Origin of the sequence: Burkholderia sp. Se-20373 (genome assembly GCF_017104705.1) — a bacterium.
GTDB lineage: Bacteria > Pseudomonadota > Gammaproteobacteria > Burkholderiales > Burkholderiaceae > Burkholderia.
On the sequence record NZ_JAAGPH010000046.1, the window covers coordinates 1 to 51,198 of the forward strand.

Annotated in this window: 44 protein-coding genes and 1 other RNA gene; 25 read left to right on the forward strand and 20 right to left on the reverse strand. The window is 66.9% G+C overall.

Going from position 1 to position 51,198, the window contains the following annotated elements:
• On the reverse strand, window positions 1-241 hold a 241-nt coding region (locus G3N96_RS17065; protein WP_206137916.1), incomplete at its 3' end, for a hypothetical protein.
• 94 nt (window positions 242-335) lie between these two features.
• On the opposite strand from G3N96_RS17065, the gene leuS reads away from it, so the two are divergent.
• From leuS to G3N96_RS17090, 5 genes are all read left to right on the forward strand, one after another.
• Window positions 336-2,930 carry a leucine--tRNA ligase gene (gene leuS / locus G3N96_RS17070; RefSeq protein WP_206137917.1) on the forward strand — a complete coding sequence of 865 codons (2,595 nt, stop codon included), beginning with the start codon at window positions 336-338 and terminating at the stop codon, window positions 2,928-2,930.
• 38 nt (window positions 2,931-2,968) lie between these two features.
• A complete protein-coding gene (lptE, locus tag G3N96_RS17075; RefSeq protein WP_089494091.1) occupies window positions 2,969-3,523 on the forward strand; it encodes an LPS assembly lipoprotein LptE in 555 nt (184 codons plus the stop codon).
• 18 nt (window positions 3,524-3,541) lie between these two features.
• Window positions 3,542-4,636: a DNA polymerase III subunit delta gene (holA, locus tag G3N96_RS17080; protein WP_206137918.1), complete on the forward strand. Its 1,095-nt coding sequence runs from the start codon at window positions 3,542-3,544 to the stop codon at window positions 4,634-4,636.
• Window positions 4,637-4,774: 138 nt separating this feature from the next.
• Window positions 4,775-6,046 (forward strand): glutamate-5-semialdehyde dehydrogenase, encoded by a 1,272-nt coding sequence (locus G3N96_RS17085; RefSeq protein ID WP_206137919.1) that lies wholly within the window; start codon window positions 4,775-4,777, stop codon window positions 6,044-6,046.
• A gap of 19 nt (window positions 6,047-6,065) precedes the next feature.
• Entirely contained in the window at window positions 6,066-6,488 is a 423-nt protein-coding gene (locus G3N96_RS17090) for a CopD family protein (protein WP_089424484.1), read from the forward strand.
• A 105-nt stretch (window positions 6,489-6,593) separates the two neighbouring features.
• On the opposite strand, the gene G3N96_RS17095 is transcribed toward G3N96_RS17090, so the two are convergent.
• Window positions 6,594-7,442 carry a MurR/RpiR family transcriptional regulator gene (locus tag G3N96_RS17095; protein WP_206137920.1) on the reverse strand — a complete coding sequence of 283 codons (849 nt, stop codon included), beginning with the start codon at window positions 7,440-7,442 and terminating at the stop codon, window positions 6,594-6,596.
• 282 nt (window positions 7,443-7,724) lie between these two features.
• On the opposite strand from G3N96_RS17095, the gene edd reads away from it, so the two are divergent.
• The 4 genes from edd (at window position 7,725) to G3N96_RS17115 (ending at window position 12,325) form a co-directional block, all read left to right on the forward strand.
• Window positions 7,725-9,581, forward strand: coding sequence for a phosphogluconate dehydratase (gene edd / locus G3N96_RS17100; RefSeq protein ID WP_206137921.1), 1,857 nt, complete (start codon window positions 7,725-7,727; stop codon window positions 9,579-9,581).
• 19 nt (window positions 9,582-9,600) lie between these two features.
• Window positions 9,601-10,227: a bifunctional 4-hydroxy-2-oxoglutarate aldolase/2-dehydro-3-deoxy-phosphogluconate aldolase gene (gene eda / locus G3N96_RS17105; RefSeq protein WP_011350938.1), complete on the forward strand. Its 627-nt coding sequence runs from the start codon at window positions 9,601-9,603 to the stop codon at window positions 10,225-10,227.
• A 219-nt stretch (window positions 10,228-10,446) separates the two neighbouring features.
• Window positions 10,447-11,808, forward strand: coding sequence for a GntP family permease (locus G3N96_RS17110; protein ID WP_206137922.1), 1,362 nt, complete (start codon window positions 10,447-10,449; stop codon window positions 11,806-11,808).
• A gap of 13 nt (window positions 11,809-11,821) precedes the next feature.
• Window positions 11,822-12,325: a gluconokinase gene (locus G3N96_RS17115; protein WP_047851621.1), complete on the forward strand. Its 504-nt coding sequence runs from the start codon at window positions 11,822-11,824 to the stop codon at window positions 12,323-12,325.
• A gap of 73 nt (window positions 12,326-12,398) precedes the next feature.
• On the opposite strand, the gene G3N96_RS17120 is transcribed toward G3N96_RS17115, so the two are convergent.
• Complete coding sequence (locus tag G3N96_RS17120; protein ID WP_206137923.1) at window positions 12,399-13,046, reverse strand: TetR/AcrR family transcriptional regulator C-terminal domain-containing protein; 648 nt, start codon at window positions 13,044-13,046, stop codon at window positions 12,399-12,401.
• A 285-nt stretch (window positions 13,047-13,331) separates the two neighbouring features.
• On the opposite strand from G3N96_RS17120, the gene G3N96_RS17125 reads away from it, so the two are divergent.
• Window positions 13,332-14,753, forward strand: coding sequence for an FAD-dependent oxidoreductase (locus tag G3N96_RS17125; protein ID WP_206137924.1), 1,422 nt, complete (start codon window positions 13,332-13,334; stop codon window positions 14,751-14,753).
• Between the two features lie 76 nt (window positions 14,754-14,829).
• Here G3N96_RS17125 and purB read toward each other — a convergent pair whose 3' ends face one another.
• Window positions 14,830-16,218, reverse strand: a complete 1,389-nt coding sequence (gene purB, locus G3N96_RS17130) for an adenylosuccinate lyase (protein ID WP_089439230.1) — start codon at window positions 16,216-16,218, stop codon at window positions 14,830-14,832.
• Window positions 16,219-16,449: 231 nt separating this feature from the next.
• Here purB and G3N96_RS17135 point away from each other — a divergent pair, with 231 nt between their 5' ends.
• The 6 genes from G3N96_RS17135 (at window position 16,450) to G3N96_RS17160 (ending at window position 22,324) form a co-directional block, all read left to right on the forward strand.
• On the forward strand, window positions 16,450-17,403 hold the full coding sequence (locus tag G3N96_RS17135; RefSeq protein WP_124576502.1) for a LysR substrate-binding domain-containing protein: 954 nt from the start codon (window positions 16,450-16,452) through the stop codon (window positions 17,401-17,403).
• Window positions 17,404-17,667: 264 nt separating this feature from the next.
• On the forward strand, window positions 17,668-18,954 hold the full coding sequence (locus G3N96_RS17140) for a Glu/Leu/Phe/Val dehydrogenase (protein ID WP_011350945.1): 1,287 nt from the start codon (window positions 17,668-17,670) through the stop codon (window positions 18,952-18,954).
• A gap of 252 nt (window positions 18,955-19,206) precedes the next feature.
• The gene (locus tag G3N96_RS17145; RefSeq protein ID WP_179243611.1) at window positions 19,207-20,100 is read left to right on the forward strand and encodes a glutamate/aspartate ABC transporter substrate-binding protein; all 894 of its coding nucleotides are present in this window, start codon (window positions 19,207-19,209) and stop codon (window positions 20,098-20,100) included.
• A gap of 84 nt (window positions 20,101-20,184) precedes the next feature.
• A complete protein-coding gene (locus tag G3N96_RS17150) occupies window positions 20,185-20,925 on the forward strand; it encodes an amino acid ABC transporter permease (RefSeq protein WP_089494094.1) in 741 nt (246 codons plus the stop codon).
• Entirely contained in the window at window positions 20,925-21,602 is a 678-nt protein-coding gene (gene gltK, locus G3N96_RS17155) for a glutamate/aspartate ABC transporter permease GltK (RefSeq protein ID WP_089439233.1), read from the forward strand. The genes G3N96_RS17150 and gltK overlap by 1 nt, the downstream gene beginning before the upstream one ends.
• Window positions 21,599-22,324 (forward strand): amino acid ABC transporter ATP-binding protein, encoded by a 726-nt coding sequence (locus G3N96_RS17160; RefSeq protein ID WP_011350949.1) that lies wholly within the window; start codon window positions 21,599-21,601, stop codon window positions 22,322-22,324. The genes gltK and G3N96_RS17160 overlap by 4 nt, the downstream gene beginning before the upstream one ends.
• A gap of 100 nt (window positions 22,325-22,424) precedes the next feature.
• On the opposite strand, the gene G3N96_RS17165 is transcribed toward G3N96_RS17160, so the two are convergent.
• Complete coding sequence (locus G3N96_RS17165) at window positions 22,425-27,686, reverse strand: autotransporter outer membrane beta-barrel domain-containing protein (RefSeq protein WP_206137925.1); 5,262 nt, start codon at window positions 27,684-27,686, stop codon at window positions 22,425-22,427.
• 635 nt (window positions 27,687-28,321) lie between these two features.
• Window positions 28,322-29,233: a class II glutamine amidotransferase gene (locus G3N96_RS17170; RefSeq protein WP_124576505.1), complete on the reverse strand. Its 912-nt coding sequence runs from the start codon at window positions 29,231-29,233 to the stop codon at window positions 28,322-28,324.
• A gap of 205 nt (window positions 29,234-29,438) precedes the next feature.
• On the opposite strand from G3N96_RS17170, the gene pyrC reads away from it, so the two are divergent.
• Together pyrC and rnpB are read left to right on the forward strand one after the other, a co-directional pair.
• Window positions 29,439-30,503, forward strand: coding sequence for a dihydroorotase (gene pyrC / locus G3N96_RS17175; RefSeq protein WP_206137926.1), 1,065 nt, complete (start codon window positions 29,439-29,441; stop codon window positions 30,501-30,503).
• Between the two features lie 68 nt (window positions 30,504-30,571).
• Window positions 30,572-30,983, forward strand: an RNA gene (gene rnpB / locus G3N96_RS17180) — RNase P RNA component class A.
• Between the two features lie 70 nt (window positions 30,984-31,053).
• Here rnpB and G3N96_RS17185 read toward each other — a convergent pair.
• Both G3N96_RS17185 and G3N96_RS17190 read right to left on the reverse strand, forming a co-directional pair.
• Entirely contained in the window at window positions 31,054-31,518 is a 465-nt protein-coding gene (locus G3N96_RS17185; protein WP_172625585.1) for an OsmC family protein, read from the reverse strand.
• Window positions 31,519-31,936: 418 nt separating this feature from the next.
• Window positions 31,937-32,245, reverse strand: coding sequence for a DUF1090 family protein (locus G3N96_RS17190; protein ID WP_206137927.1), 309 nt, complete (start codon window positions 32,243-32,245; stop codon window positions 31,937-31,939).
• Window positions 32,246-32,556: 311 nt separating this feature from the next.
• Between G3N96_RS17190 and rplM the strand changes: the two genes are divergently transcribed.
• The 3 genes from rplM (at window position 32,557) to erpA (ending at window position 33,980) form a co-directional block, all read left to right on the forward strand.
• Window positions 32,557-32,985: a 50S ribosomal protein L13 gene (gene rplM, locus G3N96_RS17195; protein WP_009687896.1), complete on the forward strand. Its 429-nt coding sequence runs from the start codon at window positions 32,557-32,559 to the stop codon at window positions 32,983-32,985.
• An 11-nt stretch (window positions 32,986-32,996) separates the two neighbouring features.
• Complete coding sequence (rpsI, locus tag G3N96_RS17200; protein ID WP_011883283.1) at window positions 32,997-33,389, forward strand: 30S ribosomal protein S9; 393 nt, start codon at window positions 32,997-32,999, stop codon at window positions 33,387-33,389.
• Window positions 33,390-33,608: 219 nt separating this feature from the next.
• Window positions 33,609-33,980 (forward strand): iron-sulfur cluster insertion protein ErpA, encoded by a 372-nt coding sequence (gene erpA, locus G3N96_RS17205; RefSeq protein ID WP_011350956.1) that lies wholly within the window; start codon window positions 33,609-33,611, stop codon window positions 33,978-33,980.
• A 112-nt stretch (window positions 33,981-34,092) separates the two neighbouring features.
• On the opposite strand, the gene G3N96_RS17210 is transcribed toward erpA, so the two are convergent.
• Window positions 34,093-35,241 (reverse strand): anhydro-N-acetylmuramic acid kinase, encoded by a 1,149-nt coding sequence (locus tag G3N96_RS17210; protein WP_206137928.1) that lies wholly within the window; start codon window positions 35,239-35,241, stop codon window positions 34,093-34,095.
• Between the two features lie 142 nt (window positions 35,242-35,383).
• Here G3N96_RS17210 and tyrS point away from each other — a divergent pair, with 142 nt between their 5' ends.
• Genes tyrS through G3N96_RS17225 form a run of 3 tightly spaced genes read left to right on the forward strand, consistent with a single transcriptional unit; the run spans window position 35,384 to window position 37,766 of the window.
• Window positions 35,384-36,625, forward strand: a complete 1,242-nt coding sequence (gene tyrS, locus G3N96_RS17215) for a tyrosine--tRNA ligase (RefSeq protein ID WP_206137929.1) — start codon at window positions 35,384-35,386, stop codon at window positions 36,623-36,625.
• The gene (gene dtd / locus G3N96_RS17220) at window positions 36,622-37,080 is read left to right on the forward strand and encodes a D-aminoacyl-tRNA deacylase (RefSeq protein ID WP_011350959.1); all 459 of its coding nucleotides are present in this window, start codon (window positions 36,622-36,624) and stop codon (window positions 37,078-37,080) included. The genes tyrS and dtd overlap by 4 nt, the downstream gene beginning before the upstream one ends.
• Before the next feature lie 23 nt (window positions 37,081-37,103).
• The gene (locus G3N96_RS17225) at window positions 37,104-37,766 is read left to right on the forward strand and encodes a histidine phosphatase family protein (protein WP_206137930.1); all 663 of its coding nucleotides are present in this window, start codon (window positions 37,104-37,106) and stop codon (window positions 37,764-37,766) included.
• Between the two features lie 60 nt (window positions 37,767-37,826).
• Here the strand turns inward: G3N96_RS17225 and G3N96_RS17230 are convergent, their stop codons facing one another.
• The 10 genes from G3N96_RS17230 to G3N96_RS17275 all read right to left on the reverse strand — a co-directional run bounded on the left by G3N96_RS17230 (window position 37,827) and on the right by G3N96_RS17275 (window position 48,395).
• Complete coding sequence (locus tag G3N96_RS17230) at window positions 37,827-38,954, reverse strand: ParB/Srx family N-terminal domain-containing protein (protein ID WP_206137935.1); 1,128 nt, start codon at window positions 38,952-38,954, stop codon at window positions 37,827-37,829.
• Window positions 38,955-39,106: 152 nt separating this feature from the next.
• Window positions 39,107-40,060 (reverse strand): oxygenase MpaB family protein, encoded by a 954-nt coding sequence (locus G3N96_RS17235; RefSeq protein WP_206137931.1) that lies wholly within the window; start codon window positions 40,058-40,060, stop codon window positions 39,107-39,109.
• Between the two features lie 24 nt (window positions 40,061-40,084).
• A complete protein-coding gene (gene ruvB, locus G3N96_RS17240) occupies window positions 40,085-41,155 on the reverse strand; it encodes a Holliday junction branch migration DNA helicase RuvB (protein WP_089430607.1) in 1,071 nt (356 codons plus the stop codon).
• A gap of 119 nt (window positions 41,156-41,274) precedes the next feature.
• Window positions 41,275-41,856 carry a Holliday junction branch migration protein RuvA gene (gene ruvA, locus G3N96_RS17245; protein WP_014898064.1) on the reverse strand — a complete coding sequence of 194 codons (582 nt, stop codon included), beginning with the start codon at window positions 41,854-41,856 and terminating at the stop codon, window positions 41,275-41,277.
• Window positions 41,857-42,055: 199 nt separating this feature from the next.
• Window positions 42,056-42,598, reverse strand: coding sequence for a crossover junction endodeoxyribonuclease RuvC (ruvC, locus tag G3N96_RS17250; RefSeq protein ID WP_085041738.1), 543 nt, complete (start codon window positions 42,596-42,598; stop codon window positions 42,056-42,058).
• A gap of 151 nt (window positions 42,599-42,749) precedes the next feature.
• Complete coding sequence (purH, locus tag G3N96_RS17255; protein WP_206137932.1) at window positions 42,750-44,315, reverse strand: bifunctional phosphoribosylaminoimidazolecarboxamide formyltransferase/IMP cyclohydrolase; 1,566 nt, start codon at window positions 44,313-44,315, stop codon at window positions 42,750-42,752.
• Window positions 44,316-44,359: 44 nt separating this feature from the next.
• Window positions 44,360-44,593, reverse strand: a complete 234-nt coding sequence (locus tag G3N96_RS17260; protein ID WP_006476892.1) for a Fis family transcriptional regulator — start codon at window positions 44,591-44,593, stop codon at window positions 44,360-44,362.
• Window positions 44,590-45,657, reverse strand: a complete 1,068-nt coding sequence (gene dusB / locus G3N96_RS17265; RefSeq protein ID WP_006497523.1) for a tRNA dihydrouridine synthase DusB — start codon at window positions 45,655-45,657, stop codon at window positions 44,590-44,592. Before dusB ends, G3N96_RS17260 begins: the two co-directional genes overlap by 4 nt.
• 124 nt (window positions 45,658-45,781) lie before the next feature.
• The gene (locus G3N96_RS17270; protein WP_206137933.1) at window positions 45,782-46,969 is read right to left on the reverse strand and encodes a UbiH/UbiF/VisC/COQ6 family ubiquinone biosynthesis hydroxylase; all 1,188 of its coding nucleotides are present in this window, start codon (window positions 46,967-46,969) and stop codon (window positions 45,782-45,784) included.
• A gap of 40 nt (window positions 46,970-47,009) precedes the next feature.
• Window positions 47,010-48,395 (reverse strand): aminopeptidase P N-terminal domain-containing protein, encoded by a 1,386-nt coding sequence (locus G3N96_RS17275; protein ID WP_206137934.1) that lies wholly within the window; start codon window positions 48,393-48,395, stop codon window positions 47,010-47,012.
• 184 nt (window positions 48,396-48,579) lie between these two features.
• Here G3N96_RS17275 and G3N96_RS17280 point away from each other — a divergent pair, with 184 nt between their 5' ends.
• Window positions 48,580-49,194: a glutathione S-transferase N-terminal domain-containing protein gene (locus tag G3N96_RS17280; RefSeq protein WP_089455593.1), complete on the forward strand. Its 615-nt coding sequence runs from the start codon at window positions 48,580-48,582 to the stop codon at window positions 49,192-49,194.
• A 112-nt stretch (window positions 49,195-49,306) separates the two neighbouring features.
• Here G3N96_RS17280 and G3N96_RS17285 read toward each other — a convergent pair whose 3' ends face one another.
• Entirely contained in the window at window positions 49,307-50,926 is a 1,620-nt protein-coding gene (locus G3N96_RS17285; protein WP_089494105.1) for an FMN-binding glutamate synthase family protein, read from the reverse strand.
• Window positions 50,927-51,198 lie beyond the last annotated feature (272 nt).

Consider the following 51,198-nt stretch of genomic DNA (forward strand, 5'->3'; position numbering starts at 1 on the left):
GGGCGGTTCCGCGGCGGCGCCCGCCGTGCCGGCCAACCGCTGAGCGGAGCCGGCGCGCCTGTCCCCGCCGCGGGATCGGGCCGCACGCGGCAAGACCGGTCGAATGGGCCTGCGCGGGCGGTATAATCAACGTTTTTCCCGGTTGGCAGGCTTGTTTCAGGTAACCCGGAATTTTCCAGGCTACCCGGGCATGCTGCGGGTTACCCGGAAAATGCCCGGAAACCGCGAACAGGTCCGGCAACAGCGAACCTGCAGGTCCGCCGGGCAAGCACGATTTTCGATCCACTCCTGCGCGCGCGCCGTCGCGTCGCTTAAAGCCTAGTCCGAACCACACCATGCACGAGAGATACGTACCCGCCGACGTCGAAGCCGCCGCCCAGGGCGACTGGCGCGCAGCCGATGCCTACAAGACGAAGGAAGATTCGCAGAAGCCGAAGTTCTACTGCGTGTCGATGCTGCCGTACCCGTCCGGCAAGCTGCACATGGGTCACGTGCGCAACTACACGATCAACGACGTGATGTACCGCTATCTGCGGATGAACGGCTACAACACGCTGATGCCGATGGGCTGGGATGCGTTCGGGATGCCGGCCGAGAACGCCGCGATGGCGAACGGCGTGCCGCCCGCGAAGTGGACCTACGACAACATCGACTACATGAAGCGCCAGATGCAGTCGATGGGCCTCGCGATCGACTGGTCGCGCGAAATCGCGACGTGCAAGCCCGACTACTACAAGTGGAACCAGTGGCTGTTCCTGAAGATGCTCGAGAAGGGCATCGCGTACAAGAAGACGGGCACCGTGAACTGGGACCCGGTCGACCAGACCGTGCTCGCGAACGAGCAGGTGATCGATGGCCGCGGCTGGCGGTCGGGGGCGCTCGTCGAGAAGCGCGAGATCCCGATGTACTACCTGCGCATCACGCAGTACGCGGATGAGCTGCTGAACGACCTCGACGGCCTCGGCTGGCCCGAGCGCGTGAAGATCATGCAGCAGAACTGGATCGGCAAGAGCTTCGGCGTGAACTTCGGCTTCCCGTACGAACTCGACGGCGAGAAGAAGCTGCTGCGCGTGTTCACGACGCGTGCCGACACGATCATGGGCGTCACCTTCTGCGCGATCGCGGCCGAGCATCCGCTCGCCACGCGCCTCGCGCAGGACAAGCCCGAGCTGCTCGCGTTCATCGACGAATGCAAGCGCGGCGGCGTCGCCGAGGCTGACGTCGCAACGATGGAGAAGAAGGGCGTCGCGACGGGCTTCTCGGTCACGCACCCGCTGACCGGCGAGCCGGTCGAGGTGTGGATCGGCAACTACGTGCTGATGAGCTATGGCGAAGGCGCGGTGATGGGCGTGCCGGGCCACGACGAGCGCGATTTCGCATTCGCGAAGAAATACGACCTGCCGATCAAGCAGGTGATCTCTGCCGAAGGCCAGCAGTACTCGCTCGACGCCTGGCAGGAGTGGTACGGCGACAAGGACACCGCGGTCTGCGTGAACAGCGGCAAGTACGACGGCCTGCCCTATGCGCAAGCCGTCGACGCGGTCGCGGCCGACCTGAACGCCGGCGGCTTCGGCGACAAGCAGGTCACGTGGCGCCTGCGCGACTGGGGCGTGTCGCGCCAGCGCTACTGGGGCACGCCGATCCCGATCATCCACTGCCCGTCGTGCGGCGACGTGCCGGTGCCCGAGCAGGATCTGCCCGTCGTGCTGCCGGAAGACCTCGTACCGGACGGCTCGGGCAACCCGCTCGCGAAATCGGAAGCGTTCCTGAACTGCACGTGCCCGAAGTGCGGCGCGGCGGCCAAGCGCGAGACCGACACGATGGACACCTTCGTCGATTCGTCGTGGTACTTCTCGCGCTACACGGCGCCGGACGCCGAGACGATGGTCGACGCGCGCACCGACTACTGGATGCCGATGGACCAGTACATCGGCGGCATCGAGCACGCGATCCTGCACCTGCTGTATTCGCGTTTCTGGACCAAGGTGATGCGCGACCTCGGCCTCGTGAAGTTCGGCGAGCCGGCGAAGAACCTGCTCACGCAGGGCATGGTGCTGAACGAGACGTACTACCGCGAGGACGCATCGGGCAAGAAGACGTGGTACAACCCGCTCGACGTGACGGTCACGCACGACGACAAGGGCCGCCCGGTCGGCGCGACGCTGAACGCGGACGGCCAGCCGGTCGTGCTCGGCGGCATCGAGAAGATGTCGAAGTCGAAGAACAACGGTGTCGATCCGCAGCTGTTGATCGACCAGTACGGCGCGGATACCGCGCGCCTGTTCACGATGTTCGCCGCGCCGCCCGAGCAGCAGCTCGAGTGGTCGGGTGCGGGCGTCGAAGGCGCGAGCCGCTTCCTGCGCCGCGTGTGGAGCTTCGGCGCGACGAACCGCGAAGTGCTCGCTGCGCGCGCGGGCTTCGATGCGGCCGCGCTCGGCGACGCCGACAAGGCGCTGCGCCGCGAGATCTACAGCGTGCTGAAGCAGGCCGATTTCGACTACCAGCGCCTGCAGTACAACACGGTCGTGTCGGCTGCGATGAAGATGCTGAACGCGATCGACGGTGCGAAGGGCGCGACGCCCGGCGTGCTGCGTGAAACGTACGGCGTGCTGCTGCGCGTGCTGTACCCGGTCGTGCCGCACGTCACGTTCGAGCTGTGGAAGGCGCTCGGCTACGCGGACGAATTCGGCCCGCTGCTCGACGCACCGTGGCCGAAGGTCGACGAGGCCGCGCTCGAGCAGGCCGAGATCGAACTCGTGCTGCAGGTGAACGGCAAGGTGCGCGGCGCGCTGAAGGTGGCGAAGGACGCGAGCCGCGAGGCGATCGAAGCCGCGGCAGTGGCCGACGACGCGTTCGCGAAGTTCAGCGACGGCAAGCCGGCGAAGAAGATCGTCGTCGTGCCGGGCCGCCTCGTGAACATCGTCGTCTGACGGCCGCCGGCCATCGGACGTACCCAGAAGGAGCGAAGGTGATCCGCAGATCGTTTTTGATGCTCGCTGTCGGCAGCGCGGTTGCGCTGTCGGCATGCGGCTTCCAGTTGCGCGGCCAGCAGGACTACGCGTTCAAGCACCTGCTGATCGCCGGCGCGCCGGCGCCGGTCGAGGCGCGCCTTGTGCGCCTCGTCGAGGCCGGCAGCGACACGAAGATCGTCAAGTCGGCGGACGACGCCGACGCCGTGCTGACCATGTGGGAATCGCGTGGCCAGAACACGCTGACGCTCAACAAGTACGGTTCGGCGCAGGAATACGCGCTCTTCTATACGTTGCGTTATCAGTTGACGAGCAAGGACGGCACCGTGCTGATCCCGCCGAGCGTGATCGCGCTGAACCGCGCGATGACGTACAGCGATCAGTACACGAACGCGAAGGCGCAGGAAGCGGACCTCCTGTACGCCGACATGCAGAGCGACGCGGTCGACCAGCTGATGCGGCGTCTCGCGATCGTCCATTCGCTGACGCCGGCACCGGAAGACGTGGTACCGGGCGTCGCACCGCGCGCGCCGCTGCCGCCGCCGCCGCTCTGATCGACGGCGCACGTATCGATGCAACTGCGACTTGATGCGCTGGAGCCGCACCTCGCGAAGGGGTTGGCCGGGCTCTATACCGTCTACGGCGACGAGCCGCTGCTCGCGCAGGAAGCGTGCGACCGCATTCGTGCGGCCGCGCGCGCGGCCGGCTTCACCGAGCGTTCGGTGCATACGGTCGAGCGCGGCTTCGACTGGAGCGTGCTGCTCGGCGCGACCCAGGCGATGTCGCTGTTCGGCGAGCGCCAGCTGATCGAGCTGCGCATTCCGTCGGGCAAGCCCGGCAAGGAAGGCGCCGATGCGCTGAAGACGCTCGCGGCCACGCCGAACCCCGACGCGCTGATGCTCGTCACGCTGCCGCGTCTCGACGCGGCCACGCAGAAATCCGCGTGGTTCACCGCGCTGCAGAACGGCGGCGTCGCGCTGAAGATCGATCCGGTCGACCGCGCGCAGCTGCCGAACTGGATCGGCCAGCGCCTCGCGCTGCAGGGCCAGCGCGCCGCGCCCGGCGAGGACGGGCGGCGCGCGCTGCAGTTCATCGCCGAGCGCGTCGAAGGCAACCTGCTCGCCGCGCACCAGGAAATCCAGAAGCTCGGGCTGCTGTATCCGCAGGGTGCGCTGTCGTTCGAGCAGGTGCACGACGCGGTGCTGAACGTCGCGCGTTACGACGTCTTCAAGCTGAACGAAGCCATGCTCGCCGGCGACGCCGCGCGGCTCGCGCGGATGATCGACGGGTTGAAGGGCGAGGGCGAGGCGATCGTGCTCGTGATGTGGGCCGTCGTCGAGGAATTGCGCACGCTGTTGCGGATCAAGCGCGGCACGACGGCCGGCAAGCCGCTGGCAACGCTGCTGCGCGAGAACCGCGTATGGGGGCCGCGTGAGCGGCTGATCGGCCCCGCGCTGAATCGCGTGTCCGAAGCCGTGCTTGAGAAGGCGCTCGCGTTTGCCGCGAAGCTCGACCGTCAGGTCAAGGGGCTCACGGCCATCGCGCCGGGCCGCCGTACGCAGGACGAACCGCCTCCCGATCCGTGGGACGGGCTTTTCCAGCTCGCGATGACGGTGGCCGGTGCCCGCGGCGAGCGACCGCCGACCGCGGGGCGCGTGCGACGCTAAGTCCCGTTCGGGCCTTCAGCGCGCGCTGCGCAACCCGCTTACAATGTTTCGATAGTTGGCGCGGCCTTCCGGCCGCCGCCGCTCACGCTTCCCCACGAATTCATGCCGCCCCGCGCGGCGCGCTTCTCGAGTCACACGATGGATATCGATCAGTACATGACCGACCTGGGCCGTCGCGCCCGGCACGCTTCCCGCGCGATGGCGCGCGCCAGCACGGCGGCGAAGAACGCGGCGCTCGACGCCGTGGCGCGCGCGATCGAACGCGACGCACAGGTGCTGAAGGACGCGAATGCCCGCGATGTCGCCCGTGCCCGTGAAAAGGGGCTGGATGCCGCGTTCGTCGACCGCCTGACGCTGTCGGACAAGGCGCTGAAGACGATGGTCGAAGGCTTGCGCCAGGTGGCGTCGCTGGCCGATCCGATCGGCGAGATCGGCAACCTCAAGTACCGCCCGAGCGGCATCCAGGTCGGCCAGATGCGTGTGCCGCTCGGCGTGATCGGCATCATCTACGAATCGCGCCCGAACGTGACGATCGACGCGGCCGCGCTGTGCCTGAAGTCGGGCAACGCGACGATCCTGCGCGGCGGCTCCGAAGCGCTCGAATCGAACGCCGCGCTCGCGAAGCTGATCGGCGAAGGGCTCGAAGCCGCCGGCCTGCCGCAGGACGCGGTGCAGGTCGTCGCGACGGCCGATCGCGCGGCGGTCGGCAAGCTGATCACGATGACCGAATACGTCGACGTGATCGTGCCGCGCGGCGGCAAGAGCCTGATCGAGCGCCTGATCAACGAGGCGCGCGTGCCGATGATCAAGCACCTCGACGGCATCTGCCACGTGTACGTCGACGATCGTGCCGATCTCGCCAAGGCGCTGACCGTCTGCGACAACGCGAAGACACACCGCTACGGCACCTGCAACACGATGGAGACGCTGCTCGTCGCGAGCGGTGTCGCGGCGACGCTGCTGCCGCCGCTCGGCAAGCTGTATCGCGACAAGCAGGTCGAGCTGCGCGTCGATGCGGCCGCGCGCGCGGTGCTCGCCGATGCGGGCGTCGGCCCGCTCGTCGACGCCACCGAGGAAGATTGGCACACCGAGTATCTCGCGCCTGTGCTCGCGATCAAGGTCGTCGACGGCCTCGACGCCGCGGTCGAGCACATCAACCATTACGGCTCGCACCACACCGATGCGATCGTCACCGAGGATCACGACCGCGCGATGCGGTTCCTGCGCGAGGTCGATTCGGCGAGCGTGATGGTCAACGCATCGACACGCTTCGCGGACGGCTTCGAATTCGGCCTCGGCGCGGAAATCGGCATCTCGAACGACAAGCTGCACGCACGCGGCCCCGTCGGCCTGGAAGGGCTGACGTCGCTGAAGTACGTCGTGCTCGGACACGGCGAAGGCCGCCAGTAAACAGCGAGGCACACAATCGATGGCGATGCTCTGGGTCAAGACGTTCCATATCGTTCTGATCGCCGCGTGGTTTGCAGGGTTGTTCTACCTGCCGCGCATCTACGTGAACCTGGCCATGGAAACCGATCCGGCCGCCGTACGTCGCCTGCTGCTGATGGCGCGCAAGCTGTTCCGCTTCATGACGATGATCGCGGTGCCGGCGCTGGCCTGCGGGCTGTGGCTCTGGCTGTCGATCGGCATCGGGCAGGGGCAGGGCTGGATTCACGCGAAGGTGACGGTCGTGCTGCTGCTGATCGTCTATCACGCGTATTGCGGGTACCTGCTGCGAGTGTTCGAGCGTGGCGAGAACCGCCGCACCGACAAGTGGTATCGCGTGTTCAACGAGCTGCCGGTGCTCGGCATGCTCGCGGCGGTCGCGCTGGTCGTGATCAAGCCGTTTTGAGCGGCATGGCCGGCGAGGTTGCCGGCGCTGCCTGACGCGCAACGGCGCCCCGCGGGGCGCCGTTCGTCGTTTACGGTTTGTGCGCGCGGTCGGCGCGGCGTCTGCTCAATCCTTCGTGCCGTCGTCGATCCGGCGGCGCGTGATCGCCTCCTTCGCACGGCCGACCCGCTCCATCAGTGCGGGGCCGCGCGACAGCGCGACGCCGACCGCGAGGATGTCGCCGATCGCGAGATGCGACATCCGCGACGTCATCGGCGAGAACACGTCCGTTTCCTCCGCCACGTTCGACGCGAGACTCACCGTCGCGAGCTTCGCGAGCGGCGAATGGCTCTGCGTGATAGCGACGACTTTCGCGCCGCATGCGAGCGCGGAGCGTGCGGCGTCGACGATGTCACGCGTGCGGCCGGTGTTCGAGATCGCGACCACGACATCGTGCGCGCCGAGCAGCGCCGACGACATCGAGAACGTGTGCGGATCCGAATACGCGACGCTCGGCACGCCGAGCCGGAAGAACTTGTGCTGGATGTCCTGCGCGGCGATACCCGAGCCGCCGGCGCCGTAGAACTCGATCCGCGACGCGTTCGACAACAATCCGATCGCCTCGGCGACGCTGCCGGCGGACAGGCTGTTGCGCACTTCGATCAGTGCGCCGATCGTGCGGTCGAACACCTTGCCGATGATGCCGGGCGCCGGTTCGTCGGGCTCGACGTCGCGATAGACCGACGACACGCCCGGCGCGACGCTCTGCGCGAGCCGGATCTTGAATTCGCGAAAGCCGCTGCAGCCGAGCGCCTGGCAGAAGCGGGCGATCGTCGGCTGACTGACGCCCGCGCGCGTCGACAGCTCGGTCATCGCGAGGTCGAGCACCTCGCGCGGCGCGGCGAGGATGTAGTCGGCGAGCTTGCGCTCGGACGGGCGCAACTCGGTGCGGATCGCTTCGATGCGGGGCAGCATGGGACGGCAGGCAGAAATCGGGTTCGGATGAGCGAGTGTATCGCAATCGAATTGTAGAAAATCTACAAGAAAATACTAGCACTGGTGTAATGCTTTAGATGGAGATGATTAGGGTTTTCACTAGGTTTGGCCTTGCTGGTAGCGGGAATGGGGGTTGCGGGTCGATGAATTCGCATTGCGTGCTTGTAGTTTTTCTACTAGACTGGCTTCGTTCTGTCGACGCGTTCGACCGTCCCCACGATTCCAACCGCCGGTGTCGGCCGGCATACAGGAGCGCCCAGCATGACGTCGCTGCACCCCACTCTGGCGAAGGTCACCGAACGCGTGATCGCCCGCAGCCAATCGACCCGTTCCGCCTATCTGCAGCGCATCGACGGCGCGCAGGGCAAGTTCCCGGCACGCGGCGCGCTGTCGTGCGCGAACCTCGCGCACGGCTTCGCCGGCCTCGAGGGTAACGACAAGTTCTCGATCAAGGCGATCCGCGAGCCGAACATCGGCATCGTGTCCTCGTACAACGAGATGCTGTCCGCGCACGCGCCGTACAGGGATTTCCCCGAGATCATCAAGGCGGCCGCGCGCGAGAACGGCGGGGTCGCGCAGTTCGCGGGCGGCGTGCCGGCGATGTGCGACGGCGTCACGCAGGGCAACCCGGGGATGGAGCTGTCGCTGTTCTCGCGCGAGGCGATCGCGATGGGCACGGCGATCGCGCTCACGCACAACATGTTCGACGCGGCGCTCTGCCTTGGCATCTGCGACAAGATCGTGCCGGGCCTGCTGATCGGCGCGCTGCAGTTCGGCCACCTGCCGACGATCTTCGTGCCGGCCGGCCCGATGACGAGCGGCCTGTCGAACGACGACAAGGCGAAGATCCGCCAGCAGTTCGCGACCGGCCAGGTCGGCCGCGACGCGCTGCTCGAAGCGGAATCGGCCGCGTATCACGGCCACGGCACCTGCACGTTCTACGGCACCGCGAACAGCAACCAGATGCTGATGGAGCTGATGGGCCTGCACCTGCCGGGCTCGGCTTTCGTCCACCCGCACACACCGCTGCGCACCGCGCTGACGGCCGAGGCCGCGCGCCGCGTGCTCGACCTGACCGTCGAGCGCGGCCACTACACGCCGATCGGCCACGTGATCGACGAGAAGGCGATCGTCAACGGGATCGTCGCGCTGCTCGCGACGGGCGGCTCGACCAACCACACGCTGCACCTCGTCGCGATCGCGCGCGCGGCCGGCATCCTGATCGACTGGAACGATTTCGACGAACTGTCGGCGGTCGTGCCGCTGCTCGCGAAGATCTACCCGAACGGCAAGGCCGACGTCAACCATTTCCACGCGGCGGGCGGCGTGGCCTTCCTGGTCCGCAACCTGCTCGAAGGCGGGCTGCTGCACGAGGACGTGACGACGGTCGCCGGCAAGGGTCTCGCGCACTACACGAAGGAGCCGAAGCTGATCGACGGCAAGCTCGCTTGGGTCGACGGCGCGGCCGAGAGCCACGACACGAAGGTGCTGCGCGGCATCCGCGACCCGTTCCAGCCGGACGGCGGCCTGCGTCTGATGCAGGGCCGCCTCGGCCGCGGCGTGATCAAGATTTCGGCGGTCGCGCCCGAGCACCGCAAGGTGACGGCGCCCGCGATCGTGTTCGATTCGCAGGAAGCCGTGCAGGAAGCATTCGATCGCGGCGAGCTGAAGCGAGATTTCGTCGCGGTGGTGCGCTTCCAGGGCGCGCGCGCGAACGGGATGCCCGAGCTGCACCGTTTGACGCCGCTGCTCGGCGTGCTGCAGGATCAGGGCTTCCACGTCGCGCTGGTCACCGACGGCCGCATGTCGGGCGCGTCGGGCAAGGTGCCGGCCGTGATCCACGTGTCGCCGGAAGCGCTGCTCGCCGGCCCGCTCGGCAAGGTGAAGACGGGCGATACGCTCGTGATCGACGCGGAAGCCGGCGTGCTCGACATCGAGGTCGACGCCGCCGAGTGGCAGGCGCGCCCGGTCGCGCAGCCGCTGCACCAGGCCGAGAACGAAGTCGGTTTCGGGCGTGAACTGTTCGGCGTGTTCCGCGCGGCCGCCGCGCCGGCCGAGCAGGGCGCATCGGTTTTCGGCGCGCTGGTCGGCGAAACCGCCACCCACGTCGCCGCATGAATTTCAAGGAGCCAATTCAATGAAGACGATTGCTGAAATCGTGAAGCTGGGCCCGGTCATTCCGGTGCTCGCATTCGACTCGGTCGAGCAGGGCGAACACGTGTCGCGTGCACTGCACGCAGGCGGCGTGAAGGTGCTCGAGATCACGCTGCGCACGCCGGCCGGCCTGGAAGCGATCCAGCGCGCCAGCCAGCTCGCGGACGACATCGTCGTCGGCGTCGGCACGATCACGAAGCCCGAGCATTGCGAGCAGGCGAAGCGCGCGGGCGCGAAGTTCGGCGTGTCGCCGGGCCTGACGAAGGAGCTGCACCTCGCGTCCCTTGACGCGGGCCTGCCGCTGCTGCCGGGCGTGATGACGCCGAGCGACATCATCCAGGCGCTCGAATTCGGCTACGAGATCGTGAAGTTCTTCCCCGCGCAGCAGGCGGGCGGCGTGCCGATGCTGCAGGCGTTCCACGGCCCGTTCCCGGCGCTGAAGTTCTGCCCGACCGGCGGCATCACCGTCGAAACCGCGCCGAATTTCCTGAAACTGCCGAACGTCGTGTGCGTCGGCGGCTCGTGGCTCACGCCGAAAGCCGCGCTCGCCGCGCAGGACTGGGCCGAAGTCACGCGCCTCGCGCAAGCCGCGAGCCAGCTTCCCCGTTAAGACTTGTACGAGATGACGGTTCAGCCCTCGGAAAGCGAGCCTTAGTGCTTGTTTTACCGAGGGTTTTTGCTGATGGAACCGGTTCTATCCGTGGGCCGTAAAGATAAGTAAAATTCAGCGTCCTGACGGGGTGGGTACCCCCCGTGTTTCGGAGACCTGCATAGCCGGGCATACTCGCAACAACTCGCCCGGTTCGAACAATTCTAGGAGGAGTGCCACATGGGGGCTGTCCAAGGCAGCATGCTGCTCGTATTCACGCTGATCGCGATTGCCGCGCTGATCCTGATGATCGCGCGCTACAAGATCTACCCGTTCCTGGTGCTGATCATCGTTTCGCTCGGCCTCGGCCTGGTCGTCGGCATGCCGATGGACAAGATCGTCAAGTCGTTCGAGACGGGCACCGGCGGTACGCTTGGCCACATCGCGATCGTCGTCGGCCTCGGCACGATGCTCGGCAAGATGATGGCCGAATCGGGCGGCGCCGAACGGATCGCGACCACGCTGATCGACTGGTTCGGTGAAAAGAACATCCACTGGGCGATGATGTTCGTCGCGATCATCGTCGGCCTGCCGGTGTTCTTCGAAGTCGGCTTCGTGCTGCTGATCCCGATCGCGTTCAACGTCGCGAAGCGCACCGGCAAGTCGCTGCTCGTCGTCGGCCTGCCGATGGTGGCCGGCCTGTCCGTCGTGCACGGGCTGATCCCGCCGCACCCGGCCGCGCTGCTGGCCGTTCAGCAATACGGCGCCGATATCGGCAAGACGATCGCGTTCGGCCTGATCGTCGGCGTGCCGACCGCGATCATCGCGGGCCCGCTGTTCGCGCTGACGATCTCGAAGTTCGTGAAGCTGCCGGAAAACAACCCGCTCGCCGCGCAGTTCGTCGACTCGCGCGCGAACGGTGAAAAGCGCGAACTGCCGAGCTTCGGCATCACGCTGTTCACGATCCTGCTGCCCGTCGTGCTGATGCTCGTCGGCAGCTGGGCCGACCTGGTGTTCACGCCGAAGTCGCTGCCGAACAACCTGCTGCGCTTCGCCGGTAACTCGGACGTCGCGCTGCTGATCGCCGTGCTCGTGAGCTTCTTCACGTTCGGCAAGCTGCAGGGCTTCAACCGCGACCAGATCCAGAAATTCTGCGGCGAGTGCCTGGCACCGATCGCGGGCATCACGCTGATCGTCGGCGCGGGTGGCGGCTTCGGCGGCGTCCTGCGCGACAGCGGGATTTCGCAGCAGATCGTCGAAACGGCGAAGCACGCGCACCTGTCGCCGCTGCTGCTTGGCTGGTTCGTCGCCGCGCTGATGCGTCTCGCGACGGGTTCGGCGACGGTCGCGATGACGACGGCCTGCGGCATCGTCGCGCCGATCGCGGCGGCGGCCGGCACGACGGTCAGCCCGGAACTGCTGGTGCTCGCCACGGGCTCGGGCTCGCTGATCTTCTCGCACGTGAACGACGGCGGCTTCTGGCTGATCAAGGAATACTTCGGGATGACGGTCGGTCAGACGTTCAAGACCTGGTCGTTGCTCGAAACGATCATCTCGGTGCTCGGCCTCGGCTTTACACTGCTGCTGAGCATGGTTCTGTAACAAGGGGTAGTCAATGATTCTGATCGCAATGGGCGTGTCGGGCGCCGGCAAGTCGCTGATCGGCGAAATGCTGGCGGAACGCCTGTCGTGCAGCTATACCGATGGCGACGCGTTTCACAGCGCGGCGAACAAGGAAAAGATGCACAACGGCATTCCGCTGACCGATGACGACCGCTGGCCGTGGCTGCGCACGATCCGCGCGGCCATCGAGGAAAAGCAGCGTGCCGGTGAGACGGCCGTGTTCACGTGCTCGTCGCTGAAGCGGTCGTACCGCGACGTGCTGCGTGGCACCGACACCGACGTGCGGTTCGTGTATCTGAAGGGTTCGTTCGAGGTGTTGCACGAGCGTCTGAAGAGCCGCACCGGCCATTTCTTCGATCCGTCGCTGCTGAAGAGCCAGCTCGACACGCTCGAGGAGCCGGGCCCGGACGAAGCGATCGAGGTCAGCATCGAGCTGACGCCCGAGCAGATCGTCGATCAGGTCATGCTGAAGATCGGCATCGCGCAGCAGCACTGAGCGCGGTTCGCGGCAATCGTCATGAAAAAGGCGCCTTCGGGCGCCTTTTTCGTTGGCGGCGCGCAGGCCGGCGTCAGGCCGCGTGCGCCTGCTTCGCGATGCCGTCGAGCAGCACGTCGAGCATCGTGTCGTGCACGGCTGCCGGATCGAGCTGCGCATAGAGCGGGGCGGCGGCCTTGACGAGCGGATGCGCGGCGTCGGACAGCGCTTCCATTTCCGCGAGCTCGACATCGTTCGCGGCGCGCGTGAGGCCGCCGGCTTCCGCAGCGGCCAGGCCGATCACGCTCGCATACCAGCCGACGCACACCGACGGCAGCGCCGCGCGCGGGATGCCGGCATCGGCCAGCGCGCGATGCACGGCCTCGATGTGCGCGAGATCGGCCGGCCCGGTACTCATGTGCCGCTGCAGCAGCGCGAACGCGGCCGGGTAGCGCAGCGCGAGCGCGCGGTACTGGCGTGCGAGGTCGCGTAGCCGTTCGCGCCACGGCAGCGCAGTGTCGACCGGCACGAGCGAGCGCGACAGCGCGTTCGCGATCGCGCGGCTCAGGCCTTCCTTCGACTTGAAGTGATACAGCACGCTCATCGGGTCGCAGCCAACCGACTGCGCGAGCTTGCGCACGCTGAACGCGGCTTCGCCGACGTCTTCGAGCAGCGCGAGTGCGGCCGCGACGATCGCATCCTTGTCGAGGCCGCGCGGGCCTTGGGCGGGTTTGTGTTTCATCGATGCGGGCTGGCGGGCCGGTGCGGCACCGGCTGTAAACTTGACGAAAGCTTATTCTACACTGCAGAATTATTTCTGCGGTGTAGAAATTGGGTGTCCCGGCACCTTTCAATACGTGCTTTCGCACAGTCCGGGATCCAGGCAGACGCGAGCGTGTCTGCCGTCAACACGGGCCAGCGCGCCCTTTATCTCGTTGACACCCAAGTGGAACCGGCTGCCCCACCCGCGACGCCCCGATGCAACGGGGCGCATCGACAGGCGGCTCAAGACCATGCAAGTGCAATCATGACTTTCAACAATCCATCCCTGATCCAGGGCGAATCGCGTTTCGAACCAACGCAACTGAACATCGAAAAAGACAACTGGAACTGGTGCGACCCGGCCCGCTACGACGGCGAGCACCCGGCGAACTGGTACGAGGCGTCGCTGTCGCGCCACGCGAACAGCGCGTCGCTCGCGCACGATGCCGTCTGCGACGTGCTCGTGATCGGCGCGGGCCTGCTCGGCGCGTCGGCCGCGCTGCATCTCGCGGAAGCGGGTGTCGACACGATCCTCGTCGACAAGCACCACGTCGGCTCGGCCGCATCGGGCCGCAACGGCGGGCAACTGACGCCCGGCCTCGCGCGCTGGGAAGCCGCCGACATGATCGACTACCTGTCGCACGACGACGCGAAGCGGCTGTGGCGCTTCGCATCGGCCGAATCGATGGACCTGATCGATGCGATCGGCGCACGTTACGCGCTCGAGTTCGACCGCAAGCGCGGCCACATTACGGCGGCGGTGCACCCGGGCCACATGAGCGCGCTGCTGGACGGCGCGGATGCGCGCCGTCATCTCGGCGACGCGGGCGTGACGCTCGTCGGCCGCCATCAGCTGGATGACGAATACGTGCGCTCGGGGCTGTATCACGGCGCGGCGATCGACGCGATCGGCGGGCAGATTCATCCGCTCGCGCTGGTGCGCGGCCTCGTGCACGGCTTCCGGCTGAACGGCGGCGCGCTGTTCGAGGGCACCGAGGTGCTCGAGCTCGACGAGACGCCGGAAGGCGTCGTCGCGACGACGCCGGGCGGCACGATCACCGCGCGCCGCGGCGTGGTGCTCGCGCTGCACAACACGACGTTCCGGCTGCTCGACGACGGCGCGGCGACCACGGTGCCGTTCTTTACCTACGTGAGCGTGACGGCGCCGCTCGACGTCGACGTCGCGACGCTGATGCCGGCCGGCATGCCGGTGTACGACACGCAGTTCCAGATCGACTATTACCGGCCGATCCGCGGCAACCGCCTGCTGTTCGGCGGGCAGGGCACCGGCACGTGCTGGGCGCAGCCCGACGTGAACGCGTACCTGCTGACGCGGCTGAACACGGTGTTCCCGCAGCATGACGGCCGGTTCGCGCTCGACTACTGCTGGAGCGGCGTCAGCGACTTCACGCTGAACGGCGCGACCGACAGCCGCAAGACCGACGGCCGTGTGCCGATGTACATGGTGCAGGGCTGGAGCGGCCACGGCGTCGCGCAGACGGTGCGGATCGGCAAGGCGATCTGTGACGATTTCGTCGGCCGTAACGACGATTTCTCGATGCTGACCGGCATCGACCATCGCGCGATTCCGCTCGGCCGCCAGTTGTCGCCGATCGCGATTCCCGCGGCGAAGGCCGCGATGAGCGTGATGAGCGCGCTCAATCCGGGGCGGATGATCTCGTTCTGATGCTGCCGCGCAGGCAACGAAAAAGCCCGATGCGATTGCTCGCATCGGGCTTTTTTACGTGCGCAGACGGCGGCGCTTACGCGATCCGCTTCGCGAGTTCGACGGCCTTGCCGATGTACGATGCCGGCGTCATCGCGAGCAGGAGATCCTTCGCCTCTTGCGGAATCGCGAGCGTGCCGACGAACTCCTGCAGCGCTTCGCGCGTGATGCCCTTGCCGCGCGTCAGTTCCTTCAGCTGCTCGTACGGGTTCTCGATGCCGTAGCGGCGCATCACCGTCTGCACCGGCTCGGCGAGCACTTCCCAGCAGTTGTCGAGGTCTTCGTTCAGGCGCTGCGGGTTCACTTCGAGCTTGTCGAGGCCGCGGATCAGCGAGTCGTACGCGAGCAGCGAGTAGCCGAGCGCGACGCCCATGTTGCGCAGCACCGTCGAGTCGGTCAGGTCGCGCTGCCAGCGCGACACCGGCAGCTTGTCGGCGAGGTGGCGCAGCGTCGCGTTCGCGAGGCCGAGGTTACCTTCCGAGTTCTCGAAGTCGATCGGGTTGACCTTGTGCGGCATCGTCGACGAGCCGATTTCACCGGCTTTCGTCTTCTGCTTGAAGTAACCGACCGAGATGTAGCCCCACACGTCGCGGTCGAGGTCGAGCAGGATCGTGTTCGCGCGCGCCACGGCGTCGAACAGCTCGGCCATGTAGTCGTGCGGCTCGATCTGGATCGTGTACGGGTTGAACGTGAGCTTCAGGCGGTTCTCGATCACGTCGCGCGAAAACGCTTCCCAGTCGAATTCCGGATACGCCGACAGGTGCGCGTTGAAGTTGCCGACCGCGCCGTTCATCTTGCCGAGGATCTCGACCTTCTCGATGCGCGTGATCGCACGGGCGAGGCGGGCCGCGACGTTCGCGAGTTCCTTGCCGAGCGTCGTCGGGCTGGCCGGCTGGCCGTGCGTGCGCGACAGCATCGGCTGCTCGGCGTGCGCGTGCGCGAGTGCGACGAGGCGCTGGTAGACCGTGCGCAGCGCCGGCAGGATCACGTGTTCGCGCGCGCCGGCGAGCATCATGCCGTGCGACGTGTTGTTGATGTCTTCCGACGTGCACGCGAAGTGGATGAATTCGCTGGCCTTTTCGAGTTCTTCCTGGCCCTTCACCGATTCCTTCAGCCAGTATTCGACGGCCTTCACGTCGTGGTTCGTCACGCGCTCGATGTCCTTGATGCGGGCGGCGTCGTGCGCGGTGAAGCGCTCGGCGAGCTGCAGCAGGAACTGTTCCGACGCATCGGAGAAGCGCGGGACTTCCGCGAAGCCGGCGCGCGACAGCGCGATCAGCCAGTGCACCTCGACGGTGACGCGGTGGCGCATGAAGGCGGCTTCGGAGAGCCAGTCGCGCAGCGCTTCGGTCTTGCTGGCGTAGCGGCCGTCGATGGGCGAAAGCGCGGTGAGGGCGAAAAGCGTATCGGGACGAGTGTCGGACATGATCGGGCGGGCCTTGGGGCCGGGTCGAGCGAGGGGAGGGAGAATCGGGCATTTTACCATTGGCGCGGGACGATCCCGGCTGAGCGCGGCCGGCGGGCGCTGCCGCGTACCGATACCGCGCCGGCGCCCGTTCGCGGCGGGGCGCCGGGCCGCTTGACGTACCGCCGGCCGGGCCCGCCCGCCGGTAGAATGCAGGCTTCTTCCCGACCGCCGCCCGCCGCGCCCGCCTGCATGGAACTGAAATGGCTCGAAGACTTCGTTTCGCTCGCGGAAACGCGCAGCTTTAGCCGGTCCGCCGAGCTGCGGCACGTGTCGCAGCCGGCGTTTTCGCGGCGCATCCAGGCGCTCGAGGCATGGCTCGCGACCGAACTGATCGATCGTTCGGTCTATCCGACGCGGCTCACGCAGGCCGGGCAGATCTTCTACGAACAGGCGCTGACGATGCTGTCGCAGGCGCACGAGGCGCGCACGCTGCTGCGCGGCCACGTCGGCGCGCTGGTGCCGACGATCGAGTTCGCGGTGCCGCATACGCTGTCGCTCACGTATTTCCCGCGCTGGCTGCAGCGGATCGAGGCGAAGATGGGCCAGGTCCACACGCGGCTGCGCGCGCTGAACGTGCACGACGCGGTGCTGTCGCTCGTCGAGGGCGGCTGCGATCTCGTGATGGGCTACCACCACCCGAGCCATCCGGTCGCGCTCGACCCGGCGCGCTACGACATGCTGATCCTCGGCAGCGAGCCGATCAGCCCGTTCTCGGCGCCGGGCCGCGCGGGACGGCCGCGCTATACGCTGCCCGGCACCGCCGACGCGCGCGTGCCGTACCTGTCCTATACACCGAACGCGTATCTCGGCCGGATGACGGAAGTCATCGTCGCGAATGCGACGACACCGCTGTTCCTCGATCGCGTCTACGAGACCGACATGGCCGAAGGGCTGAAGGCGATGGCGCTCGCGGGCCACGGGGTCGCGTTCCTGCCGCACAGCGCGGTCGAGGATGCGGTCGCGGGCGGCCGCCTGATCCGGCTCGACCGGTCGGTGCGCGGCGGCGCGTTCCCGTTCACCCTGACCATGGAGATCCGGCTGTACTGCGACAAGCTCGCGCTGCAGGGCGACGATCCGCGGCAGAGGCTCGTGCGTGCGCTGTGGGACGTCGTGCGCGACGAACTGCGCGAAACCGCGGGCTAACCGTGGGCGGTTAACCGCCGGCCTCCTGTCGTCGAGCTTGCGATGCCTGTCGGGCGGCTGTTCGGCGGCCGTCCCGCCTCCAGGAAACACGATTTTTCGTGCACGCGATGCACGTTCGATCGCGGGCGTTCTTGCGCAAATCGACCGCGGATTTGCGAAAAATCGCGATCATGCAAGAAACGCATAATCGAATAAGCAAACGGCATTGGATAAAAAAAACGGGTTTTTCGACAATGTGCGCACCTGTTGACCGTTGGAGCATCCATGTCTTCGCAATTGCAGTCCATCCCGTCCTACCTGCACGCCGACGATCTCGGCCCGTGGGGCAACTACCTTCAGCAAGTCGATCGCGTCGCGCCGTACCTCGGCTCGCTGTCGCGCTGGCTCGAAACGCTGAAGCGCCCGAAGCGCATCCTGATCGTCGACTGCCCGATCGAGCTCGATAACGGTACCGTCGCGCACTTCGAAGGCTATCGCGTGCAGCACAACGTGTCGCGCGGCCCGGGCAAGGGCGGCGTGCGTTACCACCAGGACGTGACGCTGTCGGAAGTGATGGCACTGTCCGCATGGATGTCGGTCAAGAACGCGGCCGTGAACGTGCCGTACGGCGGCGCGAAGGGCGGTATCCGCGTCGACCCGCGCAAGCTGTCGCGTGGTGAGCTCGAGCGCGTGACGCGCCGCTACACCAGCGAAATCGGCATCATCATCGGCCCGAACACCGACATTCCGGCGCCGGACGTCAACACCAACGAACAGGTGATGGCGTGGATGATGGACACGTACTCGATGAACCAGGGCCAGACGTCGACCGGCGTCGTGACCGGCAAGCCGATCGCACTCGGCGGTTCGCTCGGCCGCAAGGAAGCAACGGGCCGCGGCGTGTTCGTCGTCGGCAGCGAAGCGGCGAAGAAGAAGGGCCTCGAGATCGAAGGCGCACGCATCGCGGTGCAGGGCTTCGGCAACGTCGGCGGCATCGCGGCGAAGCTGTTCCAGGAAGCGGGTGCAAAGGTGATCGCGGTGCAGGATCACACGGGCACGATCTACCAGCCGGCCGGTCTGGATTCGAACAAGCTGCTCGACCACGTCGCACGCACGGGCGGCGTCGCGGGCTTCGAAGGCGCGGAGCCGATGCCGAATGACGAGTTCTGGACCGTCGAAACCGACATCCTGATCCCGGCGGCACTGGAAAACCAGATCACCGAGAAGAACGCAGGGAAGATCCGCACGAAGATCATCGTCGAAGGCGCGAACGGCCCGACGACGACGGCGGCGGACGACATCCTGACCGCGAACGGCGTGCTGGTGATCCCGGACGTGATCGCGAACGCGGGCGGCGTGACCGTGTCGTACTTCGAATGGGTGCAGGATTTCTCGAGCTTCTTCTGGACGGAAGACGAGATCAACCACCGTCTCGAACGCGTGATGCGCGAAGCGTTCTCCGGCGTGTGGGCGGTCGCGGAAGAGCACAAGGTGTCGGTGCGCACCGCGGCGTTCATCGTTGCGTGCAAGCGCATCCTGATGGCGCGCGAAATGCGCGGCCTCTACCCCTGATCCGCGGTTGCCGATTTCGGATCGGTTGACTACGATCAATCCATGACGCAATCCATCCGGTTGCGTGCATGAACCCTCGCGGGCGGTGCCGAATCCGGCATCGCCCGCGCGCGCATTCAGGCGCCGGAAGGGGCGCCCGAAGCCGGGAGGAAGGCTTCGCGCAGCGCGATTCGTAGTGCGGTAAACAACCAGTACTTTCAAAAATATTACTTTGATACACTGGCGCGGGTTTTAGCCAAGGAGATGACCAAAATGAAATACCAAAAGGCAGTCCTGATGTTCGCGGCGCTTTGCGCGTTCGCAAGTGGCGCGCATGCTCAGGAGACGGGCACGCTGAAGAAGATCAAGGACACGGGCGTGATCGCGCTGGGGCATCGCGAATCGTCGATTCCGTTCTCCTACTACGACCAGAACCAGCAAGTGGTCGGCTATTCGCGCGAATTCCAGCTGAAGGTGGTCGACGCGGTGAAGAAGAAGCTGAACCTGCCGAACCTGCAGGTGAAGAACATTCCGGTCACGTCGCAGAACCGCATCCCGCTCGTGCAGAACGGCACGGTCGACATCGAGTGCGGCTCGACCACCAACAACGTCGAGCGCCAGCAACAGGCTGCGTTCTCCGACACGATCTTCGTGATCGGCACGCGCCTGATGACGAAGAAGGATTCGGGCGTCAAGGATTTCGCCGACCTGAAGGGCAAGACGGTCGTGACCACCGCCGGCACGACGTCGGAGCGCCTGCTGCGCAAGATGAACAACGACAAGCAGCTCGGCATGAACATCATCAGCGCGAAGGATCACGGCGATTCGTTCAATACGCTGGAATCGGGCCGCGCGGTGGCGTTCATGATGGATGACGCGCTGCTCGCGGGCGAACGCGCGAAGGCGAAGCAGCCGGGCGAGTGGGTGATCGTCGGCACGCCGCAATCGGAAGAAGCGTACGGCTGCATGATGCGCAAGGGCGATGCAGACTTCAAGAAGGTCGTCGACGACGCGATCTCGCAAGTCGAGAAGTCGGGCGAAGCCGCGAAGATCTACGCGAAGTGGTTCGAGAACCCGATCCCGCCGAAGGGGCTGAACCTGAACTTCCCGCTGTCCGATTCGATGAAGAAGCTGTACGCGAACCCGAACGACAAGGCGCTCGACTGACCGCACGGCCGTTGATGCAGAAATGACGCTAATGAGACGGAAGAGGCCCCGCTTCTTCCGTCTCTTTTTGCTGGAGTCTTGCCCATGTCTTACCACTGGAACTGGGGCATCTTCCTGAGCCCCGTATCGACCGGCGAGCCGACGACTTATTTCGGATGGCTGATGTCCGGCTTCTGGGTGACCATCGAAGTGTCGCTCGTCGCCTGGGTCATCGCGCTGATCGTCGGTTCGCTGTTCGGCGTGCTGCGCACCGTGCCGAACAAATGGCTGTCCGCGATCGGCACCCTGTACGTGTCGATCTTCCGGAACATTCCGCTGATCGTGCAGTTCTTCGTCTGGTATCTCGTGATACCGGAGCTGCTGCCCGCATCGATCGGCACCTGGATCAAGCAGTTGCCGCCCGCCACGCAGTTCTTTACCGCGTCGATCATCTGTCTCGGCCTGTTCACGGGCGCGCGCGTGTGCGAACAGGTGCGCTCGGGGATCAACGCGCTGCCGAAGGGCCAGCGCGCCGCCGGCCTCGCGATGGGTTTCACGCAATGGCAGACGTACCGCTACGTGCTGCTGCCCGTTGCGTACCGGATCATCGTGCCGCCGCTCACGTCGGAATTCCTGAACATCTTCAAGAACTCCGCCGTCGCGTCGACGATCGGCCTGCTCGACCTGTCCGCGCAGGCGCGCCAGCTCGTCGACTACACCGCGCAGACGTATGAGTCGTTCATCGCGGTGACGCTCGCCTACGTGATCATCAACCTCGTCGTGATGGCGTTCATGCGCTGGATCGAAGGCCGTACGCGGCTGCCCGGCTATATCGGAGGCAAGTGATGCATCAGTTCGACTGGAGTAGTATTCCCGGCGCGCTGCCGACGCTGTGGACGGGGGCGGTCGTCACGTTCCAGATCACGCTGATCGCGATCGTGGTCGGGATCGTCTGGGGCACGCTGCTGGCGCTGATGCGGCTGTCGGGCGTGACGCCGCTCGCGTGGTTCGCGAAAGCGTACGTGACGGTGTTCCGCTCGATCCCGCTCGTGATGGTGCTGCTGTGGTTCTTCCTGATCGTGCCGCAGCTGCTGCAGGGCGTGCTCGGGTTGTCGCCGACGATCGACATCCGTCTCGCCTCGGCGATGGTCGCGTTCTCGCTGTTCGAAGCCGCGTATTATTCCGAGATCATCCGCGCCGGCATCCAGGCGGTGCCGCGCGGGCAGGTGAACGCCGCGTTCGCGCTCGGCATGAACTACGCGCAGGCGATGCGCCTCGTGATCCTGCCGCAGGCGTTCCGCGCGATGGTGCCGCTGCTGCTCACGCAGGCGATCGTCCTGTTCCAGGATACGTCGCTCGTGTACGTGATCAGTCTCGCGGACTTCTTCCGCACGGCGGCCAACATCGGCGATCGCGACGGCACGACCGTCGAGATGGTCCTGTTCGCCGGCGCATGCTATTTCGTGATTTGCTCGTTGGCGTCTGCACTCGTCAAGGGTCTCCAGAAAAAGGTCACAAGATGATTTCCATCAAGAACGTTTCGAAGTGGTACGGCCAGTTTCAGGTTCTCACCGACTGCACGACCGAGGTCAAGAAAGGCGAAGTGGTCGTCGTGTGCGGCCCGTCGGGTTCGGGTAAATCCACGCTGATCAAGACCGTGAACGGCCTCGAGCCGTTCCAGCAGGGCGAGATCCTCGTGAACGGCCAGTCGGTCGGCGACAAGAAGACGAACCTGTCGAAGCTGCGCTCGAAGGTCGGGATGGTGTTCCAGCATTTCGAGCTGTTCCCGCACCTGTCGATCACCGAGAACCTGACGCTCGCGCAGGTCAAGGTGCTCGGCCGCGGCAAGGACGAGGCGAACGAGAAGGGCATGAAGCTGCTCGATCGCGTCGGCCTGAAGGCGCATGCGCACAAGTTCCCGGGCCAGCTGTCGGGCGGCCAGCAGCAGCGTGTCGCGATCGCGCGTGCGTTGTCGATGGATCCGATCGCGATGCTGTTCGACGAGCCGACGTCCGCGCTCGACCCGGAGATGATCAACGAAGTGCTCGACGTGATGGTCGAACTCGCGCAGGAAGGGATGACGATGATGGTCGTCACGCACGAGATGGGCTTCGCGAAGAAGGTCGCCCATCGCGTGATCTTCATGGACAAGGGCGCGATCGTCGAGGACGACCGCAAGGACGATTTCTTCTCGAATCCGAAATCGGAGCGCGCGAAGGACTTCCTCGCGAAGATCCTGCACTGAGCGTTCGCGCGCGTCGGCGCTGCCGATGCGCCGATACGAAAACCGCCCTGCCGAGCGCCGGGCGGTTTTTTTTCGTCCGCCGTGACGCGGGTGAGCGCCGTTACCAGCTGTAGCGGTAGCCGACCTGCCCGACGATGCCGCGCCGGTAGTCGCCGCCGATGTTGCGCGCGATCTTCGCGTTCGCGTACAGCTCGCCCGACTTGCCGAAGCCCGCGGTCACGCCGACGCCGAGTTCGTACCACGTGCGGCCGAGATGCGTCGCGAACGGCGTACCGCCGACGACGGTCTGGCCGGGCGACAGGAAGTCGTGCAGCACGTCGGCCGTGAAGTACGGCGTGGCGGCGCCGCCGCCCGAATCCGACTGGAGGTTCGGCCGGAAGATGCGCACGCCGACGCGGCCGCGCAGCGCGTTCGTCGTCGTACCCGATACCGCCGAGACGTTGTCGTTGAACCCGTTCAGCTTCAGGTACTGGTACATCAGCTGCGCCTGCGGCTCGACCGCGACCGGCAGCGCGCCGATCGCGAACGGCTTGCCGACTTCCTGCGACAGCGCGATGCCGAAGCCGTTCTGCGACGCCTCGTTGCCATAGCTGTCGCGGTAGCGGTTGCCGTAGTGCGTGACCTGCCCGACGCTGTCGAAGTACGTGCCGTCGGACAGGTACTTCGTCCAGTAGCCGCCGATGCTCTGCGCATGCATCTCGACCGAACCCGTCGACGTCGACAGGTTGGCCGTATCGGCGCGCGCCATGTCGCTGAAGCTTGCGTTCGACACGCCGATGCTGGCCGTCACGCCCGCATGCGTGCTGTCGCCGCCGTTCGGTGCCTGGTCGAGCGTCCAGTCCTTGCCGAACTGCGCGAAGAACGTCCGCTCGTCGGCCGCGAAGCGCCCCGCGTTCGCGTCGAGGCTCTGGCCGCCGATGCGCCCCCACACGCCGTCACGATTGCCCGGCTGCTGCTTTTCGAGGTTGTAGATGTCGCCGACACGCTCGTGCAGTTTGCCGAGCGTGGAGAAGCCGTAGTCGGCGTTGAGCAGCGGCGTGAGGGCATAGCCCGAGACCCCGGGGCGATACGCGAGCGTGCCGCCGTTGCCATTCCCGTTGTTGCCGCCGTCACCGCCGCCGGACGGGTGGATCGGGTCACCGGGGTCCGACGGATCGAGTTGCGACCGCAGGTACCAGCCGTTCGCGTCGGCTTGCCCGCCGCGATAGAGCCGGTATTCGTACGCACCCGCCTGCACGGGGCCCGCGAGCTGGAACGCCGATGCGGTGGTCGTGCCGCCGTTGGCCGTGACGACCACCGGAATCCCGTCGCCCTTTGTCTGCGCGCCGGTGCCGGCCGTGTTGGCGATCTTCAGGCCCGTCGTGCCGCTCGCGGCGCCGCCGTTCACGATCACCCGATCGGTCGGCGACGCGTCGGCGCCGAGGAACGTATTGAGCGCGATCGTGCCGCCGTTGCCGACGTAGCTGCCGGTCGTCAGCGTCTTGTAGCTGCCTGCGAGCGTCGGCGAACCGGTCGGTGCGGCGAATGCGACGAGGCCCGCGTTGTTCAGGCTGCTCAGCACCGAGCTGCCCGTCATGCGCCACGTGCTGGTGTTGTCGACGGTCAGTGCGACCGGATCGATCTTGCCGGTCAGCGTCGTGCCGTTCGCGAGGAACACGTTGCCGGTGCTCGAAGCGTCGGAGACGATGTCGCCGGCCAGAGTCACGGCCGAAGCGGTGAAGGTGGCGTGGCTGCCGGTCGACAGGTCGAGCAGCGTGCCGTTGCCGGCCGTCACGACCGTGCCGTTGCGCACGGCGATGTCGGCCGTGCCGCCGCGCACGGCGAAGGCCGGCCCGGTGGCGGACGTGACGCTGCCGCCATCGACGAGCACCGAACTCGTCGCGCCGTTTGCGAGCGTATCGGACGTCAGCACGCCGGCCGCCGCACCCTTGAGCGTCGTGCCGGTCAGCGCGAGGACGCCGCCGCTGTCGGCGGTGGCGCCGTTGCCGGCGGCGCTGGCGATCGTCGAGCCTGTATCGCCGATGCGGCCGCCGTTTTGCGCGACGAGGCCGTCGGACGTCGCGCCCGATGTGGTGATCTTCGCGCCCGACAGCAGCGCGGTCGCGCCGCCGGTCGTCACGATCGCGGCCGAACCCGCGCCGGTCGTCGCGACGGTCGTACCGTTGGCCGCCAGCGTCGAATCCGCCCCCGACACGAAGAAGCCGCGTGCGTTGTCGCCGCTGGTCCGGACGACGGTCGCCGCATCGGTCGCGATGCGCGCGCCGGCCCCCGTCGACGACAGGCCGTCGGCGCCACTGCCGGTCGTGCCGATCTGCGTGCCGGCCAGCGCGAGCGTCGCGTTCGTCCCCTGGTTGTCGATCCCCTTGCCCGAGCCGCCGACCGCGATCGATGTCGCGCCGGCCGCGAGCCCGCCGCTGGTGACGGTCGAGTCGATCAGCACGCCGTCGGCGCTGCCGTTCGAGATCACGGTGCCGGCGCCCGACAGCGCGACCGATGCGCCGGTGCCCGTCAGGTGGACGCCCGCGATGCCGTCGTCGGCTTCGATCGAACCGGCGTTGGCGAGCGTCGCCGACGCACCCTGCACGAGCGCGCCGGTGCCATTGGATACGCGGATCGTCGACGCGTTGTTCACCGTGCCGAGCGCGCCGATCACGACGCCGGTCGAGCCGGCGCCCGTCAGCAGCACCGTGTCGCGGTTCTCGAGCGTGCCGAGGTTCTGCGCGACGAAGCCGGTCACGCCGGCCGTCGATGACGTGACAGCGGCGTGGTTGGTGAGCGTCGTCGCGACCGGTGCGCCGGCATTGGCGCCGGCGAGATCGTGCGCCTGGCCGTCGACCACGCCGGCGATCGCACCGGCCGCGTTCAGGTTGATCGTCGCGCCCGCGTCGATCGTGCCTTGCGCGCCGCCTTCGACCGCGATCGCGATGCCGTTCGCGCCGTTGACGTTGTAGATCGCGTTGCCGGTCGACAGCACGGTGCCGGCGTCGGTCGCGAGCACGCCGTGCGCGCGCTGGCCGTTGACGTCGGTCGTCAGCGCGCCGGCCGTCGACGTGCCCGTATAGGCCGCGCCGCCCGCGACGCGGAACAGTGTCGAATCGTCGGTGTCGACGCTCAGGTGCTGCGCGGCGACGTTGATCTTCGAGCCCGCGCCATACGCGTAGAAACCGATCTGGCTGGTGCCCGACATGAAGGCCGGCACGGCATTGGCGCCGACGTTGATCGTCGCGCCCGAGCGTGCATGCACGCCGATCGCGCCGGTGCCCGTCAGGTTGAGCGCGCCGTCGAGCGTGGCCGTGGCGCGCGGCCCTTCGGCCCACACGCCGTAGTTGCGCGTGCCGGAGGCCGGATCGAGGCCGCCGGCGACGTTGATCGTGCCGCTCGACAGCGCGGACGTTGCCTGTGCACCGGTGCCGACGACCATGATGCCGATGCCGTTCACGCCATTCAGCGTGATGGTGCCGGTGTTGGTCACGGTCGCGGCCGTGTTGGCCGCGAGCATGCCGACGTTGGCGAGCGGCGTGCCGGACGCCGCGCCGTTGACGACGATCGCGCCCGCATTGGTCAGCGTGCCGGACGCCGAACCGATGCTCGCCAGCGCGGCGCCGTTCTGCGTCTGCGAGCCGATCACGATCGTGCCGAGGTTGCTAGCGGTGCCGGAATCGCCGAGCAGGATGCCGTATGCGTGCGCGGCGAGCGCGACGTCGCTTGCCGTTCCGCCGGGCGCGTACTGCGCCGAGCGGCCGAGGGTGATCGTGCCGCCCGCTTCGTTGGTGAAGCTGCCGCCATCGACGAGGCCGCCGATCACCTGGCTGTCGAGCGTCGTCGCATTGACGCCGACATTGATCGTGCCGGCGTTCGACGCGGTCGCGCCGCCTGTCACGGCGACCGCGTAGTTCTGCAGGTCCGGCTGGTTGCCGTCGAGCGTCCACGCGCCGACGTTCATCACGCCGTGGTTGACGAACGACGTGCCCGCGCCGTTCGCAAACACGCCGTTGCCTTCGGTGTACGCGTGGTAGCCGAAGTTGTTCGGCGGCGTGCTGCCGCTCGTGTCGAAGTCGTCGCCGGACGCGTACCCGGACGAGATCACGCCGTTGTTGACGCCGCTTGCCCCACTCAGCAGGCGCACCAGCGTGAAGTCGCCCGACAGGCGCCCGTCGTTGATGAAGTGCGCGCCGTTTTCCGCGAGGACGGCCGAGCTCGAGTCGATCGTGTTGACGCCGCGGAAGTCGATCTGGCCGTCCTTGCCGATCTGCAGTGTCGCGTTCGCGCCCGTGCCGTGCATCGCCGACAGGAAACCGATCGGCAGCGTGTTCTTGTCGCCCGGGGACACGTTGTTCTGATACTGGAAGGATTGCTGCGAGAACGTGACGGCCTGGCCGAGCGCGCTGTCGTAGGCGGCCTGCGAGCCGAGCGCGCCGCTTTGCACCGAGCGCACGAGAAAGTCGTTGTACGCGGCGAGCGATGCGGCGTCGGTGACCTTCCACGTGCTGCCGTCGAATGCGGTGAAGGTGCCCGCGTAGGCCGGCACGTCGAGCTGACGGCTGCCGATGGCGCCGCCGTCCGCAAGGTAGTCGCCGGTGGTGAACCGGACCTGGTTGCGCGAGTTCCAGGTGACGGTGCTTTTCGCGGCGCCCGTGCCGTCCGCGAAGGTCAGGTCGGTCTGCTTCGCGGCCATCTCGATCGCGTTGCCGGCTGCATCGGGCGCGTTCGCCGCATTGCCGATCGACACGTTGAGCGTGCCGCCGGTGGCGGCGACGGTGCCGATGCGCGTGTTCACGTACTGATCGCCGTTCACGTCGTGGTAGACGGGCACCGCGGTCGCGCCGGCCGTCGACGCGGAGAACGCGGACGAGTCGTAGGTCGCGACCGACGTGCGCGTGCCGGTGATCGAGTCAGGGGTGCTGACGCTGTGGGTCTTGCCGCCGAGCGACAGCAGCGGCTGGTTCGGGTTGCCCGACACGATGGTCGTGCTGCCGATCGGCGTGAGCGTGTAGCCGGGGTCGCCGCCGGCGCCGGTCCACGCGCCCGACACACCGATGGTGTCGCCGCCCGAGACGGTGGCGGAGCCTGCCAGGTTGTCGTTGACGGTTGGGCCGAAACTGCCGGGCGCGCAGGTGCCGCCGTTCGCGACGGCCGTGCCGCCGCCGCACGTCGATGCGTACGCGGAACCGGCCGACAGCGCGGCCAGCGCAACGCCGGCTACCGCGATGCGAAGCGAGGTCCGGCATGTTGCCGCGTATGCGGCGCGGCGGCTCGCGCAAGAAGCGCTGCCCGAACGCTTGCCGCGCGCCCGTGCCGTTTCCGCAACCGCGACCCAGCAGCCGGTGGTCTCGCTCCATATCGATCGAAATGAATGATTCACGACAAGCCCCTCTCTCTTCTTTTGATGTGGTTTTCACCGCGGCGCAGTGAAATCGCAATCCGCGGTGGAGAATGGCGTGAATGGGTGTGCGGCGGCCGTGGCCGTTTCTCCGCGAATCGCAATTCGTTACACCGAGGATGGGCGGAGTCTATTGATCGGGCGTGTGATCGATTGTCGGGAAGATAACAAAAGCGGAAATCATGTCGATTTCATCCGGTATTTCTGGATTGTGTGATGAATCGAACTGAAGGCCTTGTCGGGTAAGGGTCAGGCGGATTCTGGTGATGTGAGTTGGCGATTGCCTGCTCGGTGAGGTGGCGCACGTTTTACGCCAGATCGGTGCGTTAAAATGCCGCCGCCCGGATTATATGCTTTTCGACCGTATATTATTTTTCGCCGTTTAATTGCTTTCGTTTGAAATAAATTAAATCAAGCGAATATTGTGTGACGGCGCTTCGATATACCGGACTTTAGTCCGGATGAAGGGAGATCGGTGCGGGGATGGCCATTTACGCCGATAGCGAACGTCGCTGAATCGCCTGCGTACCACGCCACCGCTCCGATCGGATGCGGCGCGCTACCGACTTGCCGCACAGCGGCGAAAACGTGATGGGAAGAGGGCGTGGGCGCTGGGCTCAGAAGTCGATCGCGTCGTCGGAATCGACTTCGGCGGCGGTGGCGAGCACCTCGCGCGTGTCGCGCGGCGCCGATGCCGACGCGTCGAGCGATGGATTGCGCAGCTTCTCGAGCACGCGTTCCGGCACCGGGATCCGCATCCGCGCGGCGACGTCGCCGCACTGGAACATGATCAGCTCGCCCGGCTCGAACGCAGTCCAGACTTCATTGTCGGTGAGCGGCTGCGTCGCGATCACCGCGACGCGATCCTCGGGCGTCGTGTATTTCGCGAAGTCGATCGACAGGTCTTCGTCGACGAGGTGCGCGGTCGAGAACGGCCAGCGCCGCACGAGGTAGTGCAGCCGCGTCGAGCAATGCGCGATCAGCGCCTGGCCGTTCGACATCAGGAAGTTGAACACGCCGTGATCGGTGATGCCGCGCGTCAGCTCGCCGACGCGCTCGAACAGTTCGGGCAACGGCGGCTGCGCGCCGGGGAACGCTTCACGCAGCCCCTGCATCAGCACGCAGAACGCCTGTTCGCTGTCGGTCGTGCCGACCGGATGGTAGACGCTGCCGTCCATGTCCGGTGCGTAGTCCTGCAGGTCGCCGTTGTGCGCGAAGATCCAGTGCCGGCCCCACAGCTCTCGCATGAACGGATGGCTGTTCTCGAGCAGGATGTGGCCTTGCGTCGCCTTGCGGATGTGCGCGATCGTGTTCTTGGACTTGATCGGGTAGCGCTTCACCATTTCTGCGATCGGCGACGTGGCCGAGGCCTGGTGATCGATGAACAGGCGGCAGGCCTTATCTTCGAAGAACGCGATGCCCCAGCCGTCGGCATGGTGATCGGTGAGCCCGCCCCGGGCCGCGAAACCTGTGAAGGAGAATGTGACGTCCGTCGGCGCGGCGCAGTTCATTCCTAAGAGTTGGCACATTTTACTTGGGGCGGCAGGCTCAGGCGGGGGGTAACGAACCGGGCGAACCCCGGTACAATGCGGCTTCTAGCATATCACCGAGCCATGAGCGGTAAAAAGCGGATTCCGCCGGCCGAAGGCCCCGTGTTGCGGTTTGCCGTCAGTCGGCCCGCGCACGCGCGTTCCGGCCCCGCCGATGGCCAGCCCGTTCCTCACGACGCCTCCTATGACTGCCTCGAACGCTTCCTCCCCGGCGACGCTCTCGCTCGCCCGTCCCGACGACTGGCACTTGCACCTGCGAGACGGCGACATGCTGGCCGCCGTGCTGCCGCACACCGCGCGCCAGTTCGGCCGCGCCATCGTCATGCCGAACCTGAAGCCGCCGGTGACGACCACCGCGCAGGCGCAGGCCTATCGCGAGCGTATCCTCGCCGCGCTGCCGGCCGGAATGACGTTCGAACCGCTGATGACGCTGTACCTGACCGACAACACGCCGCACGACGAAATCCGCCGCGCGCGCGAAAGCGGCTTCGTGCACGGGGTGAAGCTGTATCCGGCGGGCGCGACGACGAATTCCGACCATGGCGTCACCGATCTCGCGAAATGCGCGAAGACGCTCGAGGCGATGCAGGAAACCGGCATGCCGCTGCTCGTGCACGGCGAGGTGACCGATGCGTCGATCGACCTGTTCGACCGCGAGAAGGTCTTCATCGACCGCGTGATGACGCCGCTGCGCCGCGATTTCCCGGGCCTGAAGGTCGTGTTCGAGCACATCACGACGAAGGACGCGGCCGACTACGTGCGCGACGCCGACGCGGCGCCCGGCCTGCTCGGCGCGACGATCACCGCGCATCACCTGCTGTACAACCGCAATGCGCTGTTCGTCGGCGGGATTCGCCCGCATTACTACTGCCTGCCGGTGCTGAAGCGCGAGACGCATCGCGTCGCGCTGGTCGAGGCCGCGACATCGGGCAATCCGCGCTTCTTCCTCGGTACCGACAGCGCGCCGCACGCGCGCGACGCGAAGGAAACCGCGTGCGGCTGCGCGGGCTGCTACACGGCGCTGCACGCGCTCGAACTGTATGCGGAAGCGTTCGACGCGGCCGGTGCGCTCGACAAGCTGGAAGGCTTCGCGAGCTTCTTCGGCGCCGATTTCTACGGGCTGCCGCGCAGCGCCGAGACGGTCACGCTGCGTCGCGAGGCGTGGGAACTGCCGCGCGAGATCTTCGCGGGCGATACGCCCGTCGTGCCGCTGCGCGGCGGCGAGACGATCGGCTGGAAGCTGGCGTAAGCCGCCGCGCCGTCGCACGAACCCGGCCCCATGCGGCCCGCGGCGCGCAGTGCTAGAATGCGCGTCGCAAAGCAGGCCAGGCAGTCGCGGCCTCGCCGCCTTCGGGCGCGCGGGGGCGAGGAAAGTCCGGACTCCACAGGGCAGGGTGATGGCTAACGGCCATCCGTGGCGACACGCGGAACAGGGCAACAGAAAGCAAACCGCCGATGGCCCGGCGCAAGCCGGGATCAGGTAAGGGTGAAACGGTGCGGTAAGAGCGCACCGCGGCGACGGCGACGTTCGCCGGCACGGTAACCTCCACCCGGAGCAATTCCAAGTAGGCAGGCGCGCATTTTCGGATGCAGGACGGGGCCCCCGTCTCGTCTGCGGGTAGGAAGCTTGAGCGCGTCAGCAATGGCGCGCCTAGAGGAATGGCTGCCACGCGTTGCGCGCTTCGGCGCGCAGCGTGCACAGAATCCGGCTTATCGGCCTGCTTTGCGGTTCGAATGCGAAAGGGCCGGCGTCTCCCCTCGGAGCGCCGGCCCTTTTTTCATGCGCGCTCGCCGTGCATTCAGCCGGCGACGATGTCGAACGAATGCGTGAGTTCGGCCGTCTTCGCGATCATGATCGACGCGGAGCAATACTTGTCGTGCGACAGGTTGATCGCGCGTTCGACCGTGGACGGGTTCAGGTTGCGCCCGGTGACGGTGAAGTGGAAGTGCACCTTCGTGAACACTTTCGGATCTTCACTCGCGCGCTCGGCCTTCAGCGTGACCGAGCAGCCGCTGACTTCCTGGCGGCTCTTCTTCAGGATCAGCACGACGTCATAGGCCGTGCAGCCGCCGGTGCCGAGCAGCACCATTTCCATCGGGCGCGGCGCGAGGTTGTGGCCGCCGCCTTCGGGCGCGCCATCCATCGTGACGAGGTGGCCGCTGCCGGTCTCGGCGGAAAACGCCATGCCGTCCTGACCCATCCAGCTTACTTTGCATTCCATGCTTGCACTCCAGCGTTGCCTGATTCGGATTCGATCCGGCATTGTAGCCCGCTGCGCAACGGACGGCTGATGCGCTGCACGACGCGCAATGCCGAAGGCGCGCGACCGACGCGCCGGACGGCCAATTCCCGCTCGGATTTAGGGGTTTTGCTCTAGAAGAAGGTATTTTCGATCCTGTTCGACGGGATCAGGTGATTGATTTCAAAGGGGAAAATGGAATTTTCAAACGCGACGCGAAATATTCCGCATTATGGTGTTTGATTTCGTAATGCAAATTTTCTTGTGAAGTCGCCGACGCGTTCGTATAATGAGCCTCATTGGTTGTCGCGCTGCGGCAACCTCCGAATGTCTCCTCCACCCTCCTCCTATGGTGGATTAAGCCCGAACCAGCCGTTCGGGCTTTTTTTCGTCCCATGCAAACATCGGCGCGCGGCTTGCGCGGCCCGGCATTCCGGCATCGTTACGCAGGTTGCTTTGCGTCCGACTGTGGCGTCGCGCCACCGGACGGCGTGCCGGGTGAGCGTGCATCAGGTGCCGGCACGTGGACGGCCGACGCGTGGCCGTGCCCGCGCGCGCAGAAGTGCCGGACGCGTTCGCGCACCGCGCGCAGGCGCGCGACGCGATCCTCGGCATGGGCGGCACGGGCTTCGGCAATGCGTGTATCGAGTGCGTCGAGCTTGGCTTCGCAGTCGGCCTGGGCGGCAACGGCGGGCGCTGCGGCGGCCAGCAGGCTCGCCGCAAGGAAGGGCGTAAGTCGTTGATTCATCATGCTTGTTTGTTGTTTTCCAGATTCGGCCGGTCTGGCGCGGGAGGGTCATGTGCCGCGCGTCGATGGGTGCCTCCTTGGGCGCTCGGTTCGCCTGGCTTGTCGGGGCACGAGAGGATTTTGGCCCATTTCGGCCGCCGTGGACACGGGAAGTGGATTCCCTTTGACCGCCTTGCCGTATTTCCTTTATAATTCAGGGCTTTTCCGCATTCGTGCCCACGGAAAAAGAACAGGGAGAGCCTGCACCGCGCCTCGAAGCGCACACAGACAAGCAGGAAGAACACATCGGGCAAAGCAATTTTTTTGGATCGATCATGAAGACGTTTTCCGCAAAAGCCCATGAGGTGACGCGCGAATGGTACGTGATTGACGCGACGGATAAGGTTCTCGGCCGTGTTGCCAGCGAAGTGGCACGCCGTCTGCGCGGCAAGCACAAGCCTGAGTTCACCCCGCACGTCGACACTGGTGATTTCATCATCATCATCAACGCAAGCAAGTTGAAGGTCACGGGCAACAAGACTCTGGACAAGAAGTACTACCGTCACTCGGGCTACCCGGGCGGTATCTATGAAACGACGTTCGGCAAGATGCAAGAACGCTTCCCGGGCCGCGCGCTCGAGAAAGCGGTCAAGGGCATGCTGCCGAAGGGCCCGCTCGGCTACGCGATGATCAAGAAGCTGAAGGTCTACGCTGAAGCTACGCATCCGCATTCGGCGCAACAGCCGAAGGCGCTCGAGATCTAAGGGGAGCCCACATGATCGGTAACTGGAACTACGGTACGGGCCGCCGCAAGAGCGCAGTCGCACGTGTCTTCATCAAGGCTGGCAAGGGCGACATCATCGTCAACGGCAAGCCCATCGCTGACTACTTCTCGCGCGAAACGTCGCTGATGATCGTGCGTCAACCGCTGGAACTCACGAACCACGGCCAGACGTTCGACATCAAGGTCAACGTCAACGGCGGCGGCGAAACGGGTCAGGCAGGTGCAGTGCGCCACGGCATCACCCGTGCACTGATCGACTACGATGCGACGCTGAAGCCGTCGCTGTCGAACGCAGGCTTCGTCACGCGCGATGCACGTGAAGTCGAGCGTAAGAAGGTTGGTCTGCGCAAGGCACGTCGCGCAAAGCAGTTCTCGAAGCGTTAATTCCGCTTCATGGCTTCGCCGCTCCCGGGCGGCGTCTGCCCGAAAAACCGCCAGCTTTTGCGCTGGCGGTTTTTTTTATGTCTGCTTCCAGGCGCGTGCTGCCGCGGCCCGCGCGGGCGTGTTTGATGAAATCGACAAGAACCTATTGATTTCATGGACTTCAGCACGATCTTCTGATCGGCCCTACAATAGCGGCTAAAGCTTTTTGGAGAGTTCGCAATGAACGCTGTTACCGAATCCGCAGCAACGACGGCCGAAATGCCGGTTCCGTTCGTCTTCACCGACGCCGCAGCCGACAAGGTCAAGCAACTGATCGACGAAGAGGGCAATCCCGACCTGAAGCTGCGCGTGTTCGTGCAGGGCGGCGGCTGCTCCGGCTTCCAGTATGGCTTCACGTTCGACGAGGAAGTCAACGAGGACGACACCGTGATGAACAAGAACGGCGTCCAGCTCCTGATCGACTCGATGAGCTACCAGTACCTGGTCGGCGCCGAGATCGACTACAAGGACGACCTCAACGGCGCCCAGTTCGTGATCAAGAACCCGAACGCGAGCACCACCTGCGGGTGCGGCTCGTCGTTCTCGGTCTGAGCACACGGCAGATCCGACCCGGTTCGCCGGAATGAAAAACGGGGCTTCATGCCCCGTTTTTCATTCCCGTTCGCGTTGGCGATGCGGCGCCCGCCGTGCGGCAGGCGCAGCGTCAGCGCGGATAGAGCGCGCCCAGCACACGATTGCCGGCTGCGCCCGTGACCGTCGCGAGATTGCCGGGCTGGCGTGCGGTGAAGCGGTACGCGAGCCACGCGAATGCGAGCGCCTCGACCTGCTGCGGCGGCACGCCGAGCGCGGCCGTCGTATCGACCGTGGCCGGCACGCCGGCCTCGCGCAGTGCGTCCCGGAGTGCGTCGAGCAGCACCGGATTGCGTGCGCCGCCGCCGCAGACGAACACGGCCTTGCAGCCCGCTGCGTGCTGCGCGATCTCGCGTGCGACCGACACGGCCGTGAGCGCGGTAAGGGTCGCCTGCACGTCCTCCGGCGCGACCTGCGCGAACGCGGCGAGCTTCGCGTCGAGCCATGCGGGATTGAACAGGTCGCGCCCGGTGCTTTTCGGCGGCGGTGCGGCGAAATACGGCTCGTCGAGCAGCGCATCGAGCAGCCGCGCGTGGACGGTGCCGCGCGCGGCGAACTTGCCGCCGTCGTCGTACGGCTTGCCGAGATGGCGGGTCGCCCATTCGTCGAGCAGCGCGTTCGCGGGGCCGCAGTCGAAGCCGCGCACGTCGCCGCCTTCGCCGGGCAGGATCGTGATGTTGCTGATCCCGCCGAGATTGCAGACGACACGCGTTTCGCCCGGCGCGCCGAACACCGTCGCATGGAAGGCCGGCGCGAGCGGCGCACCATGGCCGCCCGCGGCGACGTCGCGGCTGCGGAAATCGGCGATCACGTCGAGCTGGGTCAGCTCGGCGAGCAGCGCCGGGTTGTTGATCTGCCGCGTATAGCCGCGCTCGGGGCGATGGCGCACGGTCTGGCCGTGCACGCCGATCGCGCGGATCTCGTCGCGCGACAGCCCGGCCGTGCGCTGCAATTCGTGGCAGCACACCGCATAGCGCGCGACCAGCGCATTCGCCGCGAGCGATTCGCGGTCGATTTCATCGTGGCCGGGCTGCTGCAGCGCGAACAGTGCGTCGCGCAGCGATTGCGCGAAGCCGACGAACGCTTCCGCGAGCACGACCGGCGCACGGCCGGCCTCGAAGCGCACGGCGACGCCATCGACGCCGTCCATGCTGGTTCCCGACATCAGCCCGAAGTAGATGCCGTCGGCCGGATGGGCATGTTGCGGCTGTCGTTGCGGCACGTTGGGTTCTCCTGGATCGTGCGGCGCGGGCCGGTGCCGCGCGCCTTGCGCCCGATTATCCGCGCAACGTGACGTGCCGTTAAGCGATGGGCGCGCAAGTTATGGGAAAATCCCTGTTTTTGCGACATTCTTCCTGGCACCGATGAGCACCGAACCCAGTTCCAAGCCTGTTTTCCCGATCACCGACGAAGTCCGGCATGCGCTCGCCGTCACGAAGCGCGGCGTCGACGAGCTGCTGGTCGAGGAAGAGTTCGCGCAGAAGCTCGCACGCAGCGCGGCGACGGGCACGCCGCTTCGCATCAAGCTCGGCCTCGACCCGACCGCGCCCGACATCCACATCGGCCATACGGTCGTGCTGAACAAGATGCGTCAGCTGCAGGATCTCGGCCACACGGTCATCTTCCTGATCGGCGATTTCACGTCGCTGATCGGCGACCCGTCGGGCCGCAACGCGACGCGCCCGCCGCTCACGCGCGAGCAGATCGAGTCGAACGCGAAGACCTACTTCGAGCAGGCCGCGCTCGTGCTCGACCGCGACAAGACCGAAATCCGCTACAACAGCGAATGGTCGATGCCGCTCGGCGCGGACGGGATGATCAAGCTCGCGTCGCGCTACACGGTCGCGCGGATCCTCGAGCGCGAGGATTTCACGAAGCGCTTCCAGGGCGGCGTGCCGATCTCGATCCACGAATTCTTGTACCCGCTGATGCAGGGCTACGACTCGGTCGCGCTGAACGCGGACCTCGAGCTCGGCGGCACCGACCAGAAGTTCAACCTGCTGGTCGGCCGCGAACTGCAGAAGCAGTATGGCCAGGAACAGCAGTGCATTCTCACGATGCCGCTGCTCGAAGGCCTCGACGGCGTCGAGAAGATGTCGAAGTCGAAGGGCAACTACGTCGGCATCAGCGAGCAGCCGAACGACATGTTCGGCAAGCTGATGAGCATCTCGGACACGCTGATGTGGCGTTACTTCGAGCTGCTGTCGTTCCGTGCGATGGACGAGATCGACGGCTTCAAGCGCGAGATCGAAGGCGGCCGCAACCCGCGCGACTTCAAGGTGCTGCTCGCGCAGGAAATCGTCGCGCGCTTCCACTCGCAGGCCGACGCCGAGCGTGCGCTCGAGGACTTCAACCACCGTGCGAAGGGCGGCGTGCCGGACGACATTCCGTCGGTCACGCTCGCGGGCGCGCCGCTCGCGATCGGCCAATTGCTGAAGCAGGCCGGCCTCGTGCCGTCGACGAGCGAGGCGCTGCGCAACATCGAGCAGGGCGGCGTGAAGATCGATGGCGCGACCGTGTCGGACAAGGGCCTGAAGGTCGAAGCCGGCGAGTTCGTCGTGCAGGTCGGCAAGCGCCGCTTCGCACGCGTCACGCTGACCGCATGATCGCGCTGATCCAGCGCGTGAAGCGCGCCGACGTGCGCGTCGGCGATCGCACGACGGGCGAGATCGGCGCGGGCCTGCTCGCGCTGGTCTGCGCGGAGCGCGGCGACACCGACGCAGCGGCCGACAAGCTGCTCGCGAAGATGCTCGGCTACCGCGTGTTCAGCGACGCCGCCGGCAAGATGAACCTGCCGGTGTCGAATATCGACGGCGAAGGCCGGGCGGGCGGCCTGCTGCTCGTGTCGCAGTTCACGCTGGCGGCCGATACCAACAGCGGGCTGCGTCCGAGCTTCACCCCGGCCGCGCCGCCCGACGAAGGCGCGCGGCTGTTCGACTATTTCGTGGCGGCCGCGCGGGCGCGCCATCCGGTCGTCGAGACGGGCGAGTTCGGCGCCGACATGCAGGTGTCGCTCGTCAACGACGGCCCCGTGACGTTCTGGCTGCAAGTGCGGCCCTGATTCTTCCCCGGAGACGCGCCGCGATGGCCACCACGCAGATTCTTTTCATCCGCCATGGCGAGACGGCCTGGAATCGCATCAAGCGCATCCAGGGTCATATCGACATCCCGCTGGCCGAAACGGGCCTCGAGCAGGCGCAAAAGCTGGCCGTACGGCTCGCGCGCGACGCGCGTGACGGTGCACGGCTCGACGCGATCTATTCGAGCGACTTGTTGCGTGCGCAGCAGACCGCGCAGCCGTTCGCCGACGCGCTCGGGCTTACGCCGCGGCTGCGGGAAGGGCTGCGCGAGCGCTCGTACGGCCAGTTTCAGGGGCACGACAGCGGCGAGATCGAGACGCTGTTCCCCGACGCCTACGCGGCCTGGCAGACGCGCGACCCCGGCTTCGCGCCGGAGGGTGGCGAGTCGCAGCGCGCGTTCTACCACCGCGTGCTGCATGCGCTCGAACCGATCGTCGCCGAGCATCCGGGTGGCCGGATCGCGTGCGTCGCGCATGGCGGCGTGCTCGACTGCGTCTATCGTTTCGCGAACGGCATCGAGCTGTCGGCGCCGCGCAATTATCAGCTGCTCAACACGAGCATCAACGTCGTCGATTACGTCGATGGCCGCGCGCAGGTCGTGCAGTGGGCCGACGTGTCGCACCTGGACGCCACGAGCGACGACGACGGGTACCGCAAGGTGCTTTGAGCCTGCAGGCCCCGTCCGGCATTGCCGGCCGGGAGTTCCTTCCTGCGTGGTGCAGGCTGCTTACTGCGGCAGCGCGTGACGCGTCTTGTAGTCGAGCGCGTACGCGATCTTGCCGGGCTTGTCCGCCGTGATCGGCTGGCGCAGCTTGTCGAATTCCCCCTTGTTGTATTTCTTCCCGCCGTTGATCGCGTCCGCGCGCCCGAGGTCGGCGCCCGTCTTGCCGTCGATGACCGGGTCCGTGGCCGCGACCATGCGCGTCGACGCATTCCAGACCGCGTTCAGGTAGCCGGTGTCGGCCTTGGCCGGATCCGGGTCGGTCGTGCCGGCGCGCGTCAGGTCATAGCCGGCGAGCGCGAACGTGCCCGGTTGCGCGCGCAGCCAGTCGGCCCAGTAGAACTCGAGATAGTCGGTGGCTTGTGCGGGCTTGCTGTAGCCGATGTCGCGCGTGAAATAGACGAGCGAGCGGTAGCGGTCGTTCGTCATCCCGAGTTTCAGGCCGAGCCCGGTCGGCAATTGCGCGGTCGTGATCGGCTTGCCATCGCCATTCTTTAAGCGCAGATAGCCGCGGCTCTGCATCTGCTGCCAGAACGCGTCGCCCGAGTAGTCGCTGAGGTTGTCCTTGACGACGACATGCACGTGCAGCGCGGGGCCGCCGTCGGGCGTCTCGTAGTAGGTCGACAGGCCGTGGTGGCCGTCGGTCAGGTACAGCGCATCGCCGTTCGGGCCGATCACGACCGGGTTCAGCACCGAGCGGTCGCGGGCGTTCGCGTCGGTCGTCGTGCATGTGTAGCTCGCGGGTTCGCGCAGCACCGACTTGGCCGTGTAGCCGCTCGACGCGACGCCGCCGAGGCCTTCGTCCGCGCAGAAGTCGTCGAATTTCTTGTCGGGCTGCAGTTCGTAGCGGCCGAGCTTGTAATAGATCTGGTCGTAGCCGATTGCGCCTTGCGTCGGATGGAGGTCGCCGAGCGTCACGTCGATCAGGTCGCCCGCGCGCGCGGCCTTCCACTTGCCCGGTTGCGGCGTGACGGTGGCGGGCGGCGTAGGGGCAGGCGTGGTCGGGGTGCCGCCGGACGGCGTTTGCGCGTCCGAACGCGCGACGGCGGTGACATCGTCGCCTCCGCAGGCGGTGAGGGCGAAGACGGTGGACAGGCTGGTGGCAAGGGCGAATCGGATCGGCAGGCGTGGCATCGCGGGCATCGGGTGTCGGTCGGGTGGGGGGGGCACCGCGCGAGTGACGGACAGGCGGCGCGTATGGCCCGTGCAACCGTGCGCGGGTGCAAGCCCGTCAGCTTGTCACAGGTATTTGACAGTAAATTGAAATGATACGAGGAAGCGAATCGTCAGGCGGGCGGGGTGCCGTCGGGCGGTGTCGCAGTGGCGCGGCGGCGCGCACGTTTTGACGCGCCATTCACGAGCGCCCAGCGCAGCACGGGTGCGACGACCCGGATGCCGGGCCGGACCACCGCGCGGCGCAGCGGCGCGAACGCCGACACGCCGAGCATGCGTTGCGCCCACGGCGGCAGCAGGTCGATGCCCGCATGCATCACCAGCGACGCGGCCGGTCGCAGCGCGGGCTTCGCGACCGGCACGTTCAGCAGGATGGACATCACGTCGAACGTGCGCGGCCCCGCCTCGAGTTCGGGCTGCATGCGCGCGAGATAGGCAGCCACCTCGGCACGTGAACGCGGCACCTCCTGTGCGCCAAGCAGCTCGGCGATCAATGCCGTTTCGGCGTAGTAGCGGTCCTGCAACTCGCCCGGCAGCGCGGGATTCACATAGCGCAGGTGCGCGGCGAGGAAACTCGACACTTCCGCGACATGCACCCAGGTCAGCAACGCCGGATCGTCGGCGCGGTACGGGCGGCCGTCCGGCGCGGTGCCCGAGATGCGCGCGTGGATCGATTTCACGCGCTCGATCAGCGCAAGTGCGTCCGCGCGACTGCCGAACGTCGTACCGGTGATGAACGTGGCGGTACGTCGCAAGCGGCCGAGGATGTCGGTGCGGAACGACGAGTGATCCCAGACACCCGCGAGCGCGAGCGGGTGGAGCGCCTGCAGCAGCAGCGCCGCGATGCCGCCCGTCATCATCGACGTGAAGTCGGCATGCACACGCCAGCAGACGGCCTCGGGACCGAACAGCCCGGGGTCTCCCGGCGGTGAAGAGAGGTCGAGGGACGGGCCGCCGCCGCCCACTGTCAGGTGCGTGACGCCGGCCACGAGCCGCTTGCGGATCGGCTCGGCCCAGCGCGGGCCCGGTGCGGGTGCGGCGGGGCGGGAGCTGGGTGGCGTCGTCATGGCGGGTGCGGCTCGGGCGACGGGTTACTTCCCGTCGGGGGTATCCCACTCGCCGCGTTCGGTGCGGCCGGTGTCGGGCACGGAAAGCCCGAAGTGGCGATACGTGAGCAGCGTCGCGACGCGCCCGCGCGGCGTGCGCTGCAGGAAGCCCTGCTGGATCAGGTACGGCTCGAGTACGTCCTCGATCGTGTCGCGCTCTTCGCCGATCGCCGCCGCGAGGTTGTCGATACCGACCGGGCCGCCGTCGAACTTGTACAGGATCGCCTCGAGCAGCTTGCGGTCCATCAGGTCGAAGCCGACCGGATCGACGTCGAGCATCGCGAGCGCGGCATCGGCGACGGCCGCGGTGATCTGGCCGTCGGCCTTCACTTCCGCGAAGTCACGCACGCGGCGCAGCAGCCGGTTCGCGATCCGCGGCGTGCCGCGCGAACGCTTCGCGATTTCGAGCGCGCCGTTCGGATCGATCTGCGCGTTCAGCAGCGACGCCGAGCGCCGCACGATGCGCGACAGTTGATCGGCATCGTAGAACTCGAGGCGCGCGACGATCCCGAAACGATCGCGCAGCGGGTTGGTCAGCATCCCGGCGCGGGTGGTGGCGCCGACCAGCGTGAACGGCTGCAGGTCGAGCTTCACGCTGCGCGCGGCCGGGCCTTCGCCGATCATGATGTCGATCTGGTAATCCTCGAGTGCCGGATACAGGATTTCCTCGACGACCGGCGACAGCCGGTGGATCTCGTCGATGAACAGCACGTCGTTCGCCTCGAGGTTCGTCAGCAGCGCGGCGAGATCGCCCGCGCGCTCGAGCACGGGGCCCGACGTCTGGCGCAGGTTCACGCCCATCTCCCGCGCGATGATGTGCGCGAGCGTCGTCTTGCCGAGGCCCGGCGGCCCGAACAGCAGCACGTGGTCGAGCGGCTCGGAGCGGCGCTTGGCGGCTTCGATGAAGATCTCGAGCTGGCCGCGCACCTTTTCCTGGCCGACGTAGTCGTCGAGCTGGCGCGGCCGCAGCGCACGTTCGAACACCTCCTCGTGCGACGAGGCGGGCGTGGCGGCGATGATCCGCTGCTCGGTGGCGAGTTTGTCGGTTTCAATCATGCGGCCATTGTACCGCGCGCCGCAGTCCCGCCCACCCGGCCGAACGGCCGACTGGCGAGCGTCGTGCAGCTGCGCGACACTGGCTTCAACGCACCGCTCGGCGGCGCGTCACGCGGGCGTTAGACCTTCGACAGCGCCTTCAACGCGAGCTTGATGCCCTCGGATACGCCGGTGCCGGCCGGCACGTTCTTGATCGCGGCGAGGCCTTCCTTTTCGGAATAGCCGAGCGCGAGCAGCGCGTTGAGGATGTCGGTCGCGTGGTCGGACGGCGAGGCGGCGCCGGCGAGCGCGCCGAGATCGGCGCCGAGCTTGCCCTTCAGTTCGAGCAGCAGGCGTTCGGCCGTCTTCTTGCCGATACCGGGCAGGCGCGTGAGGCGCGCGGCGTCCTGCATCGTCACGGCCTGCGCGAGCTCCTGCACGCTCATGCCGGACAGCACGGCGAGCGCCATGCGCGCGCCGATTCCGGTGATCTTCAGCAGCTCGCGGAAGGTCGTGCGCTCCTGCGGCGTCAGGAAGCCGTACAGCAGGTGCGCGTCCTCGCGGACGATCTGCTGCGTGAGCAGCACGACGCGCTCGCCCGTTTGCGGCAGGTTGTAGAAGGTGCTCATCGGCACGTCGATTTCGTAGCCGACGCCGTTGCAGTCGACGAGCAGGTGGGGCGGGTTCTTTTCGAGCAGGATGCCGGCGATGCGACCGATCATGGATGGCTTGATGCGAGGAAGAAAGCGCGAGTGTAGCGCACGTGCGGCACGATGCCGATGGGCGCGGCCGTCAGGCCGAAGGGGCGCATGTCGCGGGCGCGCCGCGTGCGAGTAAAACGGTCAGGGGCGGCCGACGCAGCCAAAGGGGGCAACGCGGTCGAGCCGACGTGCCGGGCCGCGATGCGCGTCAGCGCCAGCGTCAGCCGACCAGCCGCCCGCGCCGCACGCGCAGCCCTTTCTTCGCGAGCGCCGGCGCGAGGCCGCCGAGCGTGCTGAGCGTGTTGCCGCCGTGTGCGTGGCAGATCGCCATGCCGAGCGCGTCGGCCGCGTCGGAGCCCGGTTGGCCGGAGAGGTTGAGCAGCCGGGTGACCATTTCCTGCATCTGCGTCTTGGTCGCGCGGCCGTAGCCGACCACGGCCTGCTTGAGCTGCAGCGCCGTATATTCGGCGACCGGCAGGCCGCCCGCGACGAGGCCGCAGATCGCGGCACCGCGCGCCTGGCCGAGCAGCAGCGTCGACTGCGGGTTCACGTTGACGAACACCTTTTCGATCGCGGCCTGGTCGGGGGCGTGCTCGCGCACGATGGTCGAGACGCCCTGGAAGATCGTGCCGAGCCGGGTGGCCAGGTCGGCGGTCGGCGTGCGGATCACGCCGCTCGCAACATACGCGAGCCGGTGGCCGCTGACGTCGATGATGCCGAAGCCGGTGACGCGCAGGCCGGGGTCGATGCCGAGAATTCGCATGAGTGAGGAGAATGGCGTGATGCAGCGATACTACAACGATTGGTGCGGCAGGCCGGTCGCCCGGTCGTGCGCGGAGGCGCCGCGCAATAAAAAACCCGGCGGGTGCGATGCCGCCGGGTTGTCGTGCAGCGGCCGCGCGGGCCGCATGCGATCAGTGACGGAAGTGGCGTACGCCCGTCAGGACCATCGCGATGCCGTGCTCGTCGGCGGCCGCGATCACTTCGTCGTCGCGCATCGAGCCGCCCGGCTGGATCACGCAGGTCGCGCCGGCTGCCACGACGACGTCGAGGCCGTCGCGGAACGGGAAGAACGCATCCGATGCCACGGCCGAACCGGCCAGCGTCAGGCCGGCGTTCTGTGCCTTGATGCTCGCGATGCGCGCGGAATCGACGCGGCTCATCTGGCCTGCGCCGACGCCGAGCGTCATGCCGTTGCCGCAGAACACGATCGCGTTCGACTTCACGTACTTCGCGACGCGCCATGCGAACAGCAGGTCGTCCATTTCCTTCGCGGTCGGCTGGCGCTTCGTGACGACGCGCAGCTCGCTCGGTTGCACGTTGCGCGAATCGAGCGACTGCACGAGCAGGCCGCCGCCCACGCGCTTCAGGTCGAATGCGTTATGGCCTTCGCCGAGCGCGATTTCGAGCAGGCGCACGTTCTGCTTCGCGGCGAACACCTGTTTCGCGGCGTCGGAGAACGACGGTGCGATCAGCACTTCGACGAACTGCTTCGCGACAGCCTGGGCAGCTGCTTCGTCGACTTCGCGGTTGAACGCGATGATGCCGCCGAATGCCGACGTCGGGTCGGTCTGGAATGCCTTCGCGTATGCGTCGGCCGAATCGTTGCCGACTGCGACGCCGCACGGGTTCGCGTGCTTGATGATCACGCAGGCCGGTGCGTCGAACGTCTTCACGCATTCCCACGCTGCGTCGGAATCGGCGATGTTGTTGTACGACAGTTCCTTGCCCTGCAGCTGGCGGTAGTTCGCCAGCGCGCCGGCCGGCGTCGCGAGGTCGCGGTAGAACGCGGCGCTCTGGTGCGGGTTCTCGCCGTAGCGCAGGTCCTGCACCTTGTCGAACGCCAGGTTCAGCGTGGCCGGGTACGCGTTGCGCGACGCGTGCTTCAGCTCGTCGGTCAGGCTCGTCAGGTAGTTCGTGATCGCGCCGTCGTATTGCGCGGTGTGCGCGAACACCTTCGTCGCGAGGCGGAAGTTGGTCGGGTAGCCGACCGCATTGCCGTTCGCCTTCATTTCATCGAGCACGACCGCGTAGTCGGCCGGATCGACGACGACCGTCACGTCGCGGTGGTTCTTCGCGGCCGAGCGCAGCATCGTCGGGCCGCCGATGTCGATGTTCTCGATCGCGTCGGCGAGCGTGCAGTCGTCCTTCGCGATCGTCGCGACGAACGGGTACAGGTTCACGACGAGCAGGTCGATCGTCGGGATGCCGTGCTGCTCCAGCGCCTGCATGTGCTCGGGCAGGTCGCGGCGGGCGAGGATGCCGCCGTGCACCTTCGGGTGGAGCGTCTTCACGCGCCCATCGAGCATTTCCGGGAAGCCCGTGTAATCGGCCACTTCGGTCACGGGCAGGCCGGCGTCGGCGAGGAGTTTCGCGGTGCCGCCCGTCGACAGCAGCTTGACGCCGAGGTCGGACAGCGACTTCGCGAAGTCGACGATGCCGGTCTTGTCGGAAACGGAAATGAGCGCTTGCTTGATCATGATGGAACCACCAATAGCCAGGGAAACGGGGACGGGACGGCCGCCTACAGCAGGCCGTGCTGCTGCAGCTTCTTGCGCAGCGTATTGCGATTGATGCCGAGGTACTCGGCGGCGAGCGACTGGTTGCCGCCTGCCTGTACGAGCACGACCTCGAGCATCGGCTTTTCGACGCAGGACATCACCATTTCATAGACGTCGTGCGGATTGGAGCCGTCTAGATCCCGGAAATACACGTCCAGGCTCTCGCGGACACATTGTTCGATGTTGTGCTTGCTCATGCTGCTAACTGGTTATGGTCGTCCGACTCGCCCTGGCCGTTTTCCTCTTCGTCATCGACGTAGACGAGGTGGTCCGACAGCGCCTTTTGCGCCTCGAAGAAGGCATTGACGGCGGCGAGCTGCTCGCGGGTGGAATCGAGCGTGTTCATCCTGTGCCGGAACCCGTTGGCACCGGAAAGGCCGCGAGTGTACCAGCCGATGTGCTTGCGCGCAGTACGGACGCCCGTGAATTCACCATAGAAAGCGTAGTGGTCTTCCAGGTGTTCGTTCATCACGTGCTGGATCTCGTCGATCCGCGGCGGCGGCAGCAGCTCGCCGGTTTGCAGGAAATGATCGATTTCGCGGAACAGCCACGGCCGACCTTGCGCGGCACGACCGATCATCAGGGCGTCGGCGCCGGTGGCGTCGAGCACGGCCTTTGCCTTCGCGGGCGACGTGATGTCGCCGTTCGCGACCACCGGAATCCGCACGGCTGCCTTCACGGCGGCAATGGTGTCGTATTCGGCGTCGCCGCGGTACAGGTCGGCGCGCGTGCGGCCGTGCACGGTGAGCATCGAGATGCCGGCGGCTTCGGCCAGGCGCGCGACCGTGATCGCGTTCTTGTGCTCGCGATCCCAGCCGGTGCGGATCTTCAGCGTGACGGGCACCGCATCGGGCCCCGTGCCGACCGCCGCGACGACGGCCTCGACGATGCGCTGAACGAGCGGCTCGTTCTGCAGCAGCGCGGAGCCGGCCGCGACGTTGCAGACCTTCTTCGCCGGGCAGCCCATGTTGATGTCGATGATCTGCGCGCCGTTGTCGACGTTGTAGCGGGCCGCTTCGGCCATCATCGCGGGATCGGCGCCGGCGATCTGGACCGCAATCGGTTCCACCTCGCCTTCGTGGTTCGCGCGCCGCATCGTCTTCGCGCTTTTCCACAGCTGCGCGTTGGACGCGACCATCTCGGACACGGCGTAACCGGCTCCCAGCCGCTTGCAGAGCTGGCGGAACGGACGATCCGTCACGCCGGCCATCGGGGCGACGAACAGGTTGTTACGCAATACGTGAGGGCCGATAACGGGCATCGCAATGGCACCGCCCGCGGCGGGCGCGGGCAGGGAAAGGGCAGACGGAAACGCGCATTTTACCGTATTCCCATGCCCCGCCGATTTGACCCGGTTTGAGCGGCGCGACTGGGCGCGCCGCGGGTCAGTTGCGCTGGCCGAACATCATCTGGCGCGCGATCACCTTCTTGAGCGACGGGACGAACTCGAGCGCGGTGAGCGCCGCGCCGCGCAGCAGCGGGAGCGGGCCCGAGTCGATCGTGAACAGGCGTGCCAGCGTGTCGGTCGCGCCGATCGTGAAGCGCCGGTCGAGTGCGCGGCGCGCGTTGAAGGTGGCGAGCGCGGTGGCTTCGAAGCCTTGCGCGGACAGCGTATCGACGAGCGTATGCGCATCGCGCAGCCCGAGGTTGAGCCCCTGGCCCGCGACGGGGTGCAGGGTCTGCGCGGCATTGCCGACGATCGCGACGCGGCCGTTGACGAGCGTCTGCGCGGCGGTCAGGCCGAGCGGGAACGATGCGCGGCCCGCGATCGCGACGAAGGCGCCCATGCGTTCGCCGAATGCGCTGCCGAGCTCGCGCAGGAACGCATCGTCGGGCAGCGCGGCGCGCCGCACCGCTTCGTCGGGCGTGCAGCACCAGACGAGCGCGTACTCGGCCTGGCGCGGCCCGCCGAGCGGCAGCAGCGCGAGCGGGCCTTCGTGCGTGAAGCGTTCCCATGCGACGTTCGGGCGCGGCGCCGATACCGTGACCGTGCCGACGAGCGCGGTCTGCCCGTAGTCGCGGCGATGTCTTCCGGCATCGGCCTGCTGTTCGTGGAACAGCCCGCCTTCGGCATTGATGACGACGCGCGCGCGCAGCGTGCGCTCGCCCTGCGGGCCGTCGAGCGTCAGCGTGACGCCGTCGGCATCCTGCTGCGGCGTGCGCGCGGTGGTCGACGTCAGCCAGTCGACGCGCGTGCCGCGCACGGCGCCCGCGAGCGCCTGCACGAGCGAGCCGTAACGCACGACGTAGCCGAGCGCGGCGACGTCGTGCTCGTCGCGGTCGATCAGCGTGCGGCCGAAATGGCCGCGCTGCGACACGTGGATATGTTCGATCGGCGTCGCGTCGGCGGGCCACGCGAGCGTGTCGAGCAGCACGCGGCTGCCGTGCGACACGGCGATCGCGCGCGGATCGTTCGCGCTGGCGGCCGGTTCGCGTGCATCGATCAGCGCGATCGATGCGTGCTGCGTGGCGCTGCGGCGCGCGAGCCAGCCGGCGAGCGCGAGCCCGACGGGGCCCGCGCCGACGATGGCGAGATCGTAGTCCGGCGTGGCCGGTGAGGAGGCGGTCGTCATCTTGATTCGTGAAACGGAGGTAACGGTCGGCGGCAGCCGGTCATGCGCCCGCGCGCATCAGCGCTTCGATCTCGTCCGCCGCGACGGGCACGCCGCGCGTGATCAGCTCGCAGCCGTGCTCGCGCACGATCGCGTCGTCCTCGATACGGATGCCGATGTTCCAGTACTCGGGCGGCACGTCGTCGGCGGCGCGCACGTACAGGCCGGGCTCGATCGTCAGCGTCATGCCGGCTTTCAGCGTGCGCCACGGCAGCGCGCCGTTGCCGTCACGCTCGGCGAGCCGCTCGCGGTAGTCGCCGCAATCGTGCACGTCCATGCCGATCCAGTGGCCGGTGCGATGCATGTAGAAGCGTGCGTAGGCGCGCTCGGCGATCACGTCGTCGACGGTCGAGAAGCGCGTTTTCGGGAGGATGCCGGTATCGAGCAGCCCTTGCGCGAGCACGCGCACGGCGGCGTCGTGCGGCGCCTCGAACGGCACGCCGGCGCGCGTCGCGTCGACCGCGGCCTGCTGCGCGGCGAGCACGATGTCGTACAGCGTGCGCTGCGGGGGCGAGAAGCGCCCGTTGGCCGGGAACGTGCGCGTGATGTCCGACGCGTAGCCGTCGAGTTCGCACGCGGCGTCGATCAGGATCAGGTCGCCATCTTGCGCGGCCGCGTTGCCGGCCGGGTAGTGCAGCACGCATGCGTTCGCGCCGGCCGCGACGATCGAGCCGTACGCGGGCGACTGCGCGCCGTGCTTGCGGAACACATACAGCAGCTCGGCCTCGAGTTCGTATTCGCGGATGCCGGGGCGGCACGCCTGCATCGCGCGGCGGTGCGCGAGCGCGGAGATGTGCGCGGCGCGCATCATGATCGCGAGCTCGTGTTCGTCCTTCACGAGCCGCATGTCGTCGAGCAGCGGCGTGAGGTCGAGCATCGCGTCCGGTGCAGCGACACCCGTGCGCGCCAGCGCGCGCACCGCGTCGAGCCAGCCCGCGAGCCGGCGCTCGAAGTCGGCCGATGCGCCGAACCGGTAGTGCACGGTGCCCGCGTCGGCGAGCAGGCGCGGCATCTCGGTATCGATCATGTCGACCGCGAACGCCGCGTCGAAGCCGAACGCATCACGCGCGGCTTCGGGCCCGTAATGGAAGCCTTCCCAGATTTCGCGGTCGGCATTCTTGCCGCGGCAGAACAGGATCGACTCCGGCGCGCCGTGCGGCGCGGCCGCGTTCAGCACGAGCACGGCATCCGGCTCGCTGAAGCCCGTCAGGTAGTGGAAGTAGCTGTCGAACCGGTACGGATAGTCCGTATCGCGGTTGCGCGGCACTTCCGGCGCGGTGGGGACGATGGCGACGCCGCCGCCGGCGGCACGCAGTGCGGCAAGCACGCGTTCACGGCGCTGGCGGTAGACGTCGACGGCGATGGCGGTATCGAGGGGCGCGTTCATTCGTGCGATTGTAGCGCCGCGGGACGCCGTGCGTGAGAGAGGGGGCGGGAAGCCGCCCCGGAAGGCCCGCGCGGCGGTTGTTGCAAACCATCCACAGGCCGTCCGGGCGATTTTCTGTCGCGCGACGCTGGCCGGTTATGATCGGCGACAACGTATACTCTCGGCGGTTCCCTTAAAAAGGCAGATGATGAAATTAATCGGTTCGCTCAGCAGCCCGTACGTCCGCAAGGCGCGGATCGTGCTGGCTGAAAAGAAGATCGACTACAAGCTGGAGCTCGAGAACGTGTGGGCGCCGGAGACGGATATTCATGCCTCGAATCCGCTCGGCAAGGTCCCGTGCCTCGTGATGGAAGATGGTGCCGCGGTGTTCGATTCCCGCGTGATCTGCGAATACGTCGATACGCTGTCGCCGGTCGGCAAGCTGATTCCGCCGTCGGGCCGCGAGCGCCTCGAGGTGCGGTGCTGGGAAGCGCTGGGTGACGGCGTGATCGACGCGGCGGTGACGATTCGCGTCGAACATACGATGCGTGACGAGGCGCAGCGCAGCGCGAGCTGGATCGCGCGCCAGCAACGCAAGATCGACGACGGCCTCGTCGCGATGTCGCAAGGTCTCGGCGGCAAGACGTGGTGCGTCGGTAATCATTACACGCTCGCCGACATCGCACTCGGCTGCGCGCTCGGCTATCTCGACTTCCGGATGCCCGAGCTCAACTGGCGCGATCGCCACCCGAACCTCGACAAGCACTTCGCGAAGCTGCTGCAGCGGCCGTCGTTCGCCGATACGCTGCCGCAAAACTGAGCCGCACGCGACGCATTCACGCGTTTCACGCATTCGGCAGACGAAAGAAAAGCGCCCTGAGGGGCGCTTTTCTTTTTATCGGGCCGCCCTGCGGCGGGGGCGGTCGCCCGCGTCATTCGATCGATGCGTACACGGCCTCGCCGAGCGTGAACGAATCGCTGCGCGCAATCGGCCACCACTTGTCGTACAGCGTAAAGCCGCAGGTGTTGCCGTCGAGCAGCGCGCCGGGCTTCAGGTACTTCAGCAACTGCGACATCAGCCGCACTTCATGCGGCGCGACCCGCTGCACGATGTGATGCGCGCGCAGCTCGGACGGATGCGCGAGGCCGGCCGCCTGCACGAGTTCCTGCAACGCATGCAGCGTGTTGCGGTGGAAGTTGTACACGCGCTCGGCCTTGTCGGGCACGACGAGCGCGCGCTGGCGCACCGGGTCCTGCGTCGCGACGCCGGTCGGGCAGCGATCGGTGTGGCAGTGCTGCGCCTGGATACAGCCGACCGCGAACATGAAGCCGCGCGCCGAGTTCACCCAGTCCGCCCCGATCGCGAGCGTACGTGCGATGTCGAACGCGGTGATGATCTTGCCGCTCGCGCCGAGCTTCACGCGATCGCGCACGCCGATCCCGACCAGCGTGTTGTGCACGAGCAGCAGCCCTTCCTGCAGCGGTACGCCGACGTGGTCGGTGAATTCGAGCGGCGCCGCGCCCGTGCCGCCTTCCGCGCCGTCGACGACGATGAAGTCCGGCACGATGCCGGTTTCGAGCATCGCCTTCGCGATCCCGAAGAATTCCCACGGATGGCCGATGCACAGCTTGAAGCCGGTCGGCTTGCCGCCCGACAGCGTGCGCAGCCGTTCGACGAATTCGAGCAGCCCGCGCGGCGTCGAGAACTCCGAGTGCGTCGCGGGCGAGATGCAGTCCTTGCCCATCGGCACGCCGCGCGTCTCGGCGATTTCCGGCGTGATCTTCGCGGCCGGCAGCACGCCGCCGTGGCCGGGCTTCGCGCCCTGCGACAGCTTCACCTCGATCATCTTGACCTGCGGATCGGCGGCCTGCTTCGCGAATTTGTCGGGATTGAAGGTGCCGTCGTCGTTGCGGCAGCCGAAGTAGCCGGACGCGATTTCCCAGATGATGTCGCCGCCGTTTTCGCGGTGGTACTTCGACAGCGAGCCTTCGCCCGTGTCGTGCGCGAATCCGCCTTTCTTCGCGCCGAGGTTCAGCGAGCGGATCGCGTTCGCGGACAGCGAGCCGAAGCTCATCGCCGAGATGTTGAAGATCGAAATGTCGTACGGTTGCGCGCGGTTCGCGCCGACGCGGATGCGGAAATCGTGGTTCGGCAGCTTCGTCGGCGCGAGCGAGTGGCTGATCCATTCGTGCGCGACGGCCTTCACGTTCAGCTCGGTGCCGTACGGGCGGTTGTCGGCGACGTTCTTCGCGCGCTGGTAGACGAGGCTGCGCTGCGCGCGCGAGAACGGTTTCTCGTCGGTGTCGTCCTCGACGAAGTACTGGCGGATTTCAGGTCGGATGAATTCGAACAGGAAGCGGAAGTGGCCCCAGAGCGGGTAGTTGCGCAGGATCGCGTGGCGGTCCTGCTTCAGGTCGTACAGGCCGAGCGCGACGAGGGCGGCCGGGATCACGAGCCACAGCCACGCGATCGTGTGCCGGGCGGCGAGCGCCGCGACGGCCACGAACAGCAGGACCGCGCACCACATCGCGATATAGCGTCGGGAAAACATGGGGACTCCATCGTAATTGTCTGGATGGCCGTCACGTCGCCAGGATCGCGCGGCGGCCGGCAGGTCGGCGCCCGCGGCATCGCGCAGGCCCGGCGGGCATGCTGCCCGTGCCGTACCCGCCGCTGCCGGCGCCCACGATGGTCGAGAGTCTACTACGGGTGTCGTGAAGCCCGCGTTGCCGAGCCGGCGGCTACCGGCCGGCCTCGGCCGGGCGGATGAACGGGCTGTACGCCGGGGTGCCGGGTTTCAGCCGGGCGTCGTCGTCGAAATCC

Coding starts and splice junctions, on each gene's coding strand:
- G3N96_RS17285 (WP_089494105.1), bottom strand. CDS start 50,926: ATGTTTTCCCGACGCTATATCGCGATGTGGTGCGCGGTCCTGCTGTTC.
- G3N96_RS17275 (WP_206137934.1), bottom strand. CDS start 48,395: ATGAACGCGCCCCTCGATACCGCCATCGCCGTCGACGTCTACCGCCAG.
- G3N96_RS17140 (WP_011350945.1), top strand. CDS start 17,668: ATGTCTTCGCAATTGCAGTCCATCCCGTCCTACCTGCACGCCGACGAT.
- ruvC (WP_085041738.1), bottom strand. CDS start 42,598: ATGCGAATTCTCGGCATCGACCCCGGCCTGCGCGTCACCGGCTTCGGC.
- G3N96_RS17095 (WP_206137920.1), bottom strand. CDS start 7,442: ATGCTGCCCCGCATCGAAGCGATCCGCACCGAGTTGCGCCCGTCCGAG.
- G3N96_RS17225 (WP_206137930.1), top strand. CDS start 37,104: ATGGCCACCACGCAGATTCTTTTCATCCGCCATGGCGAGACGGCCTGG.
- G3N96_RS17150 (WP_089494094.1), top strand. CDS start 20,185: ATGTCTTACCACTGGAACTGGGGCATCTTCCTGAGCCCCGTATCGACC.
- G3N96_RS17090 (WP_089424484.1), top strand. CDS start 6,066: ATGGCGATGCTCTGGGTCAAGACGTTCCATATCGTTCTGATCGCCGCG.
- purB (WP_089439230.1), bottom strand. CDS start 16,218: ATGTCCGACACTCGTCCCGATACGCTTTTCGCCCTCACCGCGCTTTCG.
- G3N96_RS17190 (WP_206137927.1), bottom strand. CDS start 32,245: ATGATGAATCAACGACTTACGCCCTTCCTTGCGGCGAGCCTGCTGGCC.
- G3N96_RS17270 (WP_206137933.1), bottom strand. CDS start 46,969: ATGACGACCGCCTCCTCACCGGCCACGCCGGACTACGATCTCGCCATC.
- G3N96_RS17135 (WP_124576502.1), top strand. CDS start 16,450: ATGGAACTGAAATGGCTCGAAGACTTCGTTTCGCTCGCGGAAACGCGC.
- gltK (WP_089439233.1), top strand. CDS start 20,925: ATGCATCAGTTCGACTGGAGTAGTATTCCCGGCGCGCTGCCGACGCTG.
- holA (WP_206137918.1), top strand. CDS start 3,542: ATGCAACTGCGACTTGATGCGCTGGAGCCGCACCTCGCGAAGGGGTTG.
- edd (WP_206137921.1), top strand. CDS start 7,725: ATGACGTCGCTGCACCCCACTCTGGCGAAGGTCACCGAACGCGTGATC.
- rplM (WP_009687896.1), top strand. CDS start 32,557: ATGAAGACGTTTTCCGCAAAAGCCCATGAGGTGACGCGCGAATGGTAC.
- leuS (WP_206137917.1), top strand. CDS start 336: ATGCACGAGAGATACGTACCCGCCGACGTCGAAGCCGCCGCCCAGGGC.
- G3N96_RS17260 (WP_006476892.1), bottom strand. CDS start 44,593: ATGAGCAAGCACAACATCGAACAATGTGTCCGCGAGAGCCTGGACGTG.
- eda (WP_011350938.1), top strand. CDS start 9,601: ATGAAGACGATTGCTGAAATCGTGAAGCTGGGCCCGGTCATTCCGGTG.
- G3N96_RS17185 (WP_172625585.1), bottom strand. CDS start 31,518: ATGCCGGATCGAATCCGAATCAGGCAACGCTGGAGTGCAAGCATGGAA.
- ruvB (WP_089430607.1), bottom strand. CDS start 41,155: ATGATTGAAACCGACAAACTCGCCACCGAGCAGCGGATCATCGCCGCC.
- G3N96_RS17160 (WP_011350949.1), top strand. CDS start 21,599: ATGATTTCCATCAAGAACGTTTCGAAGTGGTACGGCCAGTTTCAGGTT.
- dusB (WP_006497523.1), bottom strand. CDS start 45,657: ATGCCCGTTATCGGCCCTCACGTATTGCGTAACAACCTGTTCGTCGCC.
- G3N96_RS17170 (WP_124576505.1), bottom strand. CDS start 29,233: ATGTGCCAACTCTTAGGAATGAACTGCGCCGCGCCGACGGACGTCACA.
- G3N96_RS17125 (WP_206137924.1), top strand. CDS start 13,332: ATGACTTTCAACAATCCATCCCTGATCCAGGGCGAATCGCGTTTCGAA.
- G3N96_RS17235 (WP_206137931.1), bottom strand. CDS start 40,060: ATGACGACGCCACCCAGCTCCCGCCCCGCCGCACCCGCACCGGGCCCG.
- tyrS (WP_206137929.1), top strand. CDS start 35,384: ATGAGCACCGAACCCAGTTCCAAGCCTGTTTTCCCGATCACCGACGAA.
- G3N96_RS17120 (WP_206137923.1), bottom strand. CDS start 13,046: ATGAAACACAAACCCGCCCAAGGCCCGCGCGGCCTCGACAAGGATGCG.
- G3N96_RS17085 (WP_206137919.1), top strand. CDS start 4,775: ATGGATATCGATCAGTACATGACCGACCTGGGCCGTCGCGCCCGGCAC.
- rpsI (WP_011883283.1), top strand. CDS start 32,997: ATGATCGGTAACTGGAACTACGGTACGGGCCGCCGCAAGAGCGCAGTC.
- G3N96_RS17280 (WP_089455593.1), top strand. CDS start 48,580: ATGATGAAATTAATCGGTTCGCTCAGCAGCCCGTACGTCCGCAAGGCG.
- G3N96_RS17230 (WP_206137935.1), bottom strand. CDS start 38,954: ATGCCACGCCTGCCGATCCGATTCGCCCTTGCCACCAGCCTGTCCACC.
- ruvA (WP_014898064.1), bottom strand. CDS start 41,856: ATGATCGGTCGCATCGCCGGCATCCTGCTCGAAAAGAACCCGCCCCAC.
- pyrC (WP_206137926.1), top strand. CDS start 29,439: ATGACTGCCTCGAACGCTTCCTCCCCGGCGACGCTCTCGCTCGCCCGT.
- purH (WP_206137932.1), bottom strand. CDS start 44,315: ATGATCAAGCAAGCGCTCATTTCCGTTTCCGACAAGACCGGCATCGTC.
- dtd (WP_011350959.1), top strand. CDS start 36,622: ATGATCGCGCTGATCCAGCGCGTGAAGCGCGCCGACGTGCGCGTCGGC.
- erpA (WP_011350956.1), top strand. CDS start 33,609: ATGAACGCTGTTACCGAATCCGCAGCAACGACGGCCGAAATGCCGGTT.
- G3N96_RS17110 (WP_206137922.1), top strand. CDS start 10,447: ATGGGGGCTGTCCAAGGCAGCATGCTGCTCGTATTCACGCTGATCGCG.
- G3N96_RS17145 (WP_179243611.1), top strand. CDS start 19,207: ATGAAATACCAAAAGGCAGTCCTGATGTTCGCGGCGCTTTGCGCGTTC.
- G3N96_RS17115 (WP_047851621.1), top strand. CDS start 11,822: ATGATTCTGATCGCAATGGGCGTGTCGGGCGCCGGCAAGTCGCTGATC.